Genomic DNA, 57,671 nt, shown 5'->3' with positions numbered 1-57,671 from the left:
TGCTCACCCGAGAGTTGGTCGTTCACTGTTTGATCGCTCCCGAGAAGCCTTTGATGAACTGCTTCTGCAGGATGATGAACAGGATGATCAGTGGCACCAACGACAAGGTGGCGGCGGCCGCCATCCCGGCCCAGTCGGTGCTGTTCTCACCGACGAACGCACGCATGCCGACGCTCAGGGTGCGTAAATCTGGGCGTGAGAGGGAGAACACCAAGGGGATGAAGAAGTTGTTCCAGGTGGCGAGGAAGGTCATGAGCACCACGGTCGCGGTGACGGGCATCGCGAGGGGAAGCATGATGCGGAAGAAGATGGTGAAGAAGCCGGCGCCATCCATGACGGCAGCTTCTTCGAGTTCTTTGGGGATACCGCGGAAATAGCCCCAGTAAAGCAGGATCATGGCGACATGCCCGGCGCCGGACATGGCCACGATCATGCCGGTAAGGGAGTTGAGAAGGCCGAGTTGCTGGGAGATTTCGACGACGGGGATGATGGTATAGCCGGTGGGAACGAAGAAGGTGGCGACCAGCACGAGGGCGAGAGGCTTCTTGCCGACGAATTCGTACCGACCCAGCGCGTAGCCGGCCATCGCACACCGAATCACCACCAGCGCTACGGTGACGACGGTGACGATGATGGTGTTCCACATGTAAGTGCCGAAGTGGGCGTCTGTCCAGGCGCGGGCGTAGTTGTCCCACTTCGGCGTATCTGGCAGAAGGCCCAGACCGGAGGAGAAGATCTCCAGCTGGTCTTTGAGGGAAGCCGAGATCATCCACACGAACGGGTATACCCAGATCAACGCGCCGCCGGCCAGCACCAGGGCGGCGATCCACCACGGCAAACGGCGCGCAACCCATCCGGCTGTCCGCCGATTGCCCCGCCGGGCGCGGACCCGGCCCCCGCTCACCCGCTGTGGCGCGGTGCTTGTAGTGATCACTGGGCTTGCCTCGCCTTCTGTGCCGAGCGGATACCGATGAGCTGGAACAACCCGACCGCGCAGACGAACAACCCGAACAGAACCGCAGCCGCCGAGGCCAACCCGAGTTGGGGAACTGTGGCCGAGAACGCGGTGCGATAGATGTAGATCTCCACCACCTCGGTGGCGTAGAACGGGCCACCACCAGTCATGGTCAACATCAAGTCGAACACCTTCAACGCCGACTCGAACGACAACAACGTGATGATGATCAGGAACGGTTTGAGCAGCGGCAAAGTGATACGCCGCAGGAGCTGCCACGCCCCGGCTCCATCGATGCGCGCGGCCTCGTACACCTCGTCCGGCACTGTCTGCAACGCCGCCAGCCACAAGATCATCGTGATGCCGAACCACTTCCAGACGTAGACGCCTGCCGCTGTCCACAACGCCGTAGTGGAGTCGCCGAGGAAGGACACCCCCGCATCGATCACCCCGAGCTTCATCAGCATCTGATTGACCGGCCCGGACGCGGGATCGAAGACGAACTGCATGACCACACCGACGATCGCCGTCGTGGTGACCACCGGCAGGAAGTAGGCAGTGCGGAAGAACGTCGAGAACGGTAGCTTGGGCGAGTTCAGAAGGAGTGCCAGCAGCAGCGTCAGGATGACCTTGAACGGAACCACCACGACCATGAACAAGATCGTGATTTTGAACGAGTTCCAGAACAGATCGTCGGCGAACACATCCCGGTAGTTTTGCAGCCCCACCCATGTCTTTTCCGCGGTGAATCCGTTCCACTCCACGAACGAGTACCAGTAGCTCGCGATGATCGGGTACATGGTGTAGGTGCCGTACAACAGCACGGTTGGGGCCAACAAAACCCAAATCCACAATTGCTGCCGGCCCAGCCGACGCTTCCGATCGCGCGCCGATGGCGTCGCCGACACCAGGACGTCCCGCTCGGAAATCATCGGCGTGGTTGTCATCGAGTGCCACCGTGCGTGGCGCTGACGAGGACCGGGGCCTGCACGACCCGCCGCATGGAAATGGACATCATCGCTGCTCCTCCCACAAGCCGGAGGCGGGCGTTTGCCCCGCGGCAGGAGCTAGGCTTGCATAATCTTTGCCGCGCTGCAAGGCTGTGTCACCGAGGTGTACTGAGCATGCCGTTCGACATGACGAGGTGACCATGGATTCTGGATGCCCACTGACCCGTCGCCAGTTCGGCCGCATGTCTGGCGCTCTCGCTATCACGCCAATCGCAACGGGCGTGATCGGCTCTCTGCCCAGCGCCTCGGCCGAACCGGCCCGATCGCCGGCGTCGGTGACCCCCGGGCGCATCTCGGGGAAAGTCGTTGATCCCTCGGGCCGGCCCGTGCCCGGTGCCGCTGTTCATTCGGCCCTGTCGCGCGACGTAGTGCGTAGCGACGCCGCCGGCACATTCGTGATCGAGAACGTGCCGCCGCTGAGTAGAGGAGTGATCGCTGCGAAGGAGGGCTACTCCTTCACCGAGGTCCCGATCGACGAGACGGTGCGGATCGTCATCTACCCGGAGACCCCCGAGACCGCGCCGCGGACCGAGTATCCGCGACCCGACCGTGACCGTCGTCCCTTCACAGATGGAGCTTGGGCACCGTTGACGGGAACGTGGTCGTTCGACTTCGACCCCGACGGAGTCGGCGTCGAACAGCGATGGTTCTCCCCGCGTCACGACTTCACCCGAGCCATACGGGTGCCCTTCCCGGTGCAGTCCCTGGCCGCATTCGGCGAGGAATCGCGGGCGACGGACAGCATGTGGATCAATCAGTTCCGAGGTGTGTCCGGCGCCCTGTGGTATCGACGGTCGTTCACCGTCCCGGCCCCGTTCGCAGGCCATCGCACCAGGCTCCGGATCGCAGCGGCGGACTGGGGAGCGTCGGTCTGGCTCGACGGCGAGAAACTGGCGGGAGACCAAGGTACCGGGTATGGGGAGATCGCGGTCGACCTCGGGGAGCTCGAGCCGGGAAGTACGCATCAGCTCACCATCAGGGTGGTGGCACCGCCCGCCGACAACACGTCGCCGTATCCGATGGGCAAACAAAGAATGGGGTCGTTCGAAGACATCGGCGGTATCTGGCAACCGGTCTGGATCGAGCCGGTCGACCGGGTCCAGATCGATGGCTTGCGCGTGATCCCGCAGATCACCTTCCCGGCCGGCTCCACCATTCCGGACGAGGCCAGCATTTCGGTGCAGCTGAGCGTCATCGCCGCCCCGGACGGCAGCACAGCGACGCTGGAGTTGACGGATCCGGCAGGTCGCACCGTCACCCGGGAGACCATGGAGGTTCGCGACGGCGGTGGCCGCATAGCCTTCGCCGTTCCCGATCCGCAGCTGTGGTCGCCGGACGACCCGAACCTGTACCAGTTGAGCGTGTCTGTCGACGCCGGGCAGGAGGGTCGCGACGGTGCCCTGGTCCAGGTCGGCCTGCGCACATTCGACCGCGGTTGGGCTCCGGGACACAGTCCGGACGACACTGATGATCCCAGCCAGCAGTACCAGTACTTCTATCTGAACAATCGGCCTCACTTCGTTCGTGGGGTTTTGGATCAGGGCTATAATCCGTGGGGCATCTACGCATATACCGGTGTTTATCAAGGTCCGGATTTCATCACTGGAAGTGAAGGTGATCCGCAACCGGGATCCATTCGGTTCGACCTCGAAGCGGCCAAACGACTCGGATTCACGATGATCAGGTTGCATCTCAAGATCAGCGATCCGGCGTATTACCATCTGGCTGATCAACTCGGCTTGCTGATCTGGTACGACCTCCCGAACAACCCGTTCGACGCCCTCACCGAGGCCGCCCACCAGCGATGGGAAGCGGTCATGCGGGAGGCGATCGCGCGAGACGCCAACCATCCGTCCATCGTGACCTGGGTGGCGTTCAATGAAGGTTGGGGCATCGGCGGCGGCGGGCCACTGGACCCGGACTCGTTCCCGTGGGTTCTGAAGATGGTCGACCTGATCAAGGAGCTGGACCCGACGCGGCTGGTCGTGGACAATTCCCCGACGGTCGTGCAGGGCCACCTCGAAACAGACATCAATGACTTTCATTGGTACTCGAGCCTCCGTCCGGAATGGAAGGACCTACTCGATGACCAGAATGCACAGGTCTACCCTGGTTCGCAGTGGAACTTCTATCCGTCGTATTCCCAGTCGGGGCAGCCCTGGATGAACTCGGAGTTCGGGAGCGGTCTGAACAATTTCGGCATGCATATCGGCTTGTTTCGTTCGTATCCCAAGATGGCAGGCTATGTTTACACCCAGTTGACCGATCAGGAGCACGAGCGCGGGAAGTCGTTCACGTACTCGCGGCTGCCGAACGAATCCGGGTTCGTCGATCAACGAGGACATGATCGCGGAATCGAGCTGTTCAATCGCGACGTCGCGATCTGTTTGGACAGCAATCCGGCGATTCGCGCTGAACCCGGAGATCAGGTCACGATCAGAGTTTCGATCAGCCACTTCTCCCCCCGTGACCTCGCCGGCTCTAAGCTCTCGTGGAAGATCGTCGGCACCGACGCGCTCGGCGTCGAGCAGCGCACGAAGGTGCACGGATCGCGCACCGTTTCGCCGGCACGGTACGACGTGTCCGATGTCGGCGCGATCGAGGTCACCATGCCGACGAACCTGCGGGTTGCACGGTTGCATGTTTGGCTCTCGAAAGGTCGGGCGACGGTAGCTGAGACGTACCTCGTGATCGACCTGTCCGCTGGCACCCGGCCGGCGGGAATCAAGGGGTCGACCATTTTCGATGTGGCGTCACCGACGGCACAGTCATGGACCGGTGGATTGCACGAGGTGGTCGATGGGTCGGGGACCGTAGGAATGATCACCGGGATCGGAGCCGGTTGGTTCGAGTATCTGGTCGAGGTCCCGGAGACGTGTCGCAACGGCAAGGATCTGACCCTGGTCGTCGAGGCTGCGACGTTCTCTCGAATGCCCACTGAGTTGGAGGGCGGCAGCCAGGCGTTGCAGATGCAACCGGCGCGCAGCTCGGTTACTCGAGGCTCCGCCCCGAACCCTGGCCTGGTTGAGCTGACCGTCGACGGGACCGTGGTCGGGAGTGTACTGCTGCCGGATGATCCCATGGATGCGCGCGGACGCGTCGGGGCTTGGCGCGATCCCGGCCAGATTCGGTACGGTGCAGTTGCCCCGATTACCATCCCCGGGTCGGCAGTGCGGGACAAGGAGTCGGTGCGGCTGCGTCTGTCGAGTCGGGCGGGTCTGGCCCTGTTCGGGCCGGGGACCGGACGCTTCGGCATAGACGCGCAACTCGTGCCGGGCGCCCATGCCGCGCGCCCTCCGTCGACCCGCAGACCGGTCGGGCTCCCGGGGTTCGCCGACCGACCGACCGTCACAGTGGCGGCACCGGACCTGGGACGGGCTAGCACCGGAGTCGCCGTTGTCACGGTCGTCAACCCCAGCCGGCAGGCGATGCGAGACGTCATGGTGGCGCTCTACGCCACAGAATCCCGGCCGGCTACGCCTATCGATGAACCCGAACTGACGATGCTGCGGCCAGGACAGTCGTGGCGCATTCGGTTCGGCGTCGAGGCGGCCGATCGCGGCACGGGCCAAGAGCTTCGGTTGTCGGCGGTCGTTGACGCCACTGCCGGATCACCGCCGCACCGTGTCAGCAATCGTGTCGACGTGTCAGCCAAGATCGGCGGCGAGCTGGATGAGACCACATTTCCCCGCACGAATGTCGATGACGACTTCAGCACCGATACCAGCGGTAACTATGACCTGTGGCTGCCTTATCCGGACCGCGAGGCGATGCCCACCGTGAGCTTCGGCAGCGGTGAACTCTCCGCCAGCGGCGAGCCCCCCTACTTCGTGGTGGCGGCGCACCGGAGCGAAATGATCGGTGATCGAACCTTCACCGCGCTTGAAATCAAGAAGTTCATCGTGCCACGGGTCGCGCAGGACGTGTTCTTCGTCGGCCTGGCCCGCGATGAGGATGATTACGTGATGGCCTGGATGGGCTACGACATGATGACGTGTGGTATCGACGTCCGCGTCTCCGGCCAGCACGAGGGCAACCCGTTCCCGATCCGTCCGGCGCCACAGCCAGGCAATCGGATGGCGCTCGTCACCGAAGGCACCGACGTAAGCCTGTGGCTGGACCGAGGCACCGGGTGGACTCCAGTTGGCGGATTGGACGTCGGCTATCGTCTGAACTTCGCCGACCCGGGCACGCTTCAGCGATATCGCCATGCGGCCGGGCTGCGGGGCGAGGGTGGAAAGCTCGCCATTTCACGATTCACGGGCCGCACCGGCTGAACCACACCCTGCGGAGGCGGGACGACGTCAGGGGCACGTGAGCATCGAACCCGCCGGGGCCAGGGTGGTCGTCACCGTCGAGGTGAGCGATCTTGCGACGCCCTCTGGCCTGGGTGCCCGTTGCAGATGTGTGTTGCGATCCGGTGGCGGCGAAGTGCGCCAGCATGCGGCGTTGGTGATCGGTCACCTTCCGATCGCCGCACCAGCCGCGTGAGCGATGGGAGGTAGGAAATGACAGGAATACCGCACAACAGGCCGAGCCGCAGACACTTCCTCAACGCCGGCGCCGCGGCCGCCGCAGCGCTACTATCGGCACGGCAGACGCGCCGACCGCGCTCTCAGTCGTCGACTGTGGCATTGGAAATCGATTTCTCGAGTATCGAATTCTTCCCACTTTTGAAGTCGAAAATCGGCCTGGCCAGAGCACTTCAAGACGTCAATATCGTGAACAGCCTCCCGCACATGGACGAAATTAGGCCCGCTTTGTTCAACGGGGAATTGCGCTTCCCCGAGACTGATTGGCCATTCTTGAACCCCTACCCGATCGAGGTGTCGGACGATGGGAAGATTGAAGTGCAGGACAATCAGCTGCTGCGGGACTTGCACCAGGGGCTACGGCAGCGCGATATAGAAATAGTGCACCAGTTGATCGGCGCTCCGAAACAGTGGCATCCGTACGACGAGGCCGGGGCGCCGATGAAGTTCCCGGCACCTACGGATCTGGACAAGTCGGCATGGGCAATGAGGTTGTTCACTGAACGATACAATGACACGCCGATCACGTGGACGCTCTGGAACGAACCGAGCCACAATCTCACCGGAGAGCGTGAACCAGAGTCGGTCCAGAGCTTCCTCGACATTTATGAGGCTTACTACAAGGCGATGGCACCAGTCCACGACAAAGCAATCTTCGGGATGGCGAACTTCATACCCTGGGCAACAGTGCCTCTCGAAGCACTGGATGGGAAATCCTATGTCGAGGCGATGATGGACGAGTACCGCACCAGAGAGGAGTCGCATCCGACCCTCTATCGAGATATCGGCCTAGAACGTTTTACGATCAACAACTACGGCCCCCGCGTATGGCAACTCCTGGCCGGTTGCAGAAAAGCTCTGGGCACAAGGATGAACACGCTGCCGTTGACACTCCTTCAGTACGGGCCATTCAATCCCGGCCAAGAGTGGGATGAAAACGCCGGCACCACAACAGAGGCCGTCAAATCCATTCACGCCTTCGACGGGCTCCTGAAGGTGCCCGATCTGGAGACGGTCGCCTTCAGCGGTTGGCTTGGACACATGTTGCAATGGCAGGACGGCCAGGTTCTCGAGCTGCCTCTGTTCAATATGCTGAAACTCTACTCCCGAATGCCGGCCTGGAGAGTAGGCAGCAGTGGCACCTTGCCAAACGGGGTGGGGTGCGTGGCATCCGCTGACCAATACAGAGCATGCGTCATGCTATGGAACGATTCTACCGAACCTTGCACGCTCGATCTGAACCTGATCAACCTCCCGCAGAAGTTCCGTGCCGGCACGACACAAGTGTCCATCTATCGAATCGACGCCAATCACGGAAGCCCCCTCGAAGGGTCGGACAAGAAGTTCGGCCCCACAGAAGTGGCGACGATCAACTCCGACTCCGACAGCCTATCCAGGTCTGTCACGGTCGAGGGCCCGGGCATCACGTACATTGAGGTCGATGGTGGCGAGGGGAACCCCAGTCTCGACCGGAAGGGTCTGCATACGGCAACATTCCTGCGGAAGTACTCATATTCTGACCGGTTCACGGACGACGAAGGAACGATCCAGGTAAGAGATAGCTACGGCGCATACGATGCTGTCAGAGCCACTGCGTACACCGGTGTGAAGAATCGGGTTGGCAGGGGAATCTGCGGAGCGGAGTACGATAACCTTCCGGACAAGCTGAGTGTCGATATCGTCGCTCACAAGATGAGCCCCAAGCCCATCGTACGAGAAAGCATATTCGGCATCCGTGTTGATTACGTGACGAACGGGACGAGCGTCAAAAGCGTGCTATGGCACGGAGATATCTTCAGTGCTGATCGAACGGAGGAACTGCCATGGGGTAAAGGCAGTGCGACGGCCGACGTTCTCATCGAAGCCAGGGCGATCGACAGTAGCTACGCCGGGAACGGGCGTTTGGTGCTGGATCTCAAGAAATACGCTCCGATCAATTGGGTACCAAGTGGCCGCCGTGCCATCATCTCCTTCTGGACGGAATCGACGGGTGAAGGTTCACAGGCCATGTTTTTACTCGAAGAAGTCCCTCGTCCGGAGATTCGCACGCAGGTCCTGGATCAGCTTGCGCTCAGCGACCAGATGCCCGTCAGTTACGACCCCGGTGGCGCCGGGCTGCCTGCCCAGTCCTTCGAGGTCGCCGCAACGTTCGAGAACGCAGGGAGTCCGGACTCTCGAGCGATCCTCATCAAAGACCTGGACCTGCATGTGACGGGAATCCCGGACGGCTGGACGGCTACGTCGCTCGATCGGACACACTTCGGCGCGATTGCGCAAGGAGAATCGGTGACCGCAACGTGAAAAGTTCATCCAGGGACGGCGCTCGGCGACGTCAATCTCGGAGTGGATGCGACGTTCATGGTCGGCGGCGAAAGCTATTCTCTGGTGACCGAGAACACGCTTCACGAGGCTTAGCCCGGATCACGCCTGATCGGCCGCATCGCGGAGCCGAAGCGGGCGACCTCGGCGCCACTGACCGCTCGTCACTGGAGACCCATGCATACTGACCACCGCATCACCTCGATCCAGACTGCCAGGATCGCGACGCACTACCCACGAACGGTGGGGCGCAATGCTCGTCTCCCCAGCCACGGCTCAGGGTTCAGCTCGACGGTCGCCGTTGTCCACACGAACGCCGGCGCCAGCGGATGGGGGATCCTCGGTGGGCCGCTCGACGGTTGCGAGGCCGTCATCGGCCTTCCGCTGGCCGACATCTTCGACCCGTCCGAGGGCGTCACGCACCCGTCCGCGCTTCCCCTCGACTTCGCGCTGCACGACCTGGCCGGCGTGATCCTCGGCAAGCCGGTGCACGCGCTGCTCGGCGGCGACGGCGACCGTCCGGTGACGTGCTACTCGGGAGCGATCTACTTCGACGACCTCGACCCGGTCGACGTCCCGCGAGGCATCGCCGCCGTCCTTGCGAACTGCGCATCTGATTGGGCGGTCGGATACCGTGCGTTCAAGCTGAAAATCGGGCGTGGCTTCCGCTGGATGGACGCCGAGGCGGGCTTCGCCCGCGACGTCGAGGTCACCCGTGCGGTACGCGACGCCTACCCCGACGCTCGTCTCCTCGTAGATGCGAACAACGGATACACACCTGCCGAGACCGTGCGCTACCTACGGGCTGTGTCGGACTGTGATCTGTTCTGGGTGGAAGAGCCGTTCCACGAGGACGCAGCAGGTCTGACCCTGCTCCGCGAGTACCTCGCGTCATCGGGTAGCCGCACGCTCGTGGCGGACGGCGAGTATCAGCCCGATGAAAGGCAGCTCCTCGACCTCGCAGAACAGGGTCTCCTGGACGTCCTCCTCATGGATGTCGTCAGCTACGGGCTGACCGCTTGGCGCCGAATCATGCCCACGCTCCGAGAGCTCGACGTCGCCGCCTCTCCACACGCTTGGGGCATGCCGCTGAAGATGCTGTACGCCGCCAACATCGCCGCTGGCCTCGAGGGCGTGATCACAGTGGAGGGAGTACCAGGCGCTACCGAGGGGGTGGACGCAGGCGCCTATAGCCTCGCCGAGGGCTCGCTCGACGTACCCGATCTTCCCGGTTTCGGGTTGACCTTGACGGCCTCCGTGGCCGAGGCCGATGGCTTCACGCCGACCCTCTGACGAGAAGCTCGATGTGCTGCCTGCCCGGACGGGTCCTGAACACTCGTCGTGGCCGACGCTCTTCTGTCGGCGGGCCACCGTGGTCCGTCCATTCGGGCGCGGGAACCGGCGCTATTCGTTCGGGTGGGTGGCCACGAAGCATCGGCCTACTTGGCGAGCAAGCAAGCGGGCCGGTTCGGGGTTGACCCGACCTGCCGAGTGTTGTGCGAGTATGGCGTGCCGATCGCGCCCGAGTGCCCATGACGCGTTCGAGAAACGCCCGTCGCCGCGGGATGCCCGTGACAAGAAGCGCAAGGGTGGTCATCGCCGACGCGGTCGTACGGAAGCCGCAGCGTGGGCAGAATGAGGAATCCGCAGCGGTAGGTAGCGGTGGTTGCACATTCTTTTCTGCGCTGCAATGCTGAGTCTCGGAGGTGGAATGAACCGTGGTGACCCAGCGGGACGTCGCCAAACTGGCCGGCGTATCGGTCCGGACCGTCTCGAATGTCGTCAACGACTACACGTACGTCGCCGAGGAGACCCGCGCCCGTGTGCGGCAGGCGTTGGATGAGCTCGGCTATCGGCCGAACCTCCTGGCGCGCGGTCTCGCCCGCGGTCGGTCCGGACTCATCGCGCTGGTCCTCCCTCTCGACGTCCCTTACTTCTATGAGCTTTCGGAGTACGTCGTCGTCGAGGCCGAGCGTCGCGGCTACACGATCCTCATCGACCGGACGGACGGGCAGGCCACCCGGGAGCGTGCCCTCGTCAGCCGCACCGACCGCTCCGCCATCTTCGACGGCATCATTTTCAGCCCGATCGGCCTGGGCGGGCCCGAGCTGCGTTATCGGACCGCCGACACACCCGTCGTGCTGCTTGGGGAAAAGCCGGTCGGGGCGTCTCTTGATCGCGTCCAGGTTGACGATGTAGCAGCTGCCGAAGCTGCCACGTCACATTTGATCGGGCTCGGTCGGCACCGGATCGCCGCCGTAGGACAACCAGTCAAGGCGCGGAGCCAGACAGCCCAGCACCGCACCCTCGGATACCAACGCGCCCTGCAGGCTGCCGGTCACGAGTTCGATCCAGACCTGGTGGCGACGGTGACAGATTTCCATCGCGCGGACGGTGCCCTGGCGATGACCCGACTGCTGGAAGCACGTCGGCCGCCGGACGCAGTCTTCTGCTACAACGACCTGATGGCCCTCGGGGCACTCCGCACCCTGCTGTCCAAGGGCTACCGAGTACCCGAGGACGTCGCAGTGGCGGGATTCGACGACATCGAGGACGGGCGCTACAGCACACCGACCCTCACTACGGTCGCGCCCGACAAACAACAGATCGCCAGCCAGGCGATGGATCTACTCATCCGCCGACTCGACGGCGACGCCGGACCGCCCAAGACAGCCCGGGCCGGCTGGCAACTGATGCCCAGAGAGAGCACGTCGATTCGATCCAACCCAGGTCATTCATTGTGATGTCTCAGAACATCCCCTGAAGCGCACCAGGTTTGATGCCGCATCTTTCTGAGTTGGAATGATGAAAGTCATGCCGGGAGCGGCGCTGAACCCGGCGACCACGATACGGACATCGGTCCGAATGACCAACGTCACGAGATCGTTACCGAGGCGCGCGAGCACCCCGCACAGATCAGATCTCCAAGATCGTCCCACGGACGTCCCACGGAACGGGAACCGAAACGGTGAGGAGGTGATCGAAACAGCTTTGACCTGGGTGGGCGATACTGGAATCGAACCAGTGACCTCTTCGGTGTGAACCATGGCCGACCAAGTGTCCTACCTGCGGAAACAACATTTCCGCAGGTAGGACAGGCCCGTTCGGGACCGTTGACAACCATTCCGAGCCATTCAGACGTGGAATAGCTCCCAGCCTGCTCCCGACCTGTGCTCCCCGCAGGCTGTCTCCCGTCGACCAGTCAGAGACCGATGTCTCAGCCCGCCTCGTGTTCCTGCTGGTTCTGAGACCTCGCCTGAGTCCGACAGGCGCTGATCTCAGGTGGGATCTCTTGTCCTCGACCGTCCGCCCTGCACGGCGTGCACCCGCCACCTAAACCGCGGTCACGGTCGCTGACACCACCCGGTGCGCGCTCTGCGTGGACAAACACGGGCAGCCCGTGGCGAACGGCTCGCCCGGTTCGAGTCCCCTCAGTTGGTCCTGGTGGGCGGCGGCACGCCGTTCTTCACCGCGCTGGCCAGCTGGGTAAATCTCCCATCTCGTGGAAACGCGGACATCTCGCCCGCCGCGCCACTCGTGGATCTACTGGCTCGGGTGTGAGCTCGGGTACTGGAGCTGCGGCGCTCCTGTGTTAGGCCATCTCCGGAACATGGAGGTGCGCGAACACAATCTCCATCTCCTCGATGTTGTCGATTGTCGCGCCCAGTTCGTCGGCGACCCGCTGGCGAATGCCCTGGGCCGCGTCGCGGCTGGCCTCCAGGGCCTCCCGGCTGTCGAAGGCGGCGGTCCCGACCACGCGGCCGGCATCGCGATCGATCATCAGGCTGGAACTGCAGAAGCCGGCCATCTCCTGAAGGCGCGGGAGGACTGCCAGCTTGTATGTGTCGATCGCGCGATCGGCCGTCTCGGGATCGCCGCTGAGCCAAGTGAGGCGTGCGCAGGCGCCTTCGGGTGTGGCATGGTCGCGGTGCACCACTGCCACCTCCCACTGGTGCACCTCGCTGCCGGTGGCGCCCAGGCTCCGCTCCGCACGGTTCCGCAGCGGCACCACCGACTCGGCGCTCTGCCGCATCGCATCCTCGGAGTGCCACGCGGTTGTGGCGATGCAACGACCGGAGCCGCGGTTCACGAGCAGCGACATCCCGGCACATCCGTCTATCCCGGACACTGCGGGAAAGATATCGTCACGAACAATGGCGATGCCGTCGTCAATCTTGGCGGGATCGGCTTGCACTTCAGTGGTACGCACGAACATGACGCGCTCCCATCTGTTCGCCGCAGCGTCCCCGTGGCGCTGCCTCTAACCACGCTCCATCTCTCGAGCACCCGAGTCAAGAGGGGGCAGCGTCGGAGAATCGGGCTCGTCGTCCAAGTTGGCTAGCGCCGGACTTTCCTGTCAGCGCTCCCCCGGTTCTCGACAGACTCGAGTCGAGCGTCCTGGCTCGATCGGTCTAGGTCTCGAAATGATCGCTGCCGCAACTGCCGGCCTCTTCGACGCGACCCTGCACTACCTCTGGGACGACCTGTCAGCTAGCTTCGGCGACGGTCGTCGGCGTCGATCTCAAGTTGCGCCGCCACTCGAAGATCCCGGCGATCAGGAGGTTGCCCCTGGGTGGGTGGATGAAGGGCTGCGGGCCGCCGTCAGGGCGGCGTTGCCATTCGTAATAGCCGCTGGCTGGGATGATGCAGCGGCGACGGGCGAGCGGGCCACGGTAGGCGGTTTGGCGTGCGCGGTTTCTAGCCGAGCGTTGATCATCTTCGCGCCGCCGGTGATGTCTTAGGACCAGGACGGGATGAGTCCCCAGCGGGCCGCGTGGATCTGTCGTCTCCTGTGGGCTGGCTGGTCGGTACGTTCCAGCACGATCGGGATGCGGTCGGTGGGCGCGACGTTGAACGACGGCCGCAGATCAAGCACGTCGCCGGCGACGGCGTCGAACTCGTCGACCAGGTCATCGATGGACACGTCGACGACGTATCGTCCACACACGACCCCGAACCTGCCCTCAGCTGGTCACGTGTTGGCGGATGACGGCGCGCGCTGGCTTGTCGGTCCGGAGGCCCTTGTAGGCGGGGTGGCGGAGAGCACCGACCTGGGTCCACTCGGCGAAGGCGACGTCGCAGACCAGCTGCGGCGTGACGAAGCGGCAGCTGGGCTTGTCCGGTTGCGCGCCGACGAAGGGGCGTCCCGGTGGCGAGCGGCGCGAGGAGTTGCCCTAGTCGACGCCGTTCGGCGACTGTGAATCCGGTGCCGACCCTTCCGGCGTAGCGCAGCTCACCATCACGGTCGTAGCAGCCGACGGCGAGAGCCCCGAGAGAGCCAGACAGGCCGCCTTCGCCGGGGAACCAGCCGCCGATGACAACCTCTTGCCTATTGACGTTCTTGATCTTCAGCCAGTCTCGGTTGCGACGGCCGGCGTCGTACCGGCTGCCGAACCTCTTCGCGATGACGCCTTCCAAGCGCTGGGCTTTCGTCGCGGCGACCATCGCCTGGCCCTGGCCGCGCACATAGGCGGGGACTTGCCAGCCCGCTCCCCCAGCCTCCGGCAGGAGCTGCCCGAGCTCGGCCCGTCGCTGCTCGTACGACATGCCCAGCAGCGACCGGCCGTCGAGATACAGCAGATCCAAACGACGTACACCGCCGGAACGACATTCCCGGGGTCTGTATCAACCCGGGACTGCTTGAACAACGGCGGGGAGTCAGTCAGCCGTGGCGGGGATGCGGCTGGTTCGGAACGCCAGGCTGATGGTCCAAGCGCTCCCGGCCAGGGCCACTGCGGCAGCAACGCCGAACATCCACGGGATCCCGGCGCTGTCGGCCACCAGGCCCAGCAGGATGGGGCCGCCACCGAGTCCGAGGTCCAGGAAGGCGCTGACGGTTCCCGAGGCGGCGCCTCGCTCCGAGGATGAGACCGTGGCGAAGACCGCGGAGAAGAAGGCGGGCGTGCTGAACGAGACGCCCAGGGCCGTCACGGCCGTCCCGATAGTCATGCCCACCGGGGTAGTCCACGTCGCCGTCAGGGCGAGACCAACGGCGATCGCGACCAATGCCGCCGCGCCGAGAGGCAGTGGAGACAGCCGGTCTGGCACCTTGGCGAAGGCGATGCGACAGGTCACCACGACGATGCCGTAGACGAACAGCGGGACGCTCGTGCTTCCCAGCCCGACCGCGTCGGCGTGCAGCGAGGCGAAGGCCAGGAAGCCGCCCATCGCGACCACGGAGGTGAAGAACCCCACGGCGGGTGGAAGCGCCTCCCGGTGGATCAGAGGTGGTCTCGCTCCGTCGGTTCTCCGCCGTGGCGTCCCTGTCTCGCCGATCCCGTACACCACGGCGGCCGCCAGCACCGCGAGGGCGCCTGCCGCCAGCCAGGCCGCGGTGAAGCTCAGGGTCGTGACCAAGACCTCGCCGAGGGGCGGACCGAGAGCAAGGCCGAGATAGAGCCCGAGCGAGTTGTAGCTGAGTGCCTCACCCAGGCGACTGGCCGGCGCGAGGTCGGCCAGTGCGGCGAACGACGCGACGAAGAATGCGGCCTCCGCGACGCCCAACAGCAGACGGAGCGCGACGACGACGGCGAGACTGTCGACGAAGGCGGTCAGCAGCATGGCGAGCGCACACAGCAGGGCACCCCCGACGAGAAGCGGCCTCCGTCCGACCGTGTCCGAGAGCCGTCCGGCGTAGGGACGCAGCACCAGCGCGGTGACCGCGAAGGCGCCGAACGCGACGCCGGCGCCCGCCTTGTCCGAGCCGACCGGGCCGGTGACGTAGAACGGAAGCGCATAGATCGCGACGCCCGCGGCGGTGAAGTAGGCGAGGTCGCCGAGCGCCAGCCTGACGAAGGCCGGTGTGAGCAGCCGGTCAGGCGTGTCGTGAGGCACGTCTGCGGTCGACGTCCGTGGTGTGGCCATGAGGCCCAGCCTGCGGCGCGACGCCGTCCGGAGGATGGGTAGACCTACCCAAATTTGTCGATGAGTCCGTGCTCCATGGCGAACAGCGCGGCCCCTGCACGTGAAGCGGCTCCGATCTTCGTGTAGATGTCCTGCACGTGGTGCTCCGCCGTGCGCGGTGAGATCGTGAGGCGACGGGCGATGTCGCGGTTGGACAGCCCAATTGACACCAGGCGAAGCACCTCCACCTGCCGAGGCGTGAGCCCGCTGGGCAGCGACCGACGCACTCCGCGCGAGAACCCCGTTGCTCGTAACACTCCTGCCACGGCCTCGCCGTCCAGGCGACCAGCCCTGGCGTCTTCCTGCAACCGCTCGGCCGCCCGGACCTCTGACAAGGGCGGTCGGTGCGGGCGTCCCTCGACGAGGCGGCGGTAGGCATCGGCCGCCGCGAGCACTCGAGACGGCATGGTCAATTGCGCCGCGCCGAGTCCCCGGTGGTAGCCACTGCCGTCGCAGCGCTCGTGGTGCTGTCCGGCCAACCTCGTGACCTCGCTCAGATGAGGTATCCGCGAAAGGATCCGCTCGCTGTGATACGGGTGGAGACGTGCCTGGTCGAGCTCGGTCTGATTCAGCCGGGGCTTGTCCCAGATGCGGCTCGAAACCCCCACCCGGCCGAGGTCGTGCAAGTACCCGGCGATCCGCACGGTCTGAACCTGCTCGTCCAGTCCCATGCCGAGGGCCGCAGCGGCAGCCAGATCGGCCACGCCGGTGGAGTGCCCGTGCAGCCAGGGACTCTTCAAGTCGACGAGGTTTCCGAAGGTCCGGGCCACCGCCTCGAGCTCCACGTCGTCGACGAGCCGGACCGGGTCCGGCTCCGCGTCCAGCACGCACTGGTAGGCATCGATGTCCTCCAGCCCGCCGAGGAACTCCCGCGACTGGCTCAAGAAGGCCTCGGCAAGCTCGGGATCCACGTACGTGCCCGCGCGGCGGCGTACCTGAGCGACCGCCACGTCGTCACCGGCATGGAGCGCGAACATGACCGCGACCGACGCGACCTGCATGACGCGGGCGCACAGCGGGATCGCCTGCCCGGCGACCGCAGGCATGCCTTTGCCGTTCCACATCGCCAGGGCGTGAAAGAGGCCGTCCTGCACCGAGGCGGGCAGTCCGAGCTGCCGGGACGCGTCGCGGGCTACCTCGCAGGTCGCTGTTGGCCCATCCGTGTTCATCCTCCTCCCGGCGATCACAGTCTTGCTCAGGACTCGCGCCCGGGAGGCCTCGGTCGTCTCCGCCAGCCCCGAGACCCACGTTCGCCAGACATCCATCGGCTGCGAGAAGTCGGTGAGAAACGCCAAGCGCGTCGCGGTGATGTCGTCGCCCCAGGCTCCTGCATTCTCGTGCGAGTGCGCCGTGCAACCCAGATGCTGCAGCAGGGCGGTGTAGAGGACGTCTCTGACGACCGCGTCGTCGCAGCCGAGCGCCCGCGCGAGGCGTGTCGCGACGAAAGCTCGTTTCAGCGACTCCTCGAGGGGCGCTCGCGTACCCAGGTCGGTCGCGACCGACAGACCGCCGAGGAGGCCCAACAAGCGGAACACATCACCAACGGTGCCACAGCGGCACGGCTACCCGATGCACATGGTGCACGTCCGGCACGAGCCGTTGCCGTGTCGCACGTGGTCAAACGCTTTCGGCTGACCCGTGGGGTCAGGTCGGCGGGATGTTGGCGTTGTGACGGAAGACGTTCGCCGGGTCGTATCTCGTCTTGATGGCCACGAGGCGATCCCATTGCTCGCTGCTGTAGGCGCCGGTACGCACTCGGCTCGATGTGTCGTCGCTGGTGAAGTTCACGTAGACGCCGACGCTATGGGGCTCGAGTGCCGTGAAGAAGTCACGCACCCAGCCGATGTGGCGCTCCGGCTCCGGGTCGTCCGGGAGCCATCCCGCGGTGATGTCGATGCCGGCGTTGATCACGACCGCCAGGCCCAGGTTTAGGCCGCCGAGAAGCATGAGCGGGCACCCCACTTCAGGTTCTCTGGCTGGCGGACCCAGCGGAGCAGGCGGTTCGTTGCCGAGGCGCGGTGGATCGCGGCGGCCAGCGCAAAGCTCGCTAGGACGATGATCTGCAGCACGGCGTCTCCCTCCACTCAGTGCTTGGTCCTTCGGGCCTGACCCGCGCGAGCCGCTGTGTCATGCCGAGATCCGCCATCTGTGGATAACTGCGGGTTGATTCATCTGATGTGGATAAGTCGTCGTGCGAATCCCCCGATGACGCCGGCCATGGTCATCGATCGAGTGGAGGGGACGCCCGTGGTGCGCTGGCGATGCGGCCGGCTGGGTTCGGGAGCTGATCGCGCGTGCGTTCCGAATAGCGGTGGCGGCGCGCTGGTGGTCCAGGCGTTCGAGGTCGGTGGCGGGGACCGGGGTAACGGCGTCGCGGCCGTCGATTTGGTAGCAGTCCCGGTATGCCGCGACGGTGCGGACCTGGCTAGCCCATGCCGCGTACCGATCCGGCTGGCGAGGCGGCGGACCGCACCCGCGAAGCCACTCGCGTCCGCCATGCAAGTCTTCTCGGTCTGTAGTTGCCCCTTCGATCAGCCGGAGCTCCACGCACACCTGACCTCCGTCGAGACGTCCGAGGCCAGGACGAGGTGAGCGACGGGCATGGAGATCCGCAGTCCCTTTCGGAATTCATCGCGTCAAGTCCCCAGTTATCCGCCACCGAGCGGGGAGATTCCCGGTTTTACGCGCGCATCGGCCAGGAGCACTATCGCCGCATGGAGGACGGATCAGTGGCCCGTCCGCAGACAATGTTTCACCATGTCGTGATCATCGGCCGAGCTGCTGTCCGCGCCCACGCGGCATTCAGACGTGGCGATCGGTTCATAGCCGAAGGCGAGATCCGCGACCAGCCCTTGGGTGACGTCTTCATCGCACGGCGGATCGGCCACGACGCAGCCCGGACCTCTTACGTAGTCCAGCGCCCGGCGGCAGCCCTCCACGCCTGCAGGCATCGCAGCGCGCTACTACCCGTCACGAGGGCGCCACCGAGCGACCTTGAGGGCTGCCGTGACGTCCCTGGGTTTCCCGCGTCGCAGTGTCGACCGCACGGCCGTACAGCTGTACACACCCGACGAAGCGGCGGACCTGCTCCGGTGCAAGGCCTCGTGGCTCAAGGAGCAAGCACGGTTGCGTCGCATCCCGTTCACGCTCGTAGCCGGTGCTTACCGGTTCACGGTCGATCACTTGATCCAAATCATCGAGAACAACGAGCATCTGCCGGTTCCCGAACAGGCGGTCTCGACGTCGCGGTTCACGAGGACGACCGACCAGCACAACCCGGCTCGAGCCCTGAGGTCCCGTCGCCCTCGGCCACGCGATCCGATCTAGAATCGACGCAGCGGCAGTCATGTCCGGCGACGCTTTCTGCGGCCGTCTCCCCCACCACCGGGTCAAGTCCAGTCCATCACCTGTCGCGCCATGCAAGCGGCAGATGGAGGACGCAGCTGTGGGCTACGCGGAGAAGCGGCGCGGTTACTACCTTGCCCGATACCGGGTCGGCGAGAAGATGATGACCGTCAAGGACGAGCACGGTGCGACGATCCGGTACGCCACCAAACCCGCAGCCAAGGCGGCGGCCGTGTCGGAGCAAGCCAAAGTCCAGCTCGGGACATGGCGCGACCCCACCGGCGGCCAGACGTCTTTCGGCGACTGGGTGAACATCTGGTATGAGCGCCAAGACCTGGCGCCGTCGACGATGCAGAACTACAAGCATCACATCGAGGAGCATCTTTCCCCCACGTTCGAGGAGATGGCGCTGGCTCAGATCTTTGGGGCCGACGTCGACGAATGCGAGCGGAAGGAGGGGGCTGCTGGATACAGCGTCTTCTCGGTGCGAACGTGGCGAACCACGCTCTCGACGGTCTGGCCGACGCCGTTGTCGAGGGATTGATCGCGGCTAACCCGGCCGTCAAGTGACGAGGGCGGGGTAGGCGAGCCGGCCGCTCGCGCCGACGCAGGCCGGAGAAGGTCACGACGAACGCGGTCGAAGCTCTGCTACTCGCTGAACAGGCGGCGATCCTGACCGGCCGCGATGCGGAGTTCGTGATGATCATGGTCAAGTACTGGACGGGGCTCCGCTGGGGCGAGGTTGTCGGACTCGAGACCGAGTTCGTTCGTACGACCCGAGCGGATCCGCGTCGAGTGGCAGCTGTGGGAGGACGACGGCGGCGCGCATCATCGCCTGCCACCGAAGGACGACTCGTACCCCGACGTCGACATCCCGGACTTGCTGTCACGAGTGATCACCCGCCACCTGGCCGAGGTCAAACCGGCGCCTTGTCAGTGTCACGGACTGCGCCACGTGTTCTCGGGCCAGAAGAGCCCTCACGCGCGTCGGTCCGCATTCAGCGACTGGATCTTCGACCGCGCCGCAACCGGGTGGTTCCCTCGCGTGGCCGGCGGCTCCCGAAGCGTCCGGTATCGGTCGACGCGGAACCGTGGCCAGGCCGGGTTCTTCGCGGCCGTGGCAACGCCGATCGCGCGACCGCGTGCTGACTCCCCATCGCACCAGGACTGACACCCCACAGCCTGCGACACTGCCACAAAACGCTGATGACCGAACTGCGCACGCCGGAGATCTTCTCGCACGAACGCCTCGGACACATGCTCGCCGGCATCGGCGGGATCTACTCCCACGTCACTCCGGCCATGCGTCAGGAGCTCATGGACGGGCTGACCGAACGCTGGACCGACGCGTTGGACGTCCGCCTGGCGATGAACCGCCGCTCGCCGGTCGCGATTCTCGACGACCTGATGCGTGAGCATCACGAGAACGCCGGCGAACGCACCGATGGCTTGGATATCAGACGGATATCGGCCGGCTCGAAGAGCCGGTTTACGGCGAAACGTCCGCAGCCCACCGGAGCGCGATGAGCCCAGCTCGCCGAAGATCGTCAAGGATTCCGCACACAGAATGCCCACAGACGACGATTTGATCTTCGCTCGTGGAGGCGGAAACAGCCTCTGACCTGGGTGGGCGATACTGGGATCGAACCAGTGACCTCTTCGGTGCGAACGACGAACCCACACCGCCGCGACCTCAGTGGATTCGCATCAGCGCAGCTCAGGTCCCGTTGCCACTCAACGCCGCCGCCGGGTTCGGCCAGCCGCTCGACCAACAGCCGCTCGGTCTCGCCCCTGGGCCAGGATCAGCGGTGCGGGAAAAGGACCCTGCCCACGCAACGAAACCGTCGCCAGCAGCCGGGCGCGCTAGAGCTGACCGTCGGGGAACTGCTCCCGGACCTCGCACGACCAGGGCGGTCTTGCCGACCCCGGCCGTGCCGACCACGGCTGCGATCGGCACGGGAGCGTCGCCCGTGAGCAGGCGGTCCAGCTCGGCGGGTTCCGCGTCGCGGTCGACGAAGCCGCGTGTGGCCGCCGGCAGCTGGGAGCACGCCCGCGGACACCCGCTCGTTGGCGCGTGCCAGCAGCACTCCGAGCAGGACGTGTTGCAGTCGCCCCGCGATGGTCGCGGTTCTCCCATCCCGCCGAGCCTCGATGGGGCCGAGCACCTGGAACTCCACACCGGGCACCGTATCGTCAGGTCGCCACGACGACGCTACCTCGCCCGTCGCCGGTCTCCACCTACGAAGAGCCACCAGACAACGCCCGCGTTGCCCGGCAGCCCATTCGGGGTCATCCCTCGATCGTGACGCCCTTGGTGGACAGCACCGACCCGAAGGGCCAGAGCTCAAGGTTCTTCACGCGCGGCTTGACCAAGAGGTTGTATCCGCCCCACAGCACCGGGATCTCCCCGAATGCTTCGTCACGCGCGATCGCGCACTCCACCAGCTTCGCCTCCTTGGCCTGCGGGTCGGTCAGAGCAAGCGCCTCTCGCGCCAGCTCGATCGCCCGCTGGGCCGCTGGATAGCGGTTCGCGTCCAGGACATCGAGAATCTGCTGCACCGGAGCGCCGGCAGCCTCGGCGTTCAGGACCTCTTGGGCGACGTCCGGCGGCACGAGATTCAGCCCCACGATGCCCGCTGTCGCTGCCGAGGGCACGATGCGCTGCGCAGCGATTTGCAGCGACGACACCGACACATTGATGGCGTAGAAGCCGGAGTAGCCCTCCGGATGGAGTTCGTGCCGCTTCTCCATGTACAGACCGCGTTCGACATTGTCGATGGTGACGTCGATGCCCAGGTTGTCGCGCCACATTTGTGCGGTCGCCTCGACCCACGGGCTGGACTGGTAGTCGAGCACCGTGATGGTGGGCATGCCGTCGCCGTCAGGATATCCAGCGTCGGCAAGCAGCGAGCGGGCAGCGTCGACGTCGTATTCCACGCCCGGAACCTGTTCGCCGCCGGGCACGGAGTCCGGGATCATGGAAGTGCCCGGCTCGCCGGGTCGTCCCACTTCGGCCACGGCCTCACGATCGATGGCCAGCGCCAAGGCTTTGCGCACACGGACATCGTTGAGCCTGGTGTCGCGGCTGTTCATGACGACGAGCTGGCGGATCTGGTTCATCGGTGACGTGACGAGCTCGTCACCGACATCAGAGGTGGTGACGGCCTCGAGGTCGTCCTCGATGCGGCCGGTGATGTCGATGTCGTCGTTCTCGTACGAGAGCAGGTCGGCCGTCGTGCCGCCGTCGTTGAACAAGATCTCCCAGCGGGAGAGGTGATAGCTGTCCTTGTCCCAGTACTGATCGTTGGGCAGCAGAACCGCACCCTGGTTGATCCGGAAGTCACCCAGCACGTAGGCACCGTTGCTGACCCAGACGTCCGGGTCGAGCCAGCCCTGGCCACCGACCTCTTCCATGGTGGCTGGGTGCAGCGGAAGGCACTGGAAGTTGGCGAGCTCGATCAGGAAATTCTCGTTCGGAGCCTCGAGGGTTATCTCGAGCGTTGTGTCGTCATGGGCCTTGACGCCCACGGTCGAGAAGTCGTCGGTCTCGCCGCCCAGGTACGATTCCGCGCCGACGACGCGCATGACGCTGTGGTTGTACGAGGGCGCTTGCTCGCCGCTGGTACCAGGCGTGAGCAGGCGCTTCCAGTTCCACTCGAAGTCGTGTGCGGTCACGGGGTCGCCGTTCGACCATTTCGCGTTGCGGCGCAGATGGAATGTGAACGTCAGCAGGTCGTCGGAGATCTCCCATTCCGCGGCGACGCCGGGCAATACCTGGTAGTGGTCAACGGGGTCATGGACGACGAGGCCCTCCCACAGCCCGGTCATGATGATCTGTCCGTTGGATGCGTTGCCGGCGATGGCAGGGTCGAGGGTGGAGATGGGCACCATCGAGAGGCGCAACGTGCCGCCTTCCTGATCTCCGTTGCCTCCGATCTCGCCGTCGCTGTTGTCGCTGAAACCGCAGGCGCTCGCGCCGGTGGCCGCCGCGAGCGTGGCCGCGAGGAAGGTGCGGCGCTTGATCGTTGGGGTCATGGCCGGTTCTCCTTTGGTGGTTCGCGGACCCAGTGCCGGGGCGAGGGCTCGACGATCTCCTCGGTGGCGTTGTCGTCCTGCTGTCCCTACCGTCAGGGCCGGGGTTGCCTCCCGGCGTTCTCACTGGATGCGAGCTTCGGCATGGCGTCGCCCCAGGCGAGCCACAGTTGCTGGTACGAGTGCTTCGACGACGGCAGTGATCTTCTCGCCCATGTGCTCGTATCCGCGCGGCCCCGGATGCAGGCCGTCCCACAGCAGCCCGCTGTCGTCCGGGCCCAGGACCTCCAGGCCGCTCAGCACCCGCAGGTCGTTGTCACCATGTCGCCGAAGGACGGCGACCGCCTCGTGGACCAGTTCGCGGATCTGAGCCAGAGACATTCCCGACTCCCCCGTCACCTCTTCGCGATCCGGAGACGCGATCGGCGAGATCACCAAGATCGGCACCCGCGGATGACCGTCCCGGATCGTGGTGAGGAGGCCGAGCACGGCGGGCAGAAACGAGCGCTCGTTGAACACCCCGCTGCCGTAGACATTGATGCCCAAGCAGGTGATGATCACGTCGGCGGGCAGGTCCCTGATCAGACGCGCGACCATGGGATCGAGCTTGCACTCACCCCCGAACCCGAGACCCGTGAGCTCCATGCCCAGCCCGCGGGCAACGATCGCCGGCCAGGTCCGAGTTGGCGACGCAGCCGCCGCGCACTGGCTGATGGAGCTGCCGTAGACGACCAGCCTCGGCCGAGAGGCCGGATTCGCCGGCGACAGCTCGGCGTCGTCGTCGATACACAGCGTCGCCAGCCGCAGTTCGTCGGTCGTGGGTAGCCAGAGCTCGACTGCCTTCTCCCCCGGCGGCATCACGCCAGAGCGGAACGTCCCGTCTCGCTGCACATCGATGGTCTCAGCCAGGGCTCCGTCCACGACGACGTCTACAACGCGTCGCTCGCCGGCCTGACCTGGTAGCGCGCGGCCACCGATAACGACCGAGTTCGTCTGGACCACGAGCCGGACGCCTGCGGGAATCGCCGCTCGTTGGCGAAGCCGGGCGCCGGGGAACAGATCAAGGTCCCGGTAAGGCAACCGCCACGGCCGCGACCAGTCAGGCGTGTGCTCCACGTCAATGGCGCCCAGCCAGGTCAGGCTCGGATCAGCGGGCGAGATGGTCCGCATGGAGGACCTCCGTCATCTGCTCGAACGAGGGCGCGTTGTTCCAGGCGTCGGCCCATCCGTCGTCGCCGACACCTGCGAAGACTGCGGTGCAGAGCCAATGCTCACCGACGTCGTGGGCTCCTCGAAGGACTGGCAGGCTGGTGCGCGGACGGAGCACGTTGGTATTAGGAAACACTCGAAGCACCTCACCGGCACGGAGGTCACCACACGCAACGTCGCGGACATCGCGCAGGCCGCTGACCATGGTCGACCCGGCGCAGAATGCCTGGCCACGTTCCACCCGCGCATGAGCTCCTGACAGCTCAGCGGCCTGGAGATCGACCGCGAACCCGCCCTCGGCGCTGACGATGCGTCGACCGCTGGCGATTCGATGCACCCGGGCGTGCCACAACCCGTGAAACCACAGCCAGGTCTCGATCTCGACGTCGTGCCACGGCCGCCAGCGCGACCAGAGCACATCGCCGTCCAACCGGGCGTCCTCGAGTTCCGCGCGAACGCGCCAATGGGTCTCGTCCTCGGAGAGCGCCAGCATGCTGTCGGGAGCGACCTGATCCAGCCCACGGTCACCCGCGGGCACGCTGAATCCGAATGCTGTCGAATATGCGAACTTGGCGTACTTGGCCGCGCCGTGCCGTACCGCCACATGCTGCTGGCCGCTGACCAGAGCCGTCACGTGTCCCGAAGGCTCATCCATCGAGACGAGCATGCCCGCATGCGGCTGTTTCGATGTCCCGGCCACTGCCGGCGAGTCCGACTCCGCGGCCAGCCAGAACGGGTGATCCGCAGTCAGGGCGAGGGGCAGGAACGCTTTCAGCGACCAGTAGGGAGAGCCCGGAGCGTTGTACTGCTCCGCGATCGTGAGGTTCGGGTATGCGTAGCCAATAGAGAGCAGACCCGCCTCGTCGAACATCGGCTGCCGCGCCCACCAGCGCAGCTGGCGCAGGAGGAGGCCCTTGATCTGACCCCACGGCAAGGCTTCGACCCCGGCAAATGCCAGCGCGCCCCAGAACGCACCCTGGGCAAACCGATAGGTCAGGCTGCGCCCGAACGGCAGCGCCGAGCCATCACGGGCGAACCACCGCAGGAAATCACCGGCGAATGTCGCCGCCCGTTCTCGAAAACGATCGCACCGTCGCGGATCGTGATCGGCTGCCAGGCGCGCGTACAACAGCCCATAGAAATGCATGGCCCAAGGGACGTAGTAGTCGCGCCGCGCGGTGGGTCCGTCGGCATACCACCCATCGCCGAGGTAGAACCTCTCCAGCCGGTTCAGTGCCTGTGTTTGGCCCTCGGCGTCGAACCCGGGCGTGTCCACCAGGCGCAGCGCCTCGTTGACGATCACTTTGAAGAACAGCCAGTTGTTGTCGTTGACGGCCACGTCGTTGATGCGAGCCAGCCACCGGCTCAGATTCTGCTGGTCGCAGGTGGTCAAGGGCTCCCACACCCGGTCGGGGACCAGCGCGATCGCCACCGCGATCGCCGCCATCTCCACCAGCCGCTGGTCGTTGTCGCCGGCCGGACCCCAGTACTCCGGGTGATTCGGATCCGTGCCCGACGACAGCCCGTGCAAGTAGGGCTGCCAGTCGACGTTTCCGCCACCGGCGGCCAGCGGCGCGAGCCCCCACAGCGGTCGCGCGAATCCCTCCAGCTCGGCCACCCCGGGCGCGTACTGGGCGCCCGCGCCGCCCAGCCGCGCGCGACCAGAGCCGGGGACGAACCTCGCCAGGACCGGCTCGCACAGGGCGGTGACCGCTCGCTGCGCGTCGCCGCGCGACCCCAGGTCATTGCCGGTCAGCGGGTTGGTCACGACGCGGCAGCGATCGAAATGCGATAGGAGAGTTCGTCGACGGCGGAGAACCGCATGGTGCCCAGCCGCTTCGCGCCCGCTAGCGGATCGGCCTCGCGCAAGTCCACCTGCTCGAAGATGAACGCGTGCGGCGGGCCGGTGTGGATCGTCGTCGATGAGATCGGGAAGCTGGGACGCCCGGCTCCGGGCGCCTCCACCCTGAGCTCGACGCCATCTCGACGCAGCACAAACAGGCCGGGCTCGCGCACGACGTCGTCGACGTCCGGGTAGAACACGATCGGAAAGTCCTCGGTGAACTCGCCGGCATAGGACGTGGTGACCAGGATCTCGTCGTCGTGGAACTCCACGGACTTCGTGTTGCCGCTGCCGAGCGAATACGTGATCAGCAAGTCGCCGGTCGGCAGGTCACGATTGGTGTGCGCCCACGGCGCTACCGGATTGCCGTCAACGAAAAACCGTGGCGTGCTCGTGCCCGCTTCCTCGCGGCTCGCCCCGCCGGCACGCGTTCCCCATGTGCCGGAGCTCTGCCAGTCCGACTGCGTCTGCATCACGGTCCCCAGCACCGGATGCCACAGCACACCGAGGCCGAGCCGCTGCTGAGCGTGCGTCCGTCGACCGGAGTTGAAGGCGGCGTAGTAGGTCGGACGCCGGACATAGGTCATGTGTATCGCGAGCTTGGAGTCCACTCGTTGATGAATGAAGGACTGCCGTGCGACGTATGGCAGGAGCTGGATCGCCTGCTGCCGCTGCTGATCGGTCGGGTACCAGCGGTCGTGGTCCCGGTGCATGAACGTGTACGGGCTGAATCCGAACTGTTCGCCTACGCGGAGTGGCCCGACCTCCGGCCAGGCCTGGTCCAGGCCCGCGCGCGTCCGCGCCCGCTGCTCCGCGAGCTCACGGCTGCTCGGGGCGAACGCCCGGGCCAGCGGGATCTCCTGCGCCTCGGGATGCGCGACGTGGTCGACGTATCGCCGCGTCGACCGGGTCTCGACGGCGCTGTTGAGGATGAACCCGCGACCCTCGGGCTCGACGAGTACGTTGTAGCTCAACAGGTCCAGCCACCGCTCCAGCATCGTTCGCAGCACACCGAGTTGTCGTCGGCCACGCGCTCGCTGGAGGAGGTAGTGCCGGGTCATCCGCTCGTTGCTTCGGTGCGTCCCGAACGTGTAGTTCCAGTCCACGTAATGCTCTTCTGGGTAGGCGCCGCTCGCGGTCTGGAAGTGATCCGGGCTGTCGTCGAGACGCTTGACGAACAGCTCCTCGATCTCATCGTCGTCACGCAGGTGCAGGTAGGCGGCCGCACCGGCCCAGATGCAGGTCCACTGGTTCGGGAACTGCACCGCGAAGTGATACCACTCCTGCTCGGTGAGTAGGTAGTGCAGGCTCCTGCGCTGCGCCGCCATCACGTCGTCGAACAACTCACTGTCGATCGACGGTGTGCCGTTGAGCAGCACAAGGGTCTCGCCGAGGAACTTGGTGATGAACGCGGCCGTACCGTACCCCGTGCTCCAGCTCTTACCCGGCCACGGATAGAGGCCCTGATCGTCCTGGAGGCTCATCAGGAACCGCAGCGCGGCCTCGAGCCTCGCTCGTACCGGCTCGGAGCCGCGGTAGGCGTTCCACGGTCGGTCCTTCGTATAGAAGTATGCGAAGGACAGCACGTTCTCCATCACCCGCGCATTCGCTGGGTCCTGCTGTTCCGGGTTGCGCCACACCGCGATGTCGATGAAGCCGCGGTTTGGCCCCGACTCGACGACGGAGTTCGCCACCGTGTGGAAGTGCGCGAGGTAGTACGGGAGATCGAGTTCCTCGTCGAGGAAGTCGCCAGGGGACAGCTCCCCGAGATCCACCGGAGGCACCGGTTCCCAGGCTGAGGTCGCGGTGGACTCCGCGCCATGAGCACCTGGGAGCTTCGCGCCCAGCACGGCGCCCGCCGCGAGGACGGCCGCATTGCCCTGGAGGAATCGCCGACGGGTGAGGTCATTAGACATACCGGAATCTTGGCGCATGAATTCATGCCTGTCAATGGAATCTATTCCTACCATTCCCTGGAGATGCGCTACGATCTCAGTATGAAGTTCCAGTTGGTTGCCGACCAGGTCAGACAGGATATTCTCGCGGGCCGCTGGCCGGTGGGCAGCCGCCTGCCCACAGAGCAAGAGTTGTTACGGACCCATCAGGTCAGTCTTAATACAGTCCGTCGAGCGCTCGATGTCCTTGTCAAGGAAGGGCTCGTCGAGCGCCGACAGGGCTCCGGTACGTTCGTTCGCGCCGTTCCCCCGAACGGAGCACGACGGCCTCGATTCGTCGGTGTCGTGGTCCCCACCACTGGACACATCTACGCCGGCGTGATCGAGGGCATCGAGTCCGTCGCCGCCACCGCGGGAGTGCGAGTGGTCCTGGCCAGCTCCGAGTACAATCTCGGCCAGGAGGCCGCACGAATGCGCGAGCTCCTCGACATGGGTGTCGACGGCCTCCTGCTGGTGCCCAACCTGCACCGGGTCGACCAGCCCAACGACTACGTCAACCAGCTTCGAGCACTTCCCGTGCCGTACGTTCTCGTCGAGCGGCGACTTCCTAATCCGCCGCCCGACGATCCCACTCGTTACGTCTGCACCAACCATGTCGGCGGTGTCCACCTCGCCGTCCGCCACTTGGTTGAGCTGGGCCACGAACGCCTCGGCTACCTCGGGCAGCTGCACAGCTCGACAGCGGACACGGTCGTGACGGGCTTCGAACGAGCCATCACCCACTTCTCCCTGCCCCGCGTCGCCTCGGCCATCCAACGCGAAGACTCATGGCCCACCGACCAGCTCGCCGCCTACGCGCAGACGTGCATTGCCGAAGGCGTGACCGCCGTCTTCAGTCTGAGCGACCGAGATGCGACCCGCTTGCTCCCGCTCGCCCGCCAAGCCGGGCTCTCCGTGCCGGACCGGCTCTCCGTCATCGCGTACAACGACGACGTCGCCGAACTCGCCGAGGTCCCCCTGACGACGATCTCCAGACCGGCGGCCGAGATCGGCCGCCTGGCCGCGGACAGCCTGCTCCGCCAGATACAGCAAGGTCCCGATGCGCCCATCCAGCAGATACACATCCAGCCCCGGCTGCTGGTGCGAGAGTCGTGCGCACCGGTCCCCGCGAAGGCCCTACTCGGATGAGCGCGACGCGGCGCATGAACGTCGCACTCATCCATTGCCACGACCTCGGCCGGTTCGCCCACTGCTATGGCGCGACCACGGTACGAACACCGTCCTTGGATGCCCTGGCGGCCGACGGCATCCGGTTCGACAACGCCTTCTGCAGCGCACCGCAGTGCAGCCCGTCAAGAGCCGCACTCTTCACCGGGCGGTACCCGCACAACACCGGCGTATTAGGGCTGACCCACGCCAACTACGGCTGGGACCTGAGCCCGGATGTCCAGCACGTCGCCGGGCTTCTGGCCGACGAGGGCTACTGGACCGAACTCATCGGCGTCCACCATGAGTCCCGCCGGCGTCCGGACGACGAAGTCGCCGCACAGCTGGGCTTCACGAAGGTACAGACCGGCGGACGAGCTGATGACGTCGCGCGACGAGCCGTCGAGGCACTCAGCGCCAGGGCCGGCGACCCAGATCGACCGTTCTACCTCCAGATAGGCTTCACCGAGCCACACCGGCTCGGGCCGGCCACCGACGAGGGAACCCGTCACGGCTTTCTCGGCGGCCACATACGCCCTGACGACACGCTCGGCATCACGATCCCCGGATACCTCCGCGACGACGACAGCACCCGTCGTGAGATCGCGGAGCTGCAGGGAGCCGTGCGGCACGTGGACGCGGCGGTCGGTCGCGTTCTCACCGCGATTGACGAACTTCGGCTGGCCGACGACACCCTCGTCGTGTTCACCACCGATCACGGCCTGGCGCTTCCCCGCGCGAAGTGCACCCTCTACGACCCCGGCATCGAAACCGCTCTCATCCTGCGCGCGCCGCGGCTGGGCTGGTCCGGCGGCCGGATCTCGACCGAACTCGTCAGCAATGTCGACATCGTGCCTACCGTTCTCGACGCCGTCGGCGCGCCGATCCCTGCGCAGGTGCAGGGCCGCAGCCTGGTGCGACGCCTCGCGGGCGATCCGCGCGAAGGCCGCGACCACCTCTTCGGCGAGCTCACCTTCCACAACTACTACGACCCGAGACGATGCGTCCGGACCGCGACCCACAAGCTGATCGTGAAGTTCGACTCGACACCGGCCTTCATGGGCACGGTCGCACAGTCGTGGCGGCCATGGGCCACACCCGTGGTGTCCGCGGCAGGCCCGGCAAACGACCACGCGCCGGTCGAGGTGTACGACCTGCGAGATGATCCCCTCGAGCTGACCAACCTCGCCGAAGAGCCTCGCCATCGTGGATTGGTGGACGAACTCCGGCTCATTTTGCTCGGCTGGATGCAGGAGACGAACGACCCGCTGCTGGCCGGCCCACCTCCGTCTCCTGCCTATCGTCACGCGCGTCGGTTTCTCCTCGACCAGTGAGCCGGCGGCGTCTTGTCTACCAAACGGCGCATGAATGGCGGGCCATCGCACCCAGCAACGGGCCCGACAACGGATCCTCCACGATGAGCAATCACCCGACGCCCAAAGTGTGCGGCCCTGACGAGACCGAGACCGCCTGGCGGGACCATCGGATCAGCACATGCGTTGGCGCACGTTTCGTGCCTGCGAAGGGGGACTTCAGGTGGGCAGATCCCTCCTCGGACAGCCTCCTGAGTCATCAGCGGCACCCAGCGCCGCACGGATACTGCACGTCGCATCAGTTCAGACTCCTGGCCTCGGCGACGAACTGCCAGAAGGACACCTGTGCTGATCGACTAGGGCCCGCGTGGGTTGCCTGTCGCCCGCCGCTGAGGATCCGCGTCGAATGACGACGGCCGGGCCGCGACTCCGGGACGGACATGGCGCACTCAATTGCGCCTGCCTCGTGGCTGCACGGCCAGCGGGCAACACCCGCTCTGTGTCAGCCCGAGGGATCGGACGCAGGCGTGACGCACGGTCTAGCGGCCTCGATGGTTTGTGGCGCGAGCGACGCACAGAGTGCAAGGCCGGGAGGACGACGGCGGCTCGCATCTCCGCCTGCCGCCGAAGGACGACTCCTACCGCGACGTCGACATCCCAGACTGGTTATCACAAATGATCAAACGTCATCTGACCGAGGTCAAACCGGCGCCATGCCAGTGTCACGGACTGCGCCACGTGTTCTCGGGTCAGCGAAGTGCCCACCCGCGGCGTTCGTCGTTCAGTGACTGGATATTCGACCCCGCCGCAACCGGGTGGTTCCCCTTACGTGGCCGGCGACTCCCGAAGCGTCCGGTGTCGGTCGATGCGGCACCGTGGCCGGGCCAGGCCCTTCGCGGCCGTGGCAACGCCGATCGCGCGAGGCGCGCTGGATCCCTACCGTATGGCACCGGGCCCGACACCCCACAGCCTGCGGCACTGCCACAAGACGCTGATCACCGAACGCTGGATCGACGCGTTGGAGGCCCCGCCTTGCGACAAATACCCGCTCGCCGGTCGCGATCCTCGACGACCTGCTGCGCGAGCGTCGCGAGAACGCCGGCGACCCGTCCAGTCGCCTGGATGTCATGCGGATGCCGGCCCACTCGAGGAGCCCGTTGACAGCGAAACGTCCGCAGCCCACGGGCGGGAGGTGAGCCAGTACGCCGAAGATCGTTAAGGATTCCGCACACAGGATGCCCACAGACGACGATTTGATCTTCGCTGTTGAGGGTGGAAACAGAGGCTGACCTGGGTGGGCGATACTGGGATCGAACCAGTGACCTCTTCGGTGTGAACGAAGCGCTCTCCCGCTGAGCTAATCGCCCGGGCGCGTCCAGAACCATACCGCACCCGAACCCCCAGACAGAAACCGCCAGCCGGGTTTCGCGTTGCGCGATGTCCGTCTTGGGCAGACACTACTGGCCATGCACGCGTCGACCATCAGGTATCCGCTGGCCCTGCGGTTGCTCGACGATGCTGACGAGGGCGAGCGGTACATCCAGGCGGAGCTGCGCTACCTCGCCGACGACCCGCTCGCGGTCACCGCGGTGTTCGACACCACGGCGCGGGAGCCGGTGCCGTGGATCTTCTCGCGCGACCTCCTCGGAGCTGGCCTGGACGAGCCGAGCGGCCAGGGTGACATCACGGTGTGGCCGGCCCTCGACCCGTACGGCACGCCGACGGTGCGAATCCGACTGCGTTCGCCGGAGGGCGACGCCGTGTTGGAGGCGCCGGCGTCGGCGGTGGAGGACTTCCTGATCCAGACATGGACGCTGGTACCGAGGGGTCTGGAGGGCCGGTTGTTGAGCATCGACGCCGTCCTGGACTCGCTGCTCGACCGTACCTGACCAGACGTCGCTGTTGTGCACCGCGCACCGGTGGATTACGGTCTTCTGCACCCGAGACCCCGGCTACGCGAGGTAGAACCCGTGACCTTCAGCCACGACGTCGAACACGCCCTCGAGGTGGTCGTCGACCTGGTGAACACCGATCCGACGGCAACCGGCACCGAGAGCCTGCCCGACGTCGGCGCGCTGCGCGTGTTCATCGACACCCACAAGATCAGTGAGATCGAGAGCGTCAACGACGCCGACCTGCGGGCCGTGCGCGACCTGCGTCCCCGGCTGCGCGCGGTGTTCGAGGCCGACGACACGTCCGGCGCGGCGAGTCTGGTGAACCGGCTGCTCGACGGGGCCCGCGTCATGCCGCGGCTGACCGACCACGACGGCTACGCCTGGCACATGCACTACTTCGCGCCCGGCTCCGCGCCGGCGGAGCACATTCTCATCGACGCCGGCATGGCGCTGTCGTTCGTGGTCGTCGCCGGCGAGCACGAGCGGCTGCAGATCTGTTCCGCGCCCGACTGCGAGCGGGTCCTGGTCGACCTGTCGCGCAACCGCTCCAAGCGCTACTGCGACAGCCGCACCTGCGGGAACCGCCTGCACGTTGCGGCGTACCGCGAGCGGCAGCGCGCCGCGGCCGTCTGACGTCTTGTCGACGCCGACCGCTCACGGCTCGGGGTCGGCCGCGCTGCGCCGCGCGAACACCGTCGCCAGCCGCCGGGTGACCGGCCCGGGGGCCGTCAGTTCACGCCGTCGGTCGCCCCACGCCACCGCCGAGACGGCCTGCACGTCGCGCGTCGTCGAGGTGAGAAAGATCTCGTCGGCGCGGTCGAGCACGTCGAGGCCGAGCTCAGCCTCCTCCGCCTCGGTCCACTCCAGGACGAGGTCGCGGGTGACACCGGCCAGGCACCCCGTCGACGTCGGCGGGGTCAGGACCTGCCCGTCGACGACGACGAAGACGTTGCTGCCGGTGCCCTCGCAGAGGCGGCCGCGGGTGTCGGCGCAGATGGCCTCGGTGGCGCCCAGCTCATGCGCCCGGGCCAGCGCGATGACGTTCTCGGCGTACGAGGTGGTCTTCAGCCCGGCGAGCGCGCCGCGCTCGTTGCGCGGCCACGGCACCACGGCCACCGTCGCGACCGGGGGCATCGGCGCCGCCGCTGCGATGGCGACGACGAGCGTCGGGCCGGCGTCGCCGCGCTGGGAGCCCAGCGGACCCATTCCCCCGGTGTAGGTGATGCGCAGCCGGTACATGCCGCGGCCGGTCTGGCCTACGACGGCCGCACAGGCCTTGGCGACCGTCGGCCCGTCCGGCGCCGGCAGCCCGAGCCCGGCCGCCGACCGGCCGAGCCTTGCCAGGTGCCGGCCCAGCGCGAACGGAACCCCGTCGAGCACCTTGATCGTCTCGAAGACGCCGTCGCCCACGGTGAGGCCGTGGTCGAAGGCGCTCACCGTGGCCGCGGCATCGTCCAGCAGCTCACCGTTGACCCATGTCAGCACGAGGCCAAGCCTACGAGGCGCTCGGCTTTGAGCTCCGTCTCGGCCCACTCACGCTCCGGGTCCGAGCCCCAGGTGATGCCGGCGCCCGTGCCGAAGCGCAGGACGCCGCCGTCGGCCCAGAACGTCCGGATGCCGACCGCCAGCTCCCCCTCGCCGGTGTCGGCGTCGACCCAGCCGACGGCGCCACAGTAGGGGCCACGCGGCACCGGCTCCAGCGCCTCGATGGCCGCCAGCGCGCTCGACTTCGGCGCGCCGCTCACCGAGCCCGGCGGGAACGCGGCCGCGAACAGCTCCGGCCAGCCCGCACCGGGCAGCAGGCGGCCGCTCACGGTCGACACGAGGTGGACCAGGCCGGGGTGCGGCTCCACTCCGAGGAGCTCGTCGGTGACGACGCTGCCGGTGCGGCAGACGCGCGAGAGGTCGTTGCGGACCAGGTCGACGATCATGACGTTCTCGGCGGCGTCCTTCGCGGTGAGGTCGCTCTGAATGCGTCCGGTGCCCTTGATCGGCGACGACGTCACGAGGTCGCCCCGCCGGCGCAGGAACAGCTCCGGCGACGCGGTCACGACCTGCGCACCGGGGACGTCGATCAGCCCGGCGAACGGCGCCTGGTGGTGATCGCCGAGCCTGTTCGCCAGTGGCAGAAGTCCCTCGGCGAGGGCCGGCAGCTCGGCGGCGAGGACGCGGCAGACGTTGACCTGGTACACGGTGCCGGCCGCGATCAACTCCCGCACCGATCGGACCGCGCCGACGTAGCCATCGCGGTCCAGCGACGAGGTCCAATCGCCGGCCGCCGGGCCCTCCCAGGGACGCTCCGAGCGTGGGAGCACGACGCGTTCCCACTGGTCGAAGCGGGCGCACGTGATCCGGCCCTCGAAGGTGACGACAACGGCCCACCGGCCGCCCCGATCCAAGACCCGCAGGTCGTCGGAGATCTGGCTCAGGCCGGTCGCCAGCATCCCGCCCAGGTACGCGAGAGGGCGTGCCGGCTCGTCCACACCACGCGACGCTACCGCGTTTGGCGACGGCGGCTCCGATGGGCTAATGTTTCATCCGCACCGCGGTTCCGGTTCCGGTCGGGGCAGGTGCGTGCGGACGTAGCGCAGTTGGTAGCGCATCACCTTGCCAAGGTGAGGGTCGCGGGTTCGAGTCCCGTCGTCCGCTCGGAGCGAGGCTTTCGGCCTCATCACGGTGGAGTGGCCGAGAGGCGAGGCAACGGCCTGCAAAGCCGTCTACACGGGTTCAAATCCCGTCTCCACCTCGGCACGAAGACTGGGGCGATTAGCTCAGCGGGAGAGCGCTTCCCTGACACGGAAGAGGTCACTGGTTCAATCCCAGTATCGCCCACCACGTTTCAGCAGGTCAGAGGCCGGGCGTCATCGTCAGGCACCGGCCTTCGGGCGGCTGTCCGGCAACGTCCGACATCCAGCCATCCAATCGGAGGGCTTGGGCGTGTCACAAGCGACCACACCGTCGCCGACGATCTGCACGGTCGACCTGGGCGGGATCGAACTGAGCTGAGCTCCGCAGCAATCGCCGACGATGGGCCCGATGAGTACGTGTCCCCCAAGTCATCCTGGCAGTCTGCCCTGGTCAGACTGAAGTTGGTGGGACTTTCATTGGTCCAGACCGTTTCGCCCGAGCGCGTCTATTGCGGCATGCACCGGGGGTTTCCATGCGAGAAAGTCCGTGTTGTCAGCCCACTGATCCACGGCCCCAGACAGCGGTAGGGCGCGCAGCGCTGGATCGGTGATCGTCTGCGCCAGAGCTCGTGCGAACCGTTCGGCGTGCAGCACCCGGAACGGCCGACCGTGGTACAGGCGGCGCGTCGGATCCACCGGCTCCGCGAGACTCGTGGCGTTCTGCGCGGCGGCTACCAGCTCGTAGGCATCACACAAGTGACGTTCTCGTGCCGAGCTTCGTTCCGCCGTCACCGCGCCGTGCAGCGCCGGCGTGAGTCGCTCGGCCACCGACAGCTCCTGGAACGCGCTGCCCAGCCACTTGTTGTAGGGCGCGTAGCGTCGCCCCAGCATGAGACACAAGCGCATCAGGTCCCGCACCAGTCGGCCGGCGACTACAGCGGAGCCCAGGTCGTCACCCACCTCGGCGCAACGTCCAACAAAAGCCTCCTCCTGCGCGATCCGCTGCCATTGACAGGCGAGGAGATAGCGCCACACCTGATCGGGATACCAGGCCAGCCTTCGCCGAGCCGCGGTGAGCGTGCCCAGTTCGTCGTGGAACACCGCACCGCCAGTGACCTCGCAGAGCTTTTGCTGCGGCATCGCCAGCCAATGGCGAACCGTCGGTTCGCCGGACCCCACATCGAGGCCGAGCTGGTCGTACAACCATCGGCTGACATCGGTCAGCCAGACCCGGTGATTGACTGGACCGTCCGTCATCGCCATCCGACCGATCGGGTCATCCGGGTCAGCGTGATGGAAATGCGTCGGCCAGCCCCGCACATGTTTCGGCAGCCGCTCCCGCAATAGCTCGTGCAGGTCGGCACCGTAAACGGATGCGTCCTGTGGATCGAGGAAGAGACTCAGCCGCGGTCCCCATTCGTGATCCGTTGATCGGGCGGTATCGAAGCCCAGCACCTCAGATCCCGTCCCGACACGCGCAGCGGCGTAGCACAACCCGGGAAAGGCCGCATCGAGGATCGGCCGCACCGCCTCTTCGTAGAAGACACGTGACAGTTCAAGGCCAGGGACGAACTCGGGAGTCTGTGTCGGCATTCGCTGACTCTGCTCGGCCAAAGCAACGAAAGCCAACCAATATCGCCGAGCCCAAGCTACGAAGCGACGAAAGACCACTGGGCTGGATGGACAGTCTGGAGTATTCAGGTCAGCCAACGTCGCTCGCCTGCGTTGCTGGCCGCCACGTTGGATGACGACGTGATCGCCCAACCCATGATCATCAACGGTGGGCGACACCATGACGTCGCCAACCGTTGATGATCAGGAGAAGGCCGCGGAGCGACTGTGCGGCCGGCCTTGTCTCTATTCGTCTACGTCACCGGTGAACACCGTCCGGGCGGGCTGCGCGGCGTTGTTGGACCTGTCGATCGCCGTGACGGTGAAGACGTCTCCTGGGGCGGCTTCGGTAGTCCCGTTGGTGAGGTTCCCGTTACGCCTGACGACATACTGGATGTCGCGGCCCGAATCGACGTTGTCCGTCGCGTCGTCCCAGACGATGTTGACGTGGCCGGGAAGTTGTGGCGGTGGCCCCTCCACGAAGCGAAGGTTGGTCGGCGGGGTGGGTGGCTCGACATCGGTCGACGGCTCGGTGGTGAAGCTCACCGTGTTGGTGGTCCCGAAGACCTCGCCTGTCTTCGCGTCGGTGTACCTCACCGAGATGTCGTAGCGGGCGCCCCGTTCCAGGTTGTACAGCCAGACGAGTTCACCGGGGTCCGCGTATCCTCGCTCGGTGCCGTCGAGGAGGGGCTGCATCGCGGTTTCGCCGTTCAGGACGGTGGCCTCCAGGCCGGTGTTGATGGTCGTGCAGCAGGGGTCCGCCTGCAGGATCGCGCCGTTGCGGTCCAAGACGTTGAGTTGCAGCGTGGGGATGGCCGGGTCGGCCGTGGTATCGGCCGAGGCGGATGTCGGGATCGCTCCTGGTGCGGCCATCATGGCCGCGACGGCCAGCATGGCGCTCAGCCGTGTCCTACGGCGCGTGCTGCGACGATCAGTCACGTTTCCTCCTGTCGTGGAACTCACCTCACGGGGTGGCAGCGCCCCACATCCGGAGGGAACGCAGCCGCCCCCGTGCTCTACGGCTATACGTGCATCGGATGCCGTTGGATTGGATCAAGGTTCTCGAGCGGGTCGATCTCCCGGTCGAGCCTTGCGAGCGGATCGGCCATTCGGCGTGGTTGCCTGCCGATCCCGTCCCGCATACCGTGCGGCCGTGGACCTCTTCTCACGTTCGTGGACGGCGTTGCGCTCGGCGGTCGCAGAGCTCTCGGACGAGGACTTCGAGCGGCCGTCCGGCTGCACTGGCTGGCTCGTGCGCGACCTGGTGTGCCACCTGGTCATCGACGCACAAGACGTTCTGATCACCTTGGTCACGCCCGCCGAGACCGAGCCGACCGTGGACGCGGTCACGTACTGGGAGCTCGTCGAGCCCCCGACCGGCGACGACCCGCTCGATGCGCTGATCCCCCGGCTCGCCGCCGCCTACGGCGAGCCGTGGTTGCTCAAGTTCCACCTCGACGACGTGGGGTCCGCCGCGGGCCGCGCCGCGGAGCTGGCCGATCCCGCGGCCCGCGTCAGCACCCGCGACCAGGTGCTGACCGTCGGTGACTACCTGTCCGCGTACGTGCTCGAGTGGACCTTGCACCACCTCGACCTGATCGCGCAGCTACCGACGGCGGCCGAGCCGCCCGCTGAGACCGTCGCGGCGGCCCGCGCATCGCTGGAGGAGATCGCCGGGGCCCCGTTCCCGGCCTCGTTCTCCGACCCCGGCGCGCTGCTGGTCGGCACCGGACGGCGCACGCCCACGGACGCGGAGGCGGCGGCGCTGACCTGTTTCCGCGCCAAGCTCCCGCTCGTCCTCGGCTGACTCGGGCGAGGACGAATTTCCCTCGACGACCGACGCATGATCGCGCGCCGACCGGGAACGTTATGGAGTTAGGCGTCCCGCTCACCTGGGTCGCGGGACGCCGCCGGTCCTGGCCGTTACGTCACCTGCGGCCAGGACCCTATTGCCGGGGCGGGTGCCCGCAGCATTTCGGGGTTGGGATCGGACGGAGAGCCGCATGCGCTCAGGCCGGGCGCTGACGGGCCGCGTCGAGGAGCGACCACCCCGCGCCCAGGCCCGGCAGCGCGATGACCACCCCGCAGCCGGGCACGACGACCAGCTCGGCGCCGCCCACCGGCTCGGCTCGGCGCTCCTCCCCCACGTGTCGCAGCAAAGCGACGGCCGCGACGTCACCGTCTTGCGGTCCTGGCCGCCCCCGAAGCACCTCACGCAGCGCCGCGTGGACGTCGTCGTCGGGACCGGTCAGCGCCACCGTCCGGCCCACCCCGACCTGCCCGCGCAGCTTTTCCACGCCGTCCGTGACGACCACCGCGTCCACGTTGGCCGCGACCAGCCGCCCGGCCGCGTCCACGAGCGTCGTCGCCCGCGGCAGCACGGCTTCCAGGGTCACCCGGCCGTCTGGCCAGTCGCGCACCGCGGCCCAGTCGCCGACGACCGGCCAGGCGGCGGTGTCGGCCGCCGCCGCGCGCAGCAGCGCTCCCCCGTGGCTGGCGCGGATCGCGCCGGACCCGCCGACCAGGTCGGCGCCGGCGTCGTCCACTCCGGACACCCGCGCGGGCTGATGCGCCGCGCGCAGGTCGGCGAATCGATCGAGGACGGCCGCGGTCCAGCCCAGCTCGCGCAAGCGGCTCCTGGACGACGACATGGTTGAGACCTCCGGTGGCGGCGAGGCCTCGCGCGGCACTAGCGGCGCGACGACCTCCAGACGGGAGAGCGCCGGGGTGCATGACCCGCAAACACGGCTCTCACCTCCTCCGACGTGTCGAACTGGCACATTGACGATGCGCTCACCGTAGCTCGCCGCCGTCGGCGGGGGCCACCGAATATCTCGCGCCGGCGGCAGGGCGCGCTCCCGTCGCCCCGACGGCGACCGCGCCGAGCCGGCAGCCCGCCGCGAGCGCCTCGGGCACGTCGGCGCCGGCGACCCACGCCGTCAACAGCCCTGCCGCGAAGGCGTCACCGGCGCCGGTCGAGTCGACCACCGCCGCCGGCCGCGCCCGCACGCGCCGCACGCCGTCGCCGTCGGCCCACACGGCACCGTCCGCGCCGAGCTTCACCACCACGGCGCCGCCGGCCGCCGTCGCCATCGCGGCCGGGGTACCTGCGCTGTCTGCCAGGACGTCGGCCTCGTCGGCGTTGGCGAAGAGCAGGTCAACGCCGTCCACCCAGGTGAGGAAGTCCGGTCCGGCCGCGCGCAGTGGTGCCGCCGACGCGGCGTCGACGCTGGTGGTGAGCCCGGAGTCGCGCGCCTGACGCAGGGCGGCGAGACCGGCCGGGCGGGAGCCGTCGTCGAACAGGGTGTAGCCGGACAGGTGCAGGTGCCGCGCGCCGTCGTCGGCCGCCGCCGCGACGGCCGTCGCCGCCACCCGCGGATCGAGCCGATCGTTGGCGCCGCGGTCGCTGATCATGGTGCGTTCGCCGTCGCGGACCAGCACGACGACGCTCCCGGTTCCGGCGTCCGGCGACACGGACACCTGGACGCGCACGCCCGCGGCCCGCAGCTCGGCCACCCGGTCCCGGCCAGGACCGTCGTCGCCCACGGCGCCGACGAACGTCACGGCGGCACCGGCGGCGGCCAGCCAGGCGGCCGTGTTGGCGCCCTGGCCGCCGCCGGCTACGCGCACCGTCGCCGGCGTGTCGGAGCCTGGCGCGAGGTCAGCGGCGAGCACGGCCAGCACGTCGGTGGCGACGTCGCCGACGGTGACGATCACGAGGCGTCCGCCAGCGCCGCCGCGATCCGGGCCGCCAGGTCGGCGTTGGCGAGGATGATGCGCACGTTGGTCGCCAGGCTCGCCCCCGCCGTGGCCTCGTGGAAGTGGGCCAGCAGCACCGGCGTCACGTCCTTGCCGGTCACGCCGTCGCGCTCGACGATCTCCAGGCCGTCGGCGAGGACGCGGTCGTGCAGGTCGCGGTCGAGCTGGGCCTGCGCCGGCACCGGGTTGCCGACCACCAGGGCGGCGCCGGTGACGCCGAACCCGCGCTGGGCCCGCCACGCCGCCGCGACCTGCTCGGGGCTGTCCAGCCGCCAGTCGAGGTCGAACCCGCTGTCGGTGACGTAGAAGCCGGGGAACCGGTGCGTCCCGTAACCGGCGACGCCGACGCCGAGGGTCTCCAGCCGCTCCAGAGTGGCGCCGACGTCGAGGATCGACTTCACCCCGGCGCACACCACCACGATCGGCGTGCGAGAGAGCGTCGTGAGGTCGGCGGACTCGTCGAAGGTCTCAGCGGCGCGCCGGTGCACTCCCCCAAGGCCGCCGGTCGCGAACACCTCGATCCCGACGGCGGCGGCGACGGCGCTCGTGCTGGCCACCGTCGTGGCGCCGTCGACACCTGCCGCCGACGCGACCGCCAGATCACGCACCGACAGCTTGACGACGTCGTCGGAGCCGGCCAGCCGCTCCAGGCCGGCGTCGTCGAGCCCGACGACCAGCGCGCCGCCGACCATCCCGACCGTGGCCGGTATCGCACCTCGTCGGCGCACGGTGGCCTCGATGTCACGGGCGACGGCCAGGTTGTCGGGCCGAGGCAGCCCGTGCGAGATGATCGTGCTCTCCAGCGCGACGACGGGCCGACCCGCCGCGAGCGCCGCACGCACGTCGTCGTGGACGCGAATCCTCGGTTCCGGGGGCATGCTCCGGACGGTACCGTGACGAGATGGGCGTCACGCACGAGGTCACCAACCAGCCACCCCCGCTGACCGGGTACGACGCGTTCGGCGCCGACGTCGCGCTGGTCGAGGCGTTCCAGCGGTACGGGTGGGCCGACGACCGCGTCGAGCTGGACCACCTCGGCCGGCAGGCCGGCTCCGAGGAGGCCCAGCGATGGGCGCGTGAGGCCGACGTGAACGAGCCTGTCCTACGCACTCACGACCGCTACGGCCATCGCATCGACGAGGTCGAGTTCCACCCATCGTGGCACCGGCTGATGTCCACGGCGCTCGAGTACGGCCTGAGCGCCGACCCGTGGTCGCGGCCGCTGCCCGGCGTGCATGCCGCCAGGGCCGCGAAGTTCATCGTCTGGAGCCAGCTCGAAGCCGCTCACCTGTGCCCGGTGTCCATGACCTACGCCGCCGTTCCGGCGCTGCGCACCGACCCTGGTGCCGGCGCGGCGTGGGCCGACCGGCTCGGCGGCATCTACGACCCCGGGCTGCGGCCGCCGGCGACGAAGCACGGCCTGCTCGCCGGGATGGCGATGACGGAGAAGCAGGGCGGCTCCGACGTGCGCGCCAACACCACCCGCGCCATCGCGCACGGAGATGGCTGGTACCGGCTCACCGGGCACAAGTGGTTCTGCTCCGCCCCCATGAACGACCTCTTCCTCGTGCTCGCCCAGGCACCGGGCGGGCTGACCTGTTTCGTCCTCCCCCGTGTCCTCGACGACGGCGGCCGCAACGCGATGCGCATCCAGCGGCTCAAGGACAAGCTGGGCAACCGCGCCAACGCCTCGGCCGAGATCGAGCTCGACGGCGCGCTGGCCCAGCGGCTGGGCGACGAGGGCCGCGGCGTCGCCACGATCATCGAGATGGTGGCGGCCACCCGCCTGGACTGCGTGCTCGGGTCCGCCGCGCTGCTGCGCCGGTCGGTGGCCGAGGCCAGCTGGCATGCCGCGCACCGGTCCGCGTTCGGCACCCTGTTGGCCGACTCCGAGCTGATGCGCGCCGTCCTGGCCGACCTGGCCGTGGAGTCGGAGGCCGCGACGGCGCTGGGCATGCGGCTGGCCGCGGCGGTCGACCGCGCCGACGACCAGCACGAACGCGCCCTACGCCGCATCGGGCTGCCGCTGGCGAAGTACTGGATCTGCAAGCGCACCCCGGCCGCCGTCGCCGAGGCACTGGAGTGCCTGGGCGGCAACGGCTACGTCGAGGAGAGCGGGTTGCCCCGGCTCTACCGCGAGGCGCCCCTGAACTCCATCTGGGAGGGTGCGGGCAACATCCAGGCGCTCGACCTGCTGCGGGTCCTGGGGCGCGAGCCGGACGCCGTCGCCGCCTGGCGCACGGAGGTCGAGGCCGCCAAGGGGCAGGACCGCCGGCTCGACGAGACGCTGGCCGCGACGATTGCGGAGCTGGCCGGTACCCCGTCGCCGGGGCCCGGCCGCGCCCGCGACCTGGCCGGTAGGATGGCCGCGTTGCTGCAGGCCAGCCTGCTGGTCCGCTATGCGCCGGCGGCCGTGGCCGACACGTTCTGCGCCACTCGGCTCGACGGTCGTCACGGGGTCTACGGCACGCTGCCGCCGGACGCCGACACCGAGGCGATCGTGCGCCGAGCCACCCCGGAGGCGTCGTGATCTGTGCCGCGTGTGCCCAGGACCGCCACGACGACTGCCCGGCGCGGACGAAGGGCCGCACCTGGTGCGACTGCCAGCACCAGACCGCCGACCGCCCCGTCGAACCCGCCACCGGCCACCCCTCCGAGTGACCCCGCCGCCGTCATCCCAAATGATCACGTTCAGCACGAAACCTCGTGTCGCACCATGCTCACAAGCCAGGTGACGCGCGGGCAATCCTGGTGATGTGGACCGTCAGGTCCAGGTCACAACGAGACCGAGCAGTCCGGGATCTCGTCGACTTGAGCGACCGCGGTGTCGTCGTGGTACACGGCCAGCGAGCCGCTGCACCCGGAGCTGGACAGCGTCCCGTCGAACTCCGCGCGCACCGGCCGGCCGTCGACGGCGACCGCGTCGCAGTTGGCGTCGCCGGTGAGGGCGTTGCCGTCGCGGGTCAGGTCCGTGCTGCAGTCCGGCCCTTCCTCGAGGGTGATGCCGGCATCGGCCAGCTGCTGGTTGACGGCGTCCTCCAGGGCGCTGGCGGCGAGGTCGTTCAACCCCTGGTCGAGCTGTTCGGAACATCCGGAGAGGACCAGAGCTCCGGAGAGGATGCCGGCGGCGAGCAGGGCGGGGACACGACGGGTTCGCTGCATCCGCCGATCCTACGATCTGTCCGTGCCTCCGCGCCGAGCGACGCCGTCGCCCCGTCGCTCGTCACCTATCGCCCGTCACTAGGGTTGCCCGCGCATCACGAGGCTTGTGAGCATGGTGCGACACGAGGTTTCGTGCTGAACGTGATCATTCCCAATGGGCGGGGAAAACATACTGAGTTGGTGGGGTTTCTCTGTATGTGAGACGCGACTGTCCGCATCATGGACTAGCGGTTCGTCATCAGCGGACTTCCGTGCCACCATGGCCGACATGTTGTCCGCCCTGCCGCTGCTGCTGGTGAGCCGACGTCACGTCGACTACGGCCGCATGGACAGCATGCTCTGTCAGGCGCTCTAGACCGCCCTCCGGTTTCTCCCCGCCGGGCGCGCGGTCGCGCCGGCATCCTCCAGGTCACCGCCGACCTGCAGCGCCTACCCAGCGCGAACCGTGCGTCCCCGACTCCATCGAGGACAGCCTGCACATGCCGCCTACCCAGACGCCGACCCCGAAGCGCCCCCGGGGACAGGGGCAGTGGGCCCTCGGGCACCTGGAGCCGCTGAACCCGAACGAGCGGTTCAAGAAGGACGACGACGGACTCAACGTCCGCAAGCGCATCGAGAACATCTACAGCAAGCGCGGGTTCGACAGCATCGACCCTCAGGATCTGCGTGGGCGCTTCCGCTGGTGGGGGCTGTACACCCAGCGCAAGCCCGGCATCCCCGGCGGCAAGACCGCGGTCCTGGAGCCGCACGAGCTCGACGACGAGTACTTCATGCTGCGGGTGCGCATCGACGGCGGGGCGCTGTCGATCGAGCAGCTGCGCACCATCGCCGAGATCTCGACGACGTACGCCCGCGACACCGCCGATGTCACCGACCGGCAGAACATCCAGCTGCACTGGATCCGGGTCGAGGACGTGCCGGTCATCTGGGAGAAGCTCGAGGCGGTCGGGCTGTCCACGACGGAGGCGTGCGGCGACACCCCGCGCGTCATCCTCGGCTCCCCCGTCGCCGGCATCGCCGCGGACGAGGTCCTCGACCCCACCTGGGCCATCGACGAGATCCAGCGTCGTTACATCGGCTCGCCGGAGTTCTCGAACCTGCCGCGGAAGTTCAAGTCGGCCGTCAGCGGACTGCCGGACATCGTCCACGAGGCCAACGACATCGCCTTCGTCGGGGTGAACCACCCCGAGCACGGCCCCGGCCTGGACCTGTGGGTCGGCGGCGGGCTGTCCACGAACCCGAAGCTGGCGGTGCGGCTCGGCGCGTGGGTGCCGCTGGAGGAGGCCCCGGAGGTGTGGGCCGGTGTGACCGGCATCTTCCGCGACTACGGCTACCGGCGGCTGCGGCACCGGGCGCGGCTGAAGTTCCTGGTTGACGACTGGGGCCCAGAAAAATTCCGCGAAGTGCTCGAAAGCGAGTACCTGGGTCGCCGTCTGATCGACGGGCCGCCGCCACCGCAGCACGTCGAGCCGTACGACCACGTCGGCGTCCACCAGCAGAAGGACGGCCGCTACTACGTCGGTGTGGCACCGGTGGTGGGCAGGGTGTCGGGTTCGATGCTCTCCAAGCTGGCCGACGCGGTCGCCGCGCACGGCTCCGGGCGCATCCGCACGACGCCGCACCAGAAGCTCGTCATCCTCGACGTCGCCGGCGACGAGGTCGAGTCGTTGATCACGGAGCTCAACGCGATCGGCCTGGCCGCCCGGCCGGGGACGTTCCGCCGGTACACCATGGCCTGCACTGGCCTGGAGTACTGCAAGCTCGCCATCGTCGAGACGAAGGGACTCGCGGCCGACACCGTCGCCACGCTGGAGAGCCGGCTGGCCGACGTCGCCGACCAGATCGATGTGCCCATCACGCTGCACGTCAACGGCTGCCCGAACTCCTGCGCCCGGATCCAGGTCGCCGACATCGGCCTCAAGGGGCAGATCGTGAAGGGCGAGGAGGGCTTCCAGGTGCACCTGGGCGGCGGGCTCGGCCTCGACGCCGGGTTCGGACGCAAACTGCGCGGGCACAAGGTCACCGCCGCTGAGCTCCCCGGTTACGTGGAGCGGGTGGTGCGCAGGTTCCTCGACGAGCGCGCCGACGGCGAGCGATTCGCCCAGTGGGTGGCCCGGGCCGACGAGTCGGCACTGCAGTGAGGGGCGTCAGGACAGGCGACCTCGCCAGCGCTCGGCGCCCGAGGAGTGACGGATGAGCGAGACCAGGGCCGCGATCATGCACTGCCCGTTCTGCGCCGACGAGGATCTGCACCCGGCCGAGGCACTCTTCTCCGCCGAGGACGCCAGCCGGTCCGTCGAACAGCACGGCGGGTGGGAGTGCCGGTCCTGTCTGCGGGTTTTCTCGGTGAAGCTGCTCGGCCTCTCGACCAGAAGGAGCGCAGGATGACCCTCTGCCCGACGAACTCCCTGGAAGCCCTGGCCATCGACGCCGCCCGCAACCTGGAGGACGCACCGGCCGGCGAGATCGTCCGCTGGGCGCACGAGACGTTCGGGGAGCGCTTCGCCATCACCGCGTCCATGGCCGACGGCGTCCTGTCGCACGTCGCGTCGACCGCTGTCCCGGGCATCAAGGTGCTGTTCCTGGACACCGGGTACCACTTCGCCGAGACGATCGGGACCCGCGACGCGATCGCCGCCACGTACGACGTCGAGGTCGAGACGATCACGCACCCGCTGCGGGTGCCCGAGCACGAGGCGGAGTACGGCAAGCTCTACCAGATCGACCCGGACCTGTGCTGCGCCATCCGGAAGGTGTGGCCGCTGGACCGGGCGCTCAAGCCGTACGACGCGTGGGCCGGCGGCGTCCGGCGGGCGGAGTCGCCCAGCCGCGCCACCACCCCCGTCGTCGCCTGGGACCCCAAGCGCGGCAAGGTCAAGGTGAACCCGCTGGCAACCTGGACCGATGAGCAGGTCGACGCGTACGTCGCCGAGCACGGCATCCTGGTCAACCCGCTGCGCGAGGTGGGCTACCTGTCCATCGGCTGCGAGCCGTGCACCCGGCCGGTCGCGCCGGGCGAGGACGCGCGGGCCGGCCGCTGGGCGGGCTCGTCCAAGACCGAGTGCGGGATCAACCTCTGATGAGCCACGAAGCGGCCCGGTACCCGCTGCTGCTCGACGTCACAGGGCGGCGGGTGGTCGTGGTGGGCGGCGGGCCGGTCGCGGCCCGCCGCGCCCGTCCGCTGGCGGCCGCTGGCGCCGACCTGCATGTCGTCGCGCCGTTCGTCTCTGAGCCGCTGGCCGAGCTGATCGCCGACGGCCGGGCCTCGTGGTCGCCGCGCGACTACACCGACGGGGACCTCGGCGGCGCCTGGCTCGTGCACACCGCCACCGGCGACCCGGACGTCGACGACGCGGTCGCCGCGGCGGCCGACGCCCAGCGCACCTGGTGCGTCCGGGCCGACGACGCGGCGCGTTCGGCTGCGTGGACCCCCGCGGTGGCCCGAGTCGGTGACGTGATCGTCGCGGTGAGCGCCGGCGCCGACCCTCGCCGCGCGGCCCGGCTGCGCACGGCCGTCCAGACCGCGGTGGAGACCGGAGGCCTGCCGACGCGGCCCCAGCGCGCGCCGCTGCGCGGTTCGGTGGCGCTGGTCGGCGGCGGCCCCGGCGACCCGGGGCTGATCACCACCCGTGGCCGGCAGCTGCTCGCCGAGGCCGACGTGGTCGTCGTCGACCGGCTGGCGCCGCGCGCGCTGCTCGACGAGCTCGACGACGACGTCCAGGTCATCGACGTGGGCAAGACCCCGGGCCACCATCCGATCCCGCAGGACCAGATCAACCGGTTGCTCGTCGAGCACGCGCAGGCCGGGCGCCGGGTCGTCCGGCTCAAGGGCGGCGACCCGTTCGTGCTCGGCCGCGGCGGCGAGGAAGCCGCGGCCTGCCGGGCGGCCGGCGTCGCGGTCACCGTCGTGCCGGGCGTCACCAGCGCCGTCGCCGTGCCTGCCGCGGCCGGCATCCCGGTGACCCACCGCGGGCTGTCCAAGCAGTTCACCGTCGTCTCCGGGCACGAGGGCCTGGACTGGTCCAACCTGGCCGGCACCGAGGGCACGCTCGTCTTCCTCATGGGCGTGAGCCTGCTCGCCGACACGACCTCGCAGCTCATCGCGCACGGCATGGACCCGGACACCCCGGCCGCGGTGGTCGAGGACGGTTTCGGGCCCGGCCAGCGGGTCACGACCGCTCCCCTGTCGGGCATCGCCCGGGCCGCGGCCGAGGTTGGCGCCAAGCCGCCCGCCGTCGTCGTCGTCGGCGACGTGGCGGCCCTCGCGGTCACCGGCGGCTGAGCGCCCTGCGCATCATCCGGCGCTCCTCGGGCGTCGTACCACCCCAGATGCCGTGATCCTGGCCGGTCTCCAGGGCCCAGGTCAGGCACTCCTCGGTGACCGGGCACCCCGCGCAGACGGCGGCAGCCGCCTCGACCTGCGCCAGCGAGTGCTCGGATGCCCCGAGCGGGAAGAAGAGGTCGGGCTCCGCGTCCCGGCAGGCTCCCCGGACGAACCACGCTCCCGCCGCGTGCTCGGCCGTCATGGTCCGGCCTCGGCAACGTCGAAGAGCCGCCGGAACTGATCGGCCCGGTACGGACAAGCACGCAGCGGGGCCAGGATCAGGCGTTCGGCGAGATCGGTCAGTGCCGTTTCGAGGATGTCCAAGTCGGTTTCGCTCAGGCCGCGCGCCCGGCCGGCAAGCCTCCGCAGCTCGGCACTGATGACGACCGCGCTGCGATACCGCATCTCGGCCGCGAGGGCGGTGGTGTCAGTGACCATGATCGAGCTCGCTTCCGCTTCGGCCGCGCCACGCCGGGAGTCTCGATCCCTGATGGCAGCGTCCACGGAAGCGATCTTCGTCGTCGATCGCGCGGGCGTCGTCCGCTCGGGGGCGGACCCGCGTACGCAGATCTGCGTAGCCGACGCGCGGTCGTCTGCTCCCGTGGGCGTAGGCGGGGGCTCAGGAGCCGTCGAGCCGGGCTCGTTCTGCCTCGACGTCGAAGTCGGCCGGCGGCCAGTCCAGGCCGAGGTCGCGCAGGTGCTCGATCAGCAGGTGGGCGACGGCGAGGTTGCGGTACCACTTGCGGTCGGCCGGCACGACGTGCCACGGTGCGACGTCGGTGTTGCAGCGTTCCAGCGCGATCTCGTACGCGTGCTGGAACTCGTCCCACAGCTTGCGGTCGTCGATGTCGCCGGGATTGTATTTCCAGTGCTTCTCCGGATTGTCCAGCCGTTCGGCCAGCCGCGCCTTCTGCTCGTCGCGGGAAATGTGCAACATCACCTTGACCACGACGCAGCCGGAGTCGACGAGTTCTTTCTCGAACTCGTTGATGGCGTCGTAGCGGCGCTCGATCACGGCGGGCGTGGTGAGCCGGCGGACTCTGGCGGCGAGCACGTCCTCGTACTGGCTGCGGTCGAACACGCCGAGCCGGCCGGCGGCGGGCAGCGCCTGGCGGATGCGCCACAGGAACCCGCGGCGCTTCTCAGCGGCGGTGGGCCGGCCGAACGCCTTGATGCTGACGCCCTGCGGGTCCATCAGCCCGACGGCCTTGCGCATGGTGCCGCCCTTGCCCGAGGTGTCCATGCCCTGCAGTACCAGCAGCAACCGCCGCTCTCCCCCGCTGCGGCCGTGGGCGTAGAGCCGCTCCTGCAGGTCGGCGATGGTGGGCTCGAGCTCGAGCAGTGCCTCGCGCCCGGCGGTCTTGTCGCCGGTGAAGCCTGGCGTGCCCCGGGTGTCGATGGCGGCCAGGTCGACCGGGCCGGGCTGCGGACGGAGGAGCTTCGACCACGACGGCGGCGTCATCAGCCAACCCTAGCCGAGGACGAATGCATCGATGGGAGGCGCTACAATTAGCGATTCGGCAGCTGCCGAACAAACGCCCAAAAGGGCGCCCAAGAAAGGGAACGTCATTCAGCCTATGAATACGGAAGCGAATCTGTCAAATCGCCTTTCGGGCGATGGCGTCTCGCACGATCACGTGCGGCACGACGACGCGGTGGCCGAGGAGCAGCCCTACATTTCCCGGCTGTACGAACGGCTCGACCTGCTCAAGGCGCGACTGGTCGACCGGCTCGCGTCGCTCTACCGCGAGCGTGGCGGCACGCACCAGGCGGTGTGGGACCGCGAGGCGTTCGTGGCCCGTGACGTGGAGCGGCTGGAACGGCTGGGCAGCGTCGACCGCGGGCTGTGCTTCGGGCGGCTGGACTTCCGGGACGGACAGACCTCCTACATCGGTCGCATCGGACTCACCGACGACGACTACGAGCAGCTGCTGATCGACTGGCGGGCGCCGGCCGCGGAGCCCTTCTACCGCGCCACCGCCGCGGCCCCCGGCGACCTCGTACGTCGCCGACACATCCAGACCAAGCTGCGCACGGTCCTGGCGGTCGACGACGAGGTGTTCGACCTCGACGCGCTACCGGCCGGCGGTCAGGGGACGCTGCGCGGCGAGGCGGCGCTGCTGGCCTCGCTGACGGCGCACCGCACCGGCCGCATGTCCGACATCGTCGCCACCATCCAGGCCGAGCAGGACCGCATCATCCGCTCGCCGCTGGCCGGAGTGCTGGTGGTCCAGGGCGGCCCGGGCACCGGCAAGACGGTCGCCGCGCTGCACCGCGCGGCGTACCTCCTCTACACCCACCGCGACCGGCTCAGCTCCAACGGCGTCCTGGTGGTCGGCCCGAACCGGACGTTCCTGCACTACATCGACCAGGTGCTTCCGTCCCTGGGCGAGACCGGCGTAGTGCTGTCCACCGTCGGCGAGCTGGTGCCCGGTGTCGAGGCGGTCGACGACGGCGAGCCGGACGCCGTCGCCGTCGTGAAGGGCGACCCGCGGATGGCCGGGGTCGTCGCCGCCGCGGTCCGCGACCGGCAGCGGCTGCCCGACGGCCCGGTCGAGCTGAAGATCGACGGGCTCGAGCTCCGGCTCGAACCGGCCGCGGTGCGGGCCGCGCGTACCCGGGCCCGGCGCGCCCGCCGTCCGCACAACGTCGCCCGCAAGGTCTTCGTCCGTGAGCTGCTCACCCACCTGGCGCGCGAGCAGGCCAGCCGGCTCGGCGACTCCGTCGACGAGGAGGACCTCGCCGAGATCCGCGTCGACCTCGCCGGCGAGCCGCCCGTCGCCGCGCTGCTCGACGATCTCTGGCCGGCACTGACGCCGCAGCGGCTCCTCGCCGACCTGTTCGCCTCCCCGCGCCTGCTCGACGCCGCCGCCGGCGCGCTGACCGAGCCCGAGAAGGCGCTGCTGCTCCGCGACGACACCGACGTCTGGACGGCGGCCGACGTGCCGCTGCTGGACGAGGCAGCCGAGGTGCTCGGCGAGATCGACGACCCCGACGAGGCCGCCAGGCTGGCCCGGCAGCGGGAGCAGGCCGAGGTCCAGTACGCCCGCGACCTGCTCGACGAGCTGGAGCTGGACGTCCCGGTCGACCCGGAGCTGGTGGCGGCCCGCTACCGGGGCGGTGAGACCCGCCGCAGCGTCGCCGAGCGGGCCGGCAACGACCGCACCTGGTCCTTCGGCCACGTCATCGTCGACGAGGCGCAGGAGCTGTCCCCCATGGCCTGGCGGATGGTGATGCGCCGGGCGCCGGGCCGCTCGATGACCGTCGTCGGCGACATCGCACAGACCGGCGCCGCGGCCGGGGCGCGGTCGTGGGCTGACGTGCTCGAGCCGCACGTTCCCGACCGCTGGCGGCAGGAGACGCTCACCGTCAACTACCGGACCCCGAGCGAGGTCATGGACCTGGCCGCCGAGGTGCTGGCCCTCATCGACCCGCGACTCAAGCCGCCGACCTCGGTGCGGTCCACCGGCGAGCGGCCGCGCGCGGTATGGGTCGAAGCCGAGGAGCTGCTCCCCCGGCTGGCGCAGCTGGTCCGGGCGCAGATCGACGCGGTCGGGTCGGGCCGGGTGGCCGTCATCGTTCCGCACGCCCGGCTGGACGAGCTGCACTCCGGCCTGGCCGGCGCGCTGCGCGACACCATCTCGCGGGTCTCCAGCGCGGACGCCCTGGACGCACCGGCCACCGTCCTGACCGTCGGCCAGGCGAAGGGACTCGAGTTCGACGCGGTCCTGGTGGTGGAGCCGGCGGAGCTGCTCGCGGAGTCCGCGCGCGGCGCCACCGACCTCTACGTCGCCGTCACGCGTCCGACGCAGCGCCTGGTGCTGGTGCACACGGCGCCGCTACCCGACATGCTCGCGGCCGCGGACCGCGAGTGACCGTCCGAGGGGGTCGCCACCGCGCGTGCGGTGGCGACCCCTCGGTTGTCCTCAGGCCATCGTCGGCAGGTGCGCCGCGCTGACCTCGTGCTCGAACGGCTGGCCCGCCACGTACCGGGCCAGCTCGTCGACCGCCGCCGCGCCCAGGCGTTGGACCTCGTTGCCGATCGACCCCGCGATGTGCGGGGTGATGAAGACGTTCGGCAGCGTGTACAGCGGCGAGTCCGCCGCCGGCGGCTCGGGGTCGGTCACGTCGAGGATCGCGTTGATCCGCCCGGTGGTGAGCTCGTCCACCAGCGCGGCCTCGTCGACCAGCGCACCCCGCGAGGTGTTGATCAACGTCGCACCGTCCGGCATCAGCCCGAGTCGGCGCTTGTCGATCAGGTGCCGGGTCTCGGGGACCGACGGAGCGTGCAGGCTGAGCGTCCGCGACAGGCTGATCACCTCGTCCAGGTCGTGCCACGTCGCGCCCAGCGCGCGAGCCTCCTCCGGGCTCACGAACGGGTCGCTGAGCAGCACGTCCAGGTCGAGCTTCCGTAGCAGCTCCAGGAGCCGGCGACCCACCCGCGACGCGCCGACGATGCCGACCGTGCGCCGGTAGTTGCCGGTGGACTCCGGGTTGTCGTGCGGCCGGAGGTACCGGTCACGGTGCTCCGTCGCGAAGGCGTCCTTGCCGGCCAGGATGATCATCGCGAGGGTGAACTCGGCGACCGGCACCGCGTTCGCGCTCGCGGCGGTGGACACCGTCACCCCCCGCTCCCAGCAGGCCGGATCGACGATCCCCTTGACGGTGCCGGCGGTGTGCACGATCGCCCGCAGCTCGGGTGCGGCCGCCAGCGCGGCGGCGTCCACCTCCGGCGCGCCCCATCCGGTGACGAGCACCTCCACCTCGCGGAGCGTGTCGTTCGCCTCCGGCCTGGTGAAGTCGGTCAGCACCTCACCGCGCAGCTCGACCAGCTCGTCCAGCCGGGCCCGGGTGGCCGCGTCGAACAGCCCGCCGGCGAGATCGGCGTACATCGCCAGGGCGGCGACGGGACGGGTCCTCGCCATCAGAAGGCCACGATCTGGTCCAGCGGCAGGTGCGCCACGGTGCCGCTCGACGGCGCGGTGTTGCTGGCCGCCAGCGCGGCGATCTCGCTCGCGGTCAGCGCCCGGTCGAAGAACCACACCTCGTCGGCGCTGCCGCGCAGCGGGTCGTTGATGCCGTCGACCCGCGTGCCGACGCGGATGCCGGTGCGTGCGCCGTCGGACACCGAACCGGACAGCGCGGTCCCGGAGCCGACCGCGACGCCGTCGACGTAGAGGACGACGCCGTTCTGGTCGCGGGTCAGCGCCACGTGGTGCCAGGCGCCGTCGGCCAGGTTGCCGGTGGCCGTCACCGAGCGCGTCGACGTCCCGTTGTCCAGCAGGCCGCGGATACGGTTCAGGTCGGGTTCGAGGCGGATCCACCACTTGGGCTCGCCGTCGGTGCGCGAGTGCGCCCAGATGAGGGACTGCGTCTCCTGACTGGTGGTCCGGAACCACATCGCCGCCGTGAACGGCCCGTCGTCGAAGGCAAGCGAACTCGTCTGCGGCAGCTCGACGTAGTCACCGGCGAGCTCGAAGCCGGTGCCGAACTGCCCGGCGATGCTTTGCGGCGTTCCGCTGACGGCGCCGTCGTTGCCGTTGCCGGAGGTGTCGGGCGTGACCGGCGGCGCGGGCTGCGCGTCGTCGAGCAGCTCCACGGGGACGCGCGCGAAGCTGACCTCGTGGTGGTAGGACAGGTAGGGCTGGTCGTACAGCCGGGGCCCGTTCTCGAAGATCACGCCGAGCATCGGGGTGCCGCCCTGGTCGCCCAGGTCCACCAGGTCGGTGTAGGCCGATGGCCCGTCGTAGATCCGCAGGCCCTTGTTCCAGGTCGCGGCCTGGTCGTCGCTCGTCCACAGGGTGACGTTCTCGCGTGCCGTGGGATGGTCGGGAGCCGAGAAGACGATCAGGCTGGCGCCGCTGTCGGTCGGCAGCTTCAGCAGTGACCCCTCGATCTGGCCCGTCACGATGCCGTCGGTCGCCTGGTACGGGGCGTCGAACGAGGCGCCACCGTCGGAGCTGGTGGTGTGCGCCCGCCGGCCGGGGGTGGTGCCGCCCTGGTCGCGGGCGCTGAAGTAGAGCGTCCCGTCGTCGAGCTCGACGACCGTCGACTCGTTCGGATTCACCATGTCCTCCAGCGACGAGTCGTCACCTCCGAGCTGCCAGGTCGCCCCGCCGTTGTCGCTGTAGAGCGAGTGCCCGCCGAACAGCCGATCGTCCAGGCAGTCGATGCCCGAGCCCTCCGGTGGCGCGACCGAGTGGGCGCCGGCCATGACCAGCCGCCCGGCGTTCGGGCCCTCGGTCAGCTGTATGCCGTGGCCTGGGCCGCCGACGAAGTGCCGCCAGTTGTCCGGCCGAACGTCCTGCGTGATCTCGTCGGGCACCGACCACGTCTGGCCGTCATCGTCGCTGTACATCATGAACGAGCGCCGGGTCTGCTCCTCGGTGACGCCGCAGCGGACCTGCGCGCCGGTGACCTCGCCAGCGGTGCGGGTCACGTTCAGGATGATCCGCCCGGTGGTCTGGTCGACGATCGGCACCGGGTTGCCCCACTTGTTGGTCAAGTCGTCGTCGACGATGACCTGGATCGGTTCCCAGGTCACACCGCCGTCGAACGACCGCTTCAGGACCATGTCGCTCTGGCTGTCGTCGTTCGCGCCGTCCCTGCCCTCGGCGAAGGCCAGCAGCGTGCCCTCGGTGCTCTGAACGATCGCGGGGATCCGGAACGTGTGGTAGCCGTCGGTGCCTCTCTCGAAGATCGTGCTGTAGGTGATCTCGGCCGCCGACGACGCCGGGGTCACCGGCTCGTCGCTGGCGGCGTGGACGACGGATGCGGCCCAGAGGAGGCCGACGGTGGCAACCGCGCACGCCATCCGCAAGCGGCGTGGGCTGCGCATTCGCTCGGTCATGGATCTCCATTTCGTCGCTGATCGGGCCGTGCCGACGGTGCTGCCGTGCCGGGTGTCGGCACGGCAGCTCGCCGGGGCCAGACGGTTCGATGGGGGTTCTGGGACGTCCCGGCGAAGATCGTAACAGTTGTTACTGATGAAGATAAACAGGTAATAATACTTCTTTCTAACTCTGCCGCGGGGCACGCGAGGGTGCGCAAGAGCTACGCCCACCCCACACCGCCTCCCCCTTGCGGGAAGGCCCCTGGCGACAGTGACGGCGGCCGCCCCTGCTGCCGATGAGCGCACCGGCGTCGCCACATGATCGTCAACAAGTAGCGACGTCATGAGGTCGCTGCCGGTTGACGATCACGAGGCGGCAGAACTAGCAGAAAGTACTGCTGCATATCAACTTATTCCATTGACAGTCGTGCGAGTGACACCTACGGTGCTCGGGAGGCGTCCCGGGCGTCCGGGAGAGAAGGGAAACCTACGCATCGATGCGACCCAACGTGGTGTTCATCCTGACCGACCAGCAAAGCGCCGACGCCATGAGCTGCGTCGGCAACGACGATCTGAACACCCCTGCCATGGACAGCTTGGCCCAGCACGGCACGGTGTTCCGCAACGCCTACTGCACCCAGCCGCTGTGCAGTCCGTCGCGGGCGAGCATGCTCACTGGACGCGTCCCCCACGAGATGGGCGTCGTCGGCAACGAGGCCGGACTCACCGGCGCGCTGCGTGAGCAGCAGCTCGGCCGGCTGTTCGCCGGGGCCGGTTACGACTGTGCCTACGGCGGCAAGTGGCATCTTCCCGGCTACGACCTCGACGGCGATCTCGGCTACGACCACATCATCGGGTTCGGCGACGACGAGCTGGCCGCGCGCTGCGCCGACTTCCTGCGGGCACCGCGCGACCGACCGTTCTTCCTCGTCGCCTCATTCGACAACCCGCACAACATCTGCGAGTGGGCGCGCAACGAACCGCTGCCGTGGGGCGGCGTCGCGGAGGTGCCTACGGAGCAGTGCCCCAGCCTGCCGGCCAACTTCGCAGCCGCACCGGACGAGCCGCAACTGCTGCGCATCGTCCGGGCACGGTTCCCCAGGCAGCACCCGACCGACGGGTGGAGCGACGACCTCTGGCGCCAGTACCGGCACGCCTACTACCGCCTCTGCGAGCGCGTGGACACCCAGATCGGCATGGTCCTCGACGCACTGCGCGAGTCCGGGCACGTGGAAGACACGGTGGTCGTGCTCTCCAGCGACCACGGCGACGGCATGGGCGCACATCACTGGAACCAGAAGTGGGCGCTGTACGAAGAGGCCGTCCGGGTCCCGTTCATCGTCTCCTGGAAGGGTGTGACGAGGCCTGGCCACGTCGACACCGACACGCTCGTGTCGAGCGGGCTCGACCTACTCCCGACCCTCTGCGACTACGCCGGCATCGAACCACCCGACGGGCTGCGCGGTCACAGCGTCCGCCCGGCGGCGGAAGGACGCGAGCACGACGGGCCAGCGTACGTCGTCACGGAGACGTCCTGGGACCCCGCGGTCCTGCCGCACTCGCGGGGTCGCATGCTGCGCACCGCGCGGTACAAGTACGTCCTCTACTCGTGGGGCCAGCATCGGGAGCAGCTGTTCGACCTCCACGACGACCCCGGCGAGATGGTCAACCTCGTCCGCGACGCCAGCCACCGCGACGTCCTGGACGAGCACCGGAAGCTGCTCGCCGCGTGGTGCGACCAGACCGGCGACGACTTCCTCGACGTTCGTCAGCGAGGCGAAGCGAACGTCTGACCGCGCACGACTCGAAGTGGAGCGTGACATGTCCCCCGATACCCCGCACGACGTGACCGGCGCCGACGCGCCGTCGTGCCTGGAACGTCTGCGCACCGCTCGACCGGGGCTCACCGGCGCGCGTGCCCGCGTCGCCGACACCGTCCTGGCCGACCCGTGGAAGGTGCGCGGGGTGGCCATCCAGGTCCTGGCGCAGGCCGCCGGCGTCTCCGAGAACGCCGTGAGCCGGTTCACCCACGCGCTGAGCTACTCGGGGTATCGCGAGTTCGCGCAGGCCCTCTCCCTCGACCTGGGCAAGACCCTCGGCTTCTACCACTCGCACCCCGTCGAACTGACCCTCGAGGCACCCACCGGCATCGGCGGCGCGGTCGACCTGATCCAGCGGGTCATGGCCCTCGAGGTCGAATGCATGCAGGACACCCTGGCCAACCTCTCCGAACCCGCCCTCCGGCACCTCGTGGACCGGCTCGCCACCGCACCATCGGTCCTGCTCATCGGCACCGGCACGGCGGCGCCCCTGTGCCAGATGCTGTGCTACCGCCTCGCCAGCGTCGGCATCGCCGTCACCTGGACCGCTGACCCGATGATGATGCTGGCGCAGGTGGCCCGGCTGCGACCCGGCGACCTCGTCCTCGGCATCTCCTACTCCGGCCGTTCCCGCGACTCCGTCCAGGCCCTGCAGTACGCCAGCGACCACAACATCGAGACCGCCGGCCTCACCGCGAACCCCCAGTCACCGCTCAGCGAGGTCGTCGAGACCTCGCTGACCATTTTCAGCTCCGCCGTGTCCCGCGGCGCCGCCCAGTTCAGCGCGCGCGTCGCCGGGCTCGCCCTGCTGGAGGCCATCGCCACCGCCGTCTCCGAGACCCGCGGCGGCCCCACGTTCGCCGCGCTCGACGAGCTCGGCGGCAGTCAGGAACGGCTCAACGACCTTCCGACAGATTGGCGGAACCCATCGTGACCGCTCGCCCGCTCCCACTGCCCGCGGCGCTCCCCGACCAGCCGACGCAGCAGGGTCGTCCGGTGCTGAGTTTGCGTGGGTTGTCGGTGGAGTTCGCGACGGGTGTGGGGGTGGTGCGGGCGGCGGATTCGGTGAGCTACGACGT

The 57,671-nt window shown here is 68.0% G+C and carries 45 protein-coding genes, 4 tRNA genes and 3 pseudogenes; 23 read left to right on the top strand and 29 right to left on the bottom strand.

What is annotated here, in order from left to right:
• Positions 1–22 precede the first annotated feature (22 nt).
• Both E1269_RS14805 and E1269_RS14800 read right to left on the bottom strand, forming a co-directional pair.
• Positions 23–934, bottom strand: coding sequence for a carbohydrate ABC transporter permease (locus E1269_RS14805; protein WP_203433610.1), 912 nt, complete (start codon positions 932–934; stop codon positions 23–25).
• Entirely contained in the window at positions 931–1,902 is a 972-nt protein-coding gene (locus E1269_RS14800; protein ID WP_203433608.1) for a carbohydrate ABC transporter permease, read from the bottom strand. Before E1269_RS14800 ends, E1269_RS14805 begins: the two co-directional genes overlap by 4 nt.
• Positions 1,903–2,186: 284 nt before the next feature.
• On the opposite strand from E1269_RS14800, the gene E1269_RS14795 reads away from it, so the two are divergent.
• From E1269_RS14795 to E1269_RS34275, 5 genes and pseudogenes are all read left to right on the top strand, one after another.
• Positions 2,187–6,242 (top strand): carboxypeptidase regulatory-like domain-containing protein, encoded by a 4,056-nt coding sequence (locus tag E1269_RS14795; protein ID WP_162606424.1) that lies wholly within the window; start codon positions 2,187–2,189, stop codon positions 6,240–6,242.
• Positions 6,243–6,593: 351 nt separating this feature from the next.
• Positions 6,594–8,798, top strand: coding sequence for a hypothetical protein (locus E1269_RS14790; RefSeq protein ID WP_131895760.1), 2,205 nt, complete (start codon positions 6,594–6,596; stop codon positions 8,796–8,798).
• 486 nt (positions 8,799–9,284) lie between these two features.
• Entirely contained in the window at positions 9,285–10,109 is an 825-nt protein-coding gene (locus E1269_RS14785; protein WP_203433606.1) for a mandelate racemase/muconate lactonizing enzyme family protein, read from the top strand.
• 425 nt (positions 10,110–10,534) lie between these two features.
• Complete coding sequence (locus E1269_RS14780) at positions 10,535–11,560, top strand: LacI family DNA-binding transcriptional regulator (RefSeq protein ID WP_131895756.1); 1,026 nt, start codon at positions 10,535–10,537, stop codon at positions 11,558–11,560.
• Between the two features lie 694 nt (positions 11,561–12,254).
• Positions 12,255–12,333, top strand: a pseudogene (locus tag E1269_RS34275) (dihydrofolate reductase family protein); the annotation flags it as partial.
• Between the two features lie 75 nt (positions 12,334–12,408).
• Here the strand turns inward: E1269_RS34275 and E1269_RS14770 are convergent.
• The 9 genes and pseudogenes from E1269_RS14770 to E1269_RS32265 all read right to left on the bottom strand — a co-directional run bounded on the left by E1269_RS14770 (position 12,409) and on the right by E1269_RS32265 (position 18,607).
• Positions 12,409–13,032: a hypothetical protein gene (locus E1269_RS14770; RefSeq protein WP_131895754.1), complete on the bottom strand. Its 624-nt coding sequence runs from the start codon at positions 13,030–13,032 to the stop codon at positions 12,409–12,411.
• 271 nt (positions 13,033–13,303) lie between these two features.
• The gene (locus tag E1269_RS34270; protein WP_420810641.1) at positions 13,304–13,564 is read right to left on the bottom strand and encodes an SOS response-associated peptidase family protein; all 261 of its coding nucleotides are present in this window, start codon (positions 13,562–13,564) and stop codon (positions 13,304–13,306) included.
• Positions 13,555–13,764 (bottom strand): SOS response-associated peptidase family protein, encoded by a 210-nt coding sequence (locus E1269_RS33835; RefSeq protein ID WP_131895752.1) that lies wholly within the window; start codon positions 13,762–13,764, stop codon positions 13,555–13,557. Before E1269_RS33835 ends, E1269_RS34270 begins: the two co-directional genes overlap by 10 nt.
• 16 nt (positions 13,765–13,780) lie before the next feature.
• Positions 13,781–14,402 (bottom strand): annotated as a pseudogene (locus tag E1269_RS34265) (ATP dependent DNA ligase).
• A 72-nt stretch (positions 14,403–14,474) separates the two neighbouring features.
• Positions 14,475–15,680, bottom strand: coding sequence for an MFS transporter (locus tag E1269_RS14745; protein ID WP_131895750.1), 1,206 nt, complete (start codon positions 15,678–15,680; stop codon positions 14,475–14,477).
• A 44-nt stretch (positions 15,681–15,724) separates the two neighbouring features.
• Entirely contained in the window at positions 15,725–17,242 is a 1,518-nt protein-coding gene (locus E1269_RS33415; protein ID WP_131895748.1) for an HD domain-containing phosphohydrolase, read from the bottom strand.
• Between the two features lie 121 nt (positions 17,243–17,363).
• On the bottom strand, positions 17,364–17,666 hold the full coding sequence (locus E1269_RS14735) for a BBE domain-containing protein (RefSeq protein ID WP_131895745.1): 303 nt from the start codon (positions 17,664–17,666) through the stop codon (positions 17,364–17,366).
• Entirely contained in the window at positions 17,648–17,788 is a 141-nt protein-coding gene (locus E1269_RS32270) for a hypothetical protein (protein ID WP_162606422.1), read from the bottom strand. Before E1269_RS32270 ends, E1269_RS14735 begins: the two co-directional genes overlap by 19 nt.
• Positions 17,789–18,445: 657 nt before the next feature.
• Entirely contained in the window at positions 18,446–18,607 is a 162-nt protein-coding gene (locus E1269_RS32265; protein ID WP_162606421.1) for a hypothetical protein, read from the bottom strand.
• A gap of 118 nt (positions 18,608–18,725) precedes the next feature.
• On the opposite strand from E1269_RS32265, the gene E1269_RS34260 reads away from it, so the two are divergent.
• Complete coding sequence (locus E1269_RS34260; protein ID WP_420810639.1) at positions 18,726–19,046, top strand: helix-turn-helix domain-containing protein; 321 nt, start codon at positions 18,726–18,728, stop codon at positions 19,044–19,046.
• A 118-nt stretch (positions 19,047–19,164) separates the two neighbouring features.
• Positions 19,165–20,477 (top strand): annotated as a pseudogene (locus E1269_RS34555) (tyrosine-type recombinase/integrase); the annotation flags it as partial.
• A gap of 876 nt (positions 20,478–21,353) precedes the next feature.
• Here E1269_RS34555 and E1269_RS14720 read toward each other — a convergent pair.
• The 4 genes from E1269_RS14720 to E1269_RS32260 form a co-directional block, all read right to left on the bottom strand.
• On the bottom strand, positions 21,354–22,835 hold the full coding sequence (locus E1269_RS14720) for a peptide ABC transporter substrate-binding protein (protein ID WP_162606420.1): 1,482 nt from the start codon (positions 22,833–22,835) through the stop codon (positions 21,354–21,356).
• 384 nt (positions 22,836–23,219) lie between these two features.
• Positions 23,220–24,266, bottom strand: a complete 1,047-nt coding sequence (locus E1269_RS14715) for an SGNH/GDSL hydrolase family protein (RefSeq protein WP_131895741.1) — start codon at positions 24,264–24,266, stop codon at positions 23,220–23,222.
• Positions 24,244–26,073 carry a DUF2264 domain-containing protein gene (locus E1269_RS14710; protein WP_162606419.1) on the bottom strand — a complete coding sequence of 610 codons (1,830 nt, stop codon included), beginning with the start codon at positions 26,071–26,073 and terminating at the stop codon, positions 24,244–24,246. Before E1269_RS14710 ends, E1269_RS14715 begins: the two co-directional genes overlap by 23 nt.
• Positions 26,070–28,082, bottom strand: coding sequence for a hypothetical protein (locus E1269_RS32260; protein ID WP_162606418.1), 2,013 nt, complete (start codon positions 28,080–28,082; stop codon positions 26,070–26,072). The genes E1269_RS14710 and E1269_RS32260 overlap by 4 nt, the downstream gene beginning before the upstream one ends.
• Here E1269_RS32260 and E1269_RS14705 point away from each other — a divergent pair.
• Together E1269_RS14705 and E1269_RS14700 are read left to right on the top strand one after the other, a co-directional pair.
• Complete coding sequence (locus E1269_RS14705) at positions 28,074–29,231, top strand: GntR family transcriptional regulator (protein WP_203433599.1); 1,158 nt, start codon at positions 28,074–28,076, stop codon at positions 29,229–29,231. The two genes, E1269_RS32260 and E1269_RS14705, sit on opposite strands and share 9 nt — an antisense overlap.
• Positions 29,228–30,583, top strand: a complete 1,356-nt coding sequence (locus E1269_RS14700) for a sulfatase family protein (RefSeq protein ID WP_131895737.1) — start codon at positions 29,228–29,230, stop codon at positions 30,581–30,583. Before E1269_RS14705 ends, E1269_RS14700 begins: the two co-directional genes overlap by 4 nt.
• Before the next feature lie 1,274 nt (positions 30,584–31,857).
• Here the strand turns inward: E1269_RS14700 and E1269_RS14695 are convergent.
• Positions 31,858–31,929: transfer RNA gene (locus E1269_RS14695), tRNA-Val, on the bottom strand.
• 99 nt (positions 31,930–32,028) lie between these two features.
• Between E1269_RS14695 and E1269_RS14690 the strand changes: the two genes are divergently transcribed.
• A complete protein-coding gene (locus tag E1269_RS14690; protein WP_131895735.1) occupies positions 32,029–32,451 on the top strand; it encodes an SsgA family sporulation/cell division regulator in 423 nt (140 codons plus the stop codon).
• Positions 32,452–32,532: 81 nt separating this feature from the next.
• Entirely contained in the window at positions 32,533–33,090 is a 558-nt protein-coding gene (locus E1269_RS14685; RefSeq protein WP_131895733.1) for a CGNR zinc finger domain-containing protein, read from the top strand.
• A 21-nt stretch (positions 33,091–33,111) separates the two neighbouring features.
• Here the strand turns inward: E1269_RS14685 and E1269_RS14680 are convergent, their stop codons facing one another.
• Together E1269_RS14680 and E1269_RS14675 are read right to left on the bottom strand one after the other, a co-directional pair.
• Complete coding sequence (locus E1269_RS14680; protein ID WP_131895731.1) at positions 33,112–33,942, bottom strand: aminotransferase class IV; 831 nt, start codon at positions 33,940–33,942, stop codon at positions 33,112–33,114.
• Positions 33,936–34,901 carry a chorismate-binding protein gene (locus tag E1269_RS14675; protein ID WP_131895880.1) on the bottom strand — a complete coding sequence of 322 codons (966 nt, stop codon included), beginning with the start codon at positions 34,899–34,901 and terminating at the stop codon, positions 33,936–33,938. Before E1269_RS14675 ends, E1269_RS14680 begins: the two co-directional genes overlap by 7 nt.
• 132 nt (positions 34,902–35,033) lie before the next feature.
• Between E1269_RS14675 and E1269_RS14670 the strand changes: the two genes are divergently transcribed.
• The 3 genes from E1269_RS14670 to E1269_RS14660 all read left to right on the top strand — a co-directional run bounded on the left by E1269_RS14670 (position 35,034) and on the right by E1269_RS14660 (position 35,292).
• A tRNA-Gly gene (locus E1269_RS14670) sits at positions 35,034–35,106 on the top strand.
• 26 nt (positions 35,107–35,132) lie between these two features.
• Positions 35,133–35,203 (top strand) — tRNA-Cys (locus E1269_RS14665).
• Between the two features lie 14 nt (positions 35,204–35,217).
• Positions 35,218–35,292: transfer RNA gene (locus E1269_RS14660), tRNA-Val, on the top strand.
• A 266-nt stretch (positions 35,293–35,558) separates the two neighbouring features.
• Here E1269_RS14660 and E1269_RS14655 read toward each other — a convergent pair.
• Together E1269_RS14655 and E1269_RS14650 are read right to left on the bottom strand one after the other, a co-directional pair.
• Positions 35,559–36,677, bottom strand: coding sequence for a DUF4037 domain-containing protein (locus tag E1269_RS14655; RefSeq protein ID WP_131895729.1), 1,119 nt, complete (start codon positions 36,675–36,677; stop codon positions 35,559–35,561).
• A 264-nt stretch (positions 36,678–36,941) separates the two neighbouring features.
• Positions 36,942–37,634, bottom strand: a complete 693-nt coding sequence (locus tag E1269_RS14650) for a hypothetical protein (RefSeq protein ID WP_131895727.1) — start codon at positions 37,632–37,634, stop codon at positions 36,942–36,944.
• Between the two features lie 214 nt (positions 37,635–37,848).
• On the opposite strand from E1269_RS14650, the gene E1269_RS14645 reads away from it, so the two are divergent.
• Complete coding sequence (locus tag E1269_RS14645; RefSeq protein WP_131895725.1) at positions 37,849–38,502, top strand: maleylpyruvate isomerase N-terminal domain-containing protein; 654 nt, start codon at positions 37,849–37,851, stop codon at positions 38,500–38,502.
• A 202-nt stretch (positions 38,503–38,704) separates the two neighbouring features.
• Here the strand turns inward: E1269_RS14645 and E1269_RS14640 are convergent, their stop codons facing one another.
• The 3 genes from E1269_RS14640 to E1269_RS14630 form a co-directional block, all read right to left on the bottom strand.
• A complete protein-coding gene (locus E1269_RS14640) occupies positions 38,705–39,346 on the bottom strand; it encodes a ribosome small subunit-dependent GTPase A (protein WP_131895723.1) in 642 nt (213 codons plus the stop codon).
• A gap of 142 nt (positions 39,347–39,488) precedes the next feature.
• Positions 39,489–40,412: a carbohydrate kinase family protein gene (locus E1269_RS14635; protein WP_131895721.1), complete on the bottom strand. Its 924-nt coding sequence runs from the start codon at positions 40,410–40,412 to the stop codon at positions 39,489–39,491.
• Positions 40,409–41,332, bottom strand: coding sequence for a pseudouridine-5'-phosphate glycosidase (locus E1269_RS14630; RefSeq protein WP_131895719.1), 924 nt, complete (start codon positions 41,330–41,332; stop codon positions 40,409–40,411). The genes E1269_RS14635 and E1269_RS14630 overlap by 4 nt, the downstream gene beginning before the upstream one ends.
• Before the next feature lie 23 nt (positions 41,333–41,355).
• Here E1269_RS14630 and E1269_RS14625 point away from each other — a divergent pair, with 23 nt between their 5' ends.
• A complete protein-coding gene (locus E1269_RS14625) occupies positions 41,356–42,984 on the top strand; it encodes an acyl-CoA dehydrogenase family protein (RefSeq protein WP_131895717.1) in 1,629 nt (542 codons plus the stop codon).
• 245 nt (positions 42,985–43,229) lie between these two features.
• On the opposite strand, the gene E1269_RS14620 is transcribed toward E1269_RS14625, so the two are convergent.
• Entirely contained in the window at positions 43,230–43,616 is a 387-nt protein-coding gene (locus E1269_RS14620) for a hypothetical protein (RefSeq protein WP_131895715.1), read from the bottom strand.
• 479 nt (positions 43,617–44,095) lie between these two features.
• Here E1269_RS14620 and E1269_RS14615 point away from each other — a divergent pair, with 479 nt between their 5' ends.
• The 4 genes from E1269_RS14615 to cobA are packed head-to-tail and all read left to right on the top strand — an operon-like array spanning position 44,096 to position 47,898.
• A complete protein-coding gene (locus tag E1269_RS14615) occupies positions 44,096–45,757 on the top strand; it encodes a nitrite/sulfite reductase (protein ID WP_131895713.1) in 1,662 nt (553 codons plus the stop codon).
• Positions 45,758–45,809: 52 nt separating this feature from the next.
• On the top strand, positions 45,810–46,004 hold the full coding sequence (locus E1269_RS14610) for a hypothetical protein (protein ID WP_131895711.1): 195 nt from the start codon (positions 45,810–45,812) through the stop codon (positions 46,002–46,004).
• Positions 46,001–46,696 carry a phosphoadenylyl-sulfate reductase gene (locus E1269_RS14605; protein WP_131895709.1) on the top strand — a complete coding sequence of 232 codons (696 nt, stop codon included), beginning with the start codon at positions 46,001–46,003 and terminating at the stop codon, positions 46,694–46,696. Before E1269_RS14610 ends, E1269_RS14605 begins: the two co-directional genes overlap by 4 nt.
• A complete protein-coding gene (cobA, locus tag E1269_RS14600) occupies positions 46,696–47,898 on the top strand; it encodes a uroporphyrinogen-III C-methyltransferase (protein WP_131895707.1) in 1,203 nt (400 codons plus the stop codon). The genes E1269_RS14605 and cobA overlap by 1 nt, the downstream gene beginning before the upstream one ends.
• Here the strand turns inward: cobA and E1269_RS14595 are convergent.
• The 3 genes from E1269_RS14595 to E1269_RS14585 form a co-directional block, all read right to left on the bottom strand.
• Positions 47,885–48,142: a WhiB family transcriptional regulator gene (locus E1269_RS14595; protein WP_131895705.1), complete on the bottom strand. Its 258-nt coding sequence runs from the start codon at positions 48,140–48,142 to the stop codon at positions 47,885–47,887. The genes cobA and E1269_RS14595 overlap by 14 nt on opposite strands.
• Positions 48,139–48,444 (bottom strand): hypothetical protein, encoded by a 306-nt coding sequence (locus E1269_RS14590; RefSeq protein WP_131895703.1) that lies wholly within the window; start codon positions 48,442–48,444, stop codon positions 48,139–48,141. Before E1269_RS14590 ends, E1269_RS14595 begins: the two co-directional genes overlap by 4 nt.
• A gap of 115 nt (positions 48,445–48,559) precedes the next feature.
• Positions 48,560–49,402 (bottom strand): PPK2 family polyphosphate kinase, encoded by an 843-nt coding sequence (locus E1269_RS14585; protein ID WP_131895701.1) that lies wholly within the window; start codon positions 49,400–49,402, stop codon positions 48,560–48,562.
• 115 nt (positions 49,403–49,517) lie between these two features.
• Here E1269_RS14585 and E1269_RS14580 point away from each other — a divergent pair, with 115 nt between their 5' ends.
• Positions 49,518–51,815, top strand: coding sequence for a HelD family protein (locus tag E1269_RS14580; protein ID WP_131895699.1), 2,298 nt, complete (start codon positions 49,518–49,520; stop codon positions 51,813–51,815).
• 51 nt (positions 51,816–51,866) lie between these two features.
• On the opposite strand, the gene E1269_RS14575 is transcribed toward E1269_RS14580, so the two are convergent.
• Positions 51,867–52,865, bottom strand: coding sequence for a hydroxyacid dehydrogenase (locus tag E1269_RS14575; RefSeq protein WP_203433595.1), 999 nt, complete (start codon positions 52,863–52,865; stop codon positions 51,867–51,869).
• Positions 52,865–54,790, bottom strand: a complete 1,926-nt coding sequence (locus E1269_RS14570; protein WP_203433593.1) for a sialidase family protein — start codon at positions 54,788–54,790, stop codon at positions 52,865–52,867. Before E1269_RS14570 ends, E1269_RS14575 begins: the two co-directional genes overlap by 1 nt.
• A gap of 479 nt (positions 54,791–55,269) precedes the next feature.
• Here E1269_RS14570 and E1269_RS14565 point away from each other — a divergent pair, with 479 nt between their 5' ends.
• Both E1269_RS14565 and E1269_RS14560 read left to right on the top strand, forming a co-directional pair.
• Positions 55,270–56,565, top strand: coding sequence for a sulfatase family protein (locus tag E1269_RS14565; RefSeq protein ID WP_131895697.1), 1,296 nt, complete (start codon positions 55,270–55,272; stop codon positions 56,563–56,565).
• Positions 56,566–56,593: 28 nt separating this feature from the next.
• Positions 56,594–57,526 carry a MurR/RpiR family transcriptional regulator gene (locus E1269_RS14560; RefSeq protein WP_131895695.1) on the top strand — a complete coding sequence of 311 codons (933 nt, stop codon included), beginning with the start codon at positions 56,594–56,596 and terminating at the stop codon, positions 57,524–57,526.
• Positions 57,527–57,671 lie beyond the last annotated feature (145 nt).

Origin of the sequence: Jiangella asiatica (assembly GCF_004349065.1) — a bacterium.
Classification (GTDB): Bacteria; Actinomycetota; Actinomycetes; order Jiangellales; family Jiangellaceae; genus Jiangella; species Jiangella asiatica.
The sequence above is the reverse complement of the archived record's forward strand: the minus strand, read 5'-3'. Positions and strand labels throughout refer to the sequence as shown.

Excerpts from the sequence above, each read along its gene's own strand:
- E1269_RS14610 (WP_131895711.1), top strand. The coding sequence starts at position 45,810 with ATGAGCGAGACCAGGGCCGCGATCATGCACTGCCCGTTCTGCGCCGAC.
- E1269_RS14570 (WP_203433593.1), bottom strand. The coding sequence starts at position 54,790 with ATGACCGAGCGAATGCGCAGCCCACGCCGCTTGCGGATGGCGTGCGCG.
- E1269_RS14625 (WP_131895717.1), top strand. The coding sequence starts at position 41,356 with ATGGGCGTCACGCACGAGGTCACCAACCAGCCACCCCCGCTGACCGGG.
- E1269_RS14585 (WP_131895701.1), bottom strand. The coding sequence starts at position 49,402 with ATGACGCCGCCGTCGTGGTCGAAGCTCCTCCGTCCGCAGCCCGGCCCG.
- E1269_RS14745 (WP_131895750.1), bottom strand. The coding sequence starts at position 15,680 with ATGGCCACACCACGGACGTCGACCGCAGACGTGCCTCACGACACGCCT.
- E1269_RS14615 (WP_131895713.1), top strand. The coding sequence starts at position 44,096 with ATGCCGCCTACCCAGACGCCGACCCCGAAGCGCCCCCGGGGACAGGGG.
- E1269_RS14560 (WP_131895695.1), top strand. The coding sequence starts at position 56,594 with ATGTCCCCCGATACCCCGCACGACGTGACCGGCGCCGACGCGCCGTCG.
- E1269_RS14580 (WP_131895699.1), top strand. The coding sequence starts at position 49,518 with ATGAATACGGAAGCGAATCTGTCAAATCGCCTTTCGGGCGATGGCGTC.
- E1269_RS32260 (WP_162606418.1), bottom strand. The coding sequence starts at position 28,082 with ATGCGCCAAGATTCCGGTATGTCTAATGACCTCACCCGTCGGCGATTC.
- E1269_RS14605 (WP_131895709.1), top strand. The coding sequence starts at position 46,001 with ATGACCCTCTGCCCGACGAACTCCCTGGAAGCCCTGGCCATCGACGCC.
- E1269_RS14735 (WP_131895745.1), bottom strand. The coding sequence starts at position 17,666 with ATGCTTCTCGGCGGCCTAAACCTGGGCCTGGCGGTCGTGATCAACGCC.
- E1269_RS14565 (WP_131895697.1), top strand. The coding sequence starts at position 55,270 with ATGCGACCCAACGTGGTGTTCATCCTGACCGACCAGCAAAGCGCCGAC.
- E1269_RS14640 (WP_131895723.1), bottom strand. The coding sequence starts at position 39,346 with ATGTCGTCGTCCAGGAGCCGCTTGCGCGAGCTGGGCTGGACCGCGGCC.
- E1269_RS14630 (WP_131895719.1), bottom strand. The coding sequence starts at position 41,332 with ATGCCCCCGGAACCGAGGATTCGCGTCCACGACGACGTGCGTGCGGCG.
- E1269_RS14620 (WP_131895715.1), bottom strand. The coding sequence starts at position 43,616 with ATGCAGCGAACCCGTCGTGTCCCCGCCCTGCTCGCCGCCGGCATCCTC.
- E1269_RS14595 (WP_131895705.1), bottom strand. The coding sequence starts at position 48,142 with ATGACGGCCGAGCACGCGGCGGGAGCGTGGTTCGTCCGGGGAGCCTGC.
- E1269_RS14655 (WP_131895729.1), bottom strand. The coding sequence starts at position 36,677 with ATGCCGACACAGACTCCCGAGTTCGTCCCTGGCCTTGAACTGTCACGT.
- cobA (WP_131895707.1), top strand. The coding sequence starts at position 46,696 with ATGAGCCACGAAGCGGCCCGGTACCCGCTGCTGCTCGACGTCACAGGG.
- E1269_RS14715 (WP_131895741.1), bottom strand. The coding sequence starts at position 24,266 with ATGCGGACCATCTCGCCCGCTGATCCGAGCCTGACCTGGCTGGGCGCC.
- E1269_RS14575 (WP_203433595.1), bottom strand. The coding sequence starts at position 52,865 with ATGGCGAGGACCCGTCCCGTCGCCGCCCTGGCGATGTACGCCGATCTC.
- E1269_RS14690 (WP_131895735.1), top strand. The coding sequence starts at position 32,029 with ATGCACGCGTCGACCATCAGGTATCCGCTGGCCCTGCGGTTGCTCGAC.
- E1269_RS14770 (WP_131895754.1), bottom strand. The coding sequence starts at position 13,032 with ATGTTCGTGCGTACCACTGAAGTGCAAGCCGATCCCGCCAAGATTGAC.
- E1269_RS14675 (WP_131895880.1), bottom strand. The coding sequence starts at position 34,901 with ATGCTGGCGACCGGCCTGAGCCAGATCTCCGACGACCTGCGGGTCTTG.
- E1269_RS14700 (WP_131895737.1), top strand. The coding sequence starts at position 29,228 with ATGAGCGCGACGCGGCGCATGAACGTCGCACTCATCCATTGCCACGAC.
- E1269_RS14800 (WP_203433608.1), bottom strand. The coding sequence starts at position 1,902 with ATGACAACCACGCCGATGATTTCCGAGCGGGACGTCCTGGTGTCGGCG.